The organism is Actinoplanes aureus (assembly GCF_015704865.1).
GTDB lineage: Bacteria > Actinomycetota > Actinomycetes > Mycobacteriales > Micromonosporaceae > Actinoplanes > Actinoplanes aureus.
In genome coordinates this window covers 453219-508319 of record NZ_JADQTO010000001.1, presented here as the reverse complement: position 1 = coordinate 508319, position 55101 = coordinate 453219, and the positions used below count along the sequence as shown (strand labels likewise).

The window sequence follows — 55101 nt, the reverse complement described above, 5'->3', positions numbered from 1 at the left end:
AAGCGGCGGATCTCGCCGAGCGAACCCTTCTCCATCAGCTTGCGGACGGTCAGGAAGTCGGAGTCCCAGCGCCGGTTCTGGTAGACGGTCAGCGGCACGCCCGCCGCCTCCGCCTCGGTGACCAGCTGGCGGGCGGTGCCGGCGTCCAGCGCGAACGGCTTGTCGACGACCACGGCCAGCCCGGCGGCGAGGGCCTCCCGGGCCAGGGCGGCGTGGGTGGCGGCCGGCGTCGAGATCGCTACGGCCTGCACGCCGTCGGCGGCCAGGGCGGCGATCGAGTCGTACGCCTCGACGCCCGGCAACTGCGCGGCGACCTGTGCCCGGCGCTCCGCCGAGGTGGTGACCACGCCGACGAACTCCACGTTCTCCGCCGACGCGATCAGAGGCGCGTGGAAGACCCGCCCTCCGGTGCCGTAGCCGACCAGCCCGAACTTCACCCGCTCGATCATGCCCGGCAGTTTTTCACATCCATTGCCGTCCTGTTGCATTCGATCTTTCCCGTAACTTGTGACGCACGCCCCACTACCGTAAGTGACGAGGCTGCCGTGTGCGTATTCCGCACACCGTGGTACCGATCAAGCGAAACGGCAGGTACCGCGCCTGTCAGATGGATGACGAGGACAGGCGATCGGTGCCGCCGGGATGAACAATCGCCTGATGGAACCCGCGCAGAAGGAACGGACCCCGTTTGCCGACATCGACGGTCTCACGGCGCAGATGTCCGAGATAGTGCTGGACGCGCTGACCGAAATGGGTCGTCACTCGGAAATCCGGCGCGTTCGCCGGGTCGCCTTCGACAAGCTGCGCCCGGCCGCCGGCCAGTGCCTGCTGGACGCGGGTTCCGGAGCCGGCGACGTGGCCCGCCTCCTCGCCACCGAGATCGGCCCGCGCGGCGAGGTGATCGCCCTGGACCACTCGGCCTCGGTCACGGCGGCCGCGGTCCGGCGGCACGACGGCAGCAACGTGCGGTACGTGACCGGCGACATCTGCCGGATGGACCTGCCGGGCGACTGCGTTGACGGGGTCTGGTGCGAGCGGGTCCTCCAGCATGTCGACGACGCGGACCGGGCGATCGCCGAGCTGATCCGGGTGACCCGCCCGGGCGGCCGGATCTGCCTGGTGGACACCGACTGGGCCTCGCTCGCCTTCGACGGGATGCCGGCCGGCCTGGGCGAGGTGGTGATGGCGCACGCGCGCGGCCATCTCACCCCGCGCCGGTTCGACATGGGACGGACGCTGCGCCGGCGCCTGGTCGCGGCCGGCCTGTCCGGGGTGTCGGCGACCCCGGTGACCTGCTTCTTCGCCGACCCCGAGTCGGCCGCGGTGGTGCTGCCGATGGTCAACCCGCGGGTGCCGGAGGAGACCTGGGGGACCCCGCCCGGCGTCCGCGACGAGTGGCTGGCCTGCGTCGAGGCGGCCGGCGCGAGCGGGACCTTCCTGGCCGTGCTCACCATCTGGGTGGTGGCGGGCACGGTCACTACTGGCTGACCGGCACCATCCGGTGGAGCAGACGGTCCAGCGGCATGCTGGCGAAGCTGATCCGTACGTCGCTGGAGGCGTACGGCAGCCAGAACCGTCCCTCGTGCACGAGACCGCCACAGGAGTAGAGCACGTTCGGCACGTACCCTTCGCGCTCGATCTCGTCCGGGTCGATCAGGCCCTGCGGCAGGTCGGCGATCACCCGCTCCGGGTTGTTCAGGTCGAGCAGCATGGCGCCGATGGCGTACCGGCGCATCGGGCCGACGCCGTGGGTCAGCACCAGCCAGCCGGCCTCGGTCTCGATCGGTGAGCCGCAGTTGCCCACCTGGATCAGGTCCCAGCCGCGGTGTGGCACCAGCAGCGGGCCGGCCGGTTGCCAGCGGTGCTTCTCGTCGCGTACGGCCAGGCCCAGGGTTTCGCCGTCGGAGCGGCAGAGCGCCATCTTGCGGCCGTTGATGTAACGCGGGAACAGCGCCATGCCCTTGTTCCGGGCGGCCGGGCCGTGCAGCGCGGTCACCTCGAAGTGCCGCAGGTCCCGGGTGTAGACCACCCGCCCGGAGATGTTGAATCCGTCGTAGGCGGTGTATGTCGCCTGATACGCGGGCCGCCCGTCCGGGTCCACCACGTGCACGAATCGGGCGTCCTCCATGCCCCGGCTCTCACTCGGCGTGGCCGGCCAGAGCACCCGCTGGTGCAGCGGCATGGTGGCCGGGAAGGTCACCGCGTAGTCGTCGCCGACGATCCTCCGGATGAGTTCCAGGGTCATCGGGGTGGTCGGCCGGGCCAGGATCTCCGCCGGGAGGTGGCTCAGGACGTCCTCGAACACCTGGTCGTCGTAGCGGGGTGGTAGGGCGCCGAGGACGTACGCCGACGCCTCGTTGTCGATGTCCTCGTCCGCGAGTGCCGCGAAGAGCTGGTGTTTCATGTGCTTGGCGCCGACCCGCTGACCGATCGTGAGCGGCCCGTCCCGGTCCTCGAGACGGATCGCCGCGCCCGGGCCGAGCACCACGCTGCAGAAGCCGATCGAAGAGATGTGCCCTTCGCCGATCTGCCGCAGGCTGAGCGCGGCCCGCATCTCGCCCGGCGCGAGGTCGCTCTGATCGGGGTGCGGCACGATCGACGGGTTGCACAGCGCCGCGGCCTCGACCGAGAACTCGTGGCTGAAGTACGCGCCGATCAGGGTACGGGCGGCGGGCGACAGGTCGATCTCGGCCGGGACCCGGTGCTGCACCACGCCGTAGTGGTGCTGGAACACCGAGAGGATGTCGTGGTGCCGCCCGGCGAAGCGGTTCAGGACGTCGTCAAGCAGCGAGGCGATGTCCGTCTCGTCGAGCTGGAGGACCCGCTCGATCAGGCACGACGCCCGGTTGTGGGTGATGTGCGCGTCCTCCCCCGGGACGAACAGCTTGATCACCACGCGGCGGCCGTCGGGCGCCATGGTGATGTTGTGACGGGTGATGTCGTGCGTATTTACGGTTGCGGTCACGCTAGGCCGCCTGACGGTCGGGTCGCGCTCCGTTTCGCCAGCGTGCGGGCATGCTGCAGCGTCGAGACAAGCGCGAGGGTGGATTCGGCTCCTTGGTTCAGATTAGGACCATCAACCGTCAATCCGTCATAACAACCGCAAGTCTCGCTGTCGTACATCACCGATCCGGTGTCGTTGTCGCCGAAGAACCACCCGATCGCCTGGCGAAGCGGTGCGTCCCAGCGCTCGTCCCCGGTGACCGCGGCCGCCGTCGCGCAGGCGTCCGCGGTGGCCGCCGCCTCGATCGGCTGCTGGTCGAAGCGGTGCCGGTCCACCCCGCGCCGCCAGCCGCCGACCGGGACCGTGGAGAGATGGCCGTGGTGGTCCTGCATGTCGCAGAGCCAGGAGAGCATCCGCAGCCCGTCGGCGAGCAGCGCTTCGTCACCGAGGAGGTCCCCGGCGACGATGACCACCTCGGCGAGCGCCGGGTTCGCGTACGTCAGCTCCGGCTCCGGCCAGACCCAGTCCGGATCCGAACCCGGCAGCCCGATCACCGTGGCCGCGTCGCCGAGCAGTTGCGCGGCCTCCCGGTCGTGCGGATCGGCGCGCAGCACCTCGGCCGCGCCCAGCCCGGCGAAGGCCATCGCCCGCGGCCACGGCGACCGGCAGCGTACGCCCTGCCGGAAGGCGTTCATCGCCTCCCGGCGGATCCAGCCGTTGCCGCCGCGCGCGGCGGCGGTGCCGAGTCCCCAGATCGCCCGGCCCCACCAGTCGCACAGGGCCGGTTCGTCGAGCCAGCGCCGGTCGAAGCTCATCCGGTTGTGGAAGGCCCCGCCGGCCGCCTGCGCGTGCGTCAGGAAGGCCAGGTAGCGCTCGGCGTGCCGGGTCAGTTCGGGGTCCGGCCGGGGTTCCCGGCAGGCGATCAGCAGTCCCCGGGAGACGTCGTCCACGCAGTAGCCGTGCTCACGCCGGACGATCGCGTTGCGCGCGTGTTCGAGCAGGCCGGTGTCGTCGGAGAGCCGGAACACGTGGTCCCAGCGCGGTTCCGGCACATCGTTGAGCCGGACGGGCGGCGGAAGCAGCCGCAACGACAGGCTCATGCCGGAACGGTGGCCGCTGCGAGCGGCCGGCGGTCCCCGACGAGCCGGGAGGCGAGGGCCTGATAGCGCGCGGCCACCGCCGGCCAGCGCAGGGTGGGTCCGCCGGCCAGGCCGGTGAGCCGGCCGGGCAGGCCCGGCTCGGCGAGCACCCGCCGGATGGCCATGGCCATCCCGTCCGGATCCTGATGGGGTACGAGCAGACCCGGTCCGTCCGCCAGCAGTTCGACCGCGTGCGGGAACTCGGTGGCCACCACCGGCACCCCGGCCGCCACCGCCTCGATCAGCACCCCCGAGGTGACCTGCTCGGTCGAGTCGTAGGGCAGCACGACGGCGTCGGCCGAGCGGATCAGCCGGGACAGGTCGGCCGGCTCCAGGTAGACGTCGGACCAGTGCACACGGTCCTGCACGCCGAGTTCCGCGGCGAGCGCCTTCAGCGATTCGCGGTATCCGTCGCCCTGTTGTTCCAGCACCTTGGGATGGGTTCGCCCGGCGACGGTGTAGACCGGCAGGGGTTCGACGTCGTCGAGGCGGGCGAGCGCCCGGATCGCCCACTCGATGCCCTTGCCCGGGCCGAGCAGGCCCCAGGTGAGCAGGTGCGGCCGGTCGTGATCCTCCCGGGGTACGCCGTTGTGGCTGCCCGCCCCGTGCGGGATGACCGTGATCTTGCGAGGGTCCACCTCGTAGTGGGTGGTGAGTCGCTGACGGGCGGTGTCGGTCATGGTGACCACGGCGTCGGCGGTGGCGCCGATCTGCTCGAGGACGGACCGTTGCAGCGGGTCCGGGTGGGTGAGGACGGTGTGCAGGACGACGATCGCCGGTATCCGCAGGGACCGCAGCACCGGCAGGATCTCGGTTCCGGCGTCACCGGGGTAGATGCCGTACTCGTGTTGCACGACCGCCACGTCGAAGCGGTTGAGCGCGGTGGTGGCGGCCACCCAGCCGCCGGGACGATCGGTGTGCCAGGTGTGCACGACCCGCGGCGCGGCCCGGTCGAGCGCGATCCCACCGTTGATGTCGTCGCTGGCGAGCAGCCGCACCACACCGGAACCGCCGGTTCCCTCATTCAGGTGGGTCGCGAGTGCCGCATTGAATGTCGCCAAACCGCATTGTGTGGGGGGATAGGTGCTCAAAAACCCGTACGTCGCGGGCATGACAAGCCTTTCTCCTCGGCCGGCTGCCTCCCCGCAGCACGGACTCAGCGCGCGCGGGCAAACTGCGCAGGACCGCGCGAGAACGGCGCAAAGGCGGCCCAGGAATTAGGCCGGTTTAACGCGCAATTCACATTGCGACGTTAACAACATCCAGCTATTCAGCTGATGATTTTTCGGTAAATCGTCAGGTACTCCTCAACCATCCGGTCAGCCGAGAAGCGTTCCCGGGCGCGCGCCGAGCAGGCGGCCCGATCGATCTCCGCGAGCCGCCCCACCACCTGCACCGCCTCGTCGATCGTGTCGACCAGCCGCCCGGTCACCCCCTCGTCCACCACCTCCGGCATCGACCCCTTCCGGAACGCGACAACCGGCGTCCCGCACGCCATCGACTCGACCACGGAGAGCCCGAACGGCTCGGCGAACCGGATCGGATGCAGCAGTGCCGCACCGGAGCCGAGAATCGTTCCCCGCTCGTCCGGTCCGACCGAGCCCAGATAGACCACACGCTCCCCGTCGATCATGGGTTCCACGCGTTCGGAGAAGTAATCGCGGTCCTGCACGATTCCGCACATGATCAGCCGGCGCCCGGCCCGGCGGGCGATCTCGATGGCGATATCGGTGCCCTTGTCCGGGTGGATCCGGCCGAACAGGATCAGGTCGTCGCCGCCGTTCGGATGGAACGGCAGCCCGGACAGATCGACACCGTGGTGCACGGTGGCGAGGTATTCCAGGTCGGGCGAGCGGTCGCTGTCGGAGATGGAGACGAAGTGCGATCGGGCCCGGCGGTACGCGGGCAGGATGTTGCTTCCGGAGAAGCCGTGCACCGTGGTCACCATCGGCGCCCGGCAATGCGCCGAGAAGGCCAGCGGCAGCCAGTCCAGATGGTTGTGGATCAGGTCGAAGTCACCGGACCGTTGGAGCGCGTGGCTGACATGGAGCGCCTCCCAGACCCGGCCGTCGATCTGGTCGTTCTCCTCGTACCCGGTGGGCACGACGCCGTCGAGGGTGGCCTTGGTGACCGAGTCCAGCGTGGCGAAGAGCGTGACGTCGACGCCGCGGGCGCTCAGTCCCTCGGCGAGCAGACCGGTGATCAGTTCCCAGGGGCCGTAATGCACCGGTGGCGTACGCCAGGCGATCGGCCCCAAGAGTCCAATCTTCATGACAAATCAGATTTATAGGTCATAAGCACGTGGTCAGTATGCCCGGCCGATACCGGCTGGGTTTCCGTGTTAGAGAAGAGCCATGACGGATTCGTGGTGGAAGAAGGCGGTCGTCTACCAGATCTACCCGCGGAGCTTCGCGGACTCCGACGGCGACGGCATGGGCGACCTGCGCGGCATCATCGACCACCTCGACCACCTGGCCGAGCTCGGCGTGGACGTGCTCTGGCTCTCCCCGATCTATCCGTCGCCGCAGGACGACAACGGGTACGACATCAGTGACTACCAGGACATCGAGCCGCTCTTCGGGACCCTGGAGACCTTCGACGAGCTGCTCACCGGTGCGCACGCCCGCGGCATGAAGCTGATCATGGACCTGGTCGTGAACCACAGCTCGGACGAGCACCAGTGGTTCCTGGACAGCCGCTCGTCCAAGGACCACCCGAAACGGGACTGGTACTGGTGGCGCCCGGCCCGCGACGGGATGGAGCCCGGTACGCCCGGCGCCGAGCCGACCAACTGGGGCTCGGTCTTCGGCGGGCCGGCCTGGGAGTACGACGACAAGACCGGCGAGTACTACCTGCACCTGTTCTCGCGGAAGCAGCCCGATCTCAACTGGGAGAACCCGGAGGTCCGGCAGGCGATCTACGCCATGATGCGCTGGTGGCTGGACCGGGGCGTGGACGGCTTCCGGATGGACGTGATCAACATGATCTCCAAGGACGTGAGCCTGCCGGACGGCCGGCTGTCCACCGGTGCCGCGTACGCGGACGGCTCGGCCAGCTTCGTCGGTGGCCCCCGCCTGCACGAGTTCCTCCAGGAGATGCATCGGGAGGTCTTCAGGGGCCGGGACGAGCTGCTGACCGTCGGCGAGATGCCCGGCGTCACCGTGGACGAGGCCCGGCTGCACACCGATCCGGACCGCGGCGAGGTGGACATGGTCTTCCAGTTCGACCACGTCTGGGTGGACCGCGGCCCTGACCCGTGGCTGCTCCAGCCGCTCCAGCTCACCCAGCTCAAGGCGATCCTCGGCCGCTGGCAGGCCGGGCTGGCCGACCTGGGCTGGAACAGTCTCTACTGGAACAACCACGACCAGCCGCGGGTCGTCTCCCGGTACGGCGACGACGGCCCGGAGCACCGGGTCACCTCGGCCAAGATGCTCGGCACCGTGCTCCACCTGCACCGCGGCACGCCCTACGTGTACCAGGGCGAGGAACTCGGCATGACGAACTATCCGTTCGGCGGGATCGAGGACTTCCGCGACATCGAGGCGCTCGGCCAGTACCGGCAGGCGCTCGACCTGGAGGGGCGGACCCCGGAGGAGGTGCTGACCGTCCTGCGGGCCCGGGGCCGGGACAACGCGCGTACCCCGATGCAGTGGGACGACTCGCCCAACGCCGGCTTCAGCACCGGAACGCCGTGGCTGCCGGCCAACCCGAACTATCCGGAGATCAACGCCGCCGCACAGCGCGCCGATCCCGACTCGGTCTTCCACTACTACCGCAGGCTGATCGAGCTGCGGCACACCGAGCCGGCGGTGGCGGAAGGCGACTTCACCATGCTGCTCCCGCACGACGAGCGCCTGTACGCCTTCACCCGCCGGCTCGGCGGCACCGAGCTCCTGGTGATCGGCAACTTCTCCGGCGACGCCGTGCGGGCCGAGGTCCCCGAGATGGAGAACGCCGAGCTCATCCTGAACAACCTGGCCGAAGCCCCGGTCGACCGCACCCTCGCTCCATGGCAAGCGGTCGTCTACAAACGAACGGTCTAGGTCTGCCGGCGATTCGTGCGGGTGATCCGGGGGTATTCGGCCCGCATGACCAGTCATGCGATGCGTCCGGGCCGTTCCGTCTCGCCGTGGCTGGCGCTGGCCGGGTTCGGGGCCGCGGTGGCGCTGGCCGCGCTGATCGGCGTCCTCGGCGTGACCGGTACGGCGTCGGAGTACCAGAGCCTGGACCGCCCGGATTGGGCGCCGCCGTCTTCGGTGTTCGGCCCCGTGTGGACCGTGCTGTACGTCATGATCGCAGTGAGCGGCTGGCTGGTCTGGCGGCGTACGGGCTGGTCGTCCGCCCTGAACTGGTACGCCGTGCAGCTCGTGCTGAACGCGGCCTGGACCCCGATCTTCTTCGGGGCCGGTCAGTACGGTCTGGCACTGCTGGACATCGTGGTGCTCTGGGTGCTGATCGGGGTGACGGTGTGGCGGTTCCGGCCGATCTCGCCGCTCGCGGCGGGGCTGCTGCTGCCGTACTGGGCGTGGGTCACCTTCGCCACCGCGCTGAACACGGCGATCTGGGTGGCGAACTAAAAATCGGAGCTTTTTTCGCGAAATGCCCCACGTGTCACATCTGACCCAGGCAAGGTGGCACAAGGTCGCCGGTACATCCTGAATTGACCCCTTTGTCGGCGGCCGGGGGAGCTCACCATGCGCCGAAACCGGCTCGTCGTACGTCTCGTCCTCGCCGCTGCCGTCCTGGCCGGCTCGCAAAGCCTGCTCACGGTTCCCTCGCGAAGCCTGCCCCGTTCGCAGGCCGCGGAACCGCTGGTGCAGACGTTCCGATTCGATCAGGCGGCCGCCACCCGGGACGCACGGCTGATCTCAGCCCGCTCGGCCGCCCTCCGCACGGCGGAACTGCCGAGCCGCCGGACCGCGCCGTTCAGCCTGCTCGGGGTGAGCTGGAGTGACCCGCGAGCGGTGGCCGCCGGGGCGATCGAGGTGCGCACCCGGTCGATCGGCACCGGCCGGTGGACCTCCTGGCAGCTGCTGGAGACCGACAACCCGGACGCCTCGGGCGGGTCCGGCGGGCCGGCCGTTCGTGGCGCCAGTGATCCGCTCTGGGTGGGGCCGTCGGACGGCGTACAGGCCCGGATGGTGGCGACCGACGGTGGTCCGGTGCCGGACGGACTGCGCGTGGACCTGATCAACCCGGAGGCCTCCTCGACGGCCACTCCGCGGCTCGACCTCGTCGCGGCCCGTACCGGCGGGAAGCGGGCGCCCGGCCTTCCGGCGCGGCCGGTGCCGAAGATGGTCAGCCGGGCCGGCTGGGGCGCCAACGAGATGCTGGTCAAGGAGACACCGTCGTACACCGGGCCGATCCAGGTGGTGTTCGTGCATCACACGGCGACCGGCAACGGGTACAGCTGCGGGCAGTCGGCGAGCATCGTCCGGGGCATCGAGGCGTACCAGGTGAAGAGCAAGGGCTGGAACGACATCGGCTACAACTTCCTGGTCGACAAGTGCGGCAGGATCTTCGAGGGCCGCCGGGGTGGCGTGCACCGGTCCGTGCTGGGTGCGCACACGCTCGGCTTCAACGACAACTCCAGCGCGATCGCGGTGATCGGCAACTTCGGCGGCATCGGGATCCCGGCGGCGGCCCGCGCCTCGGTGGCCCAGCTCGCCGCCTACAAGCTGGGTGCCTGGGGGAGTCCGCCGGCCGGCCGGGTGCGGCTGACCTCCGGCGGCAGCGACCGGTACCCGGCCGGGAAGCCGGCCGTGCTGAACCGGATCTCCGGGCACCGGGACACCGGCCGCACCGAGTGCCCGGGCAACTCCCTCTACGCCCAGCTCCCGGCGATCCGGACGATCGCGGGCGGGGCGCCGGCCGGGCTCCGCTATCAATCGCTCGGCGGAGCGACCGCGTACGCCGGCCGGTACTACAGCCGGGGACTTCTCCAACCGCTCTGGAACCTCAGCACGCCGACCCGGATGCTGGATCGCTTCGAGGTGTGGCTCGACGGCCGGCTCCTGGCCGGGGCGCCGGCCTGGCACCGGCGCTCCCGGGTACGCCTCACCCCGGGCGCGCACACGGTCGCGGTCAAGGCGGTGCATCTGTCCGGGCGTACCTCGGTGACGAGTGAGCGGATCATCGCGGACCCGGTGCCGCCCTCCCTGGCGGCCCCGCAGGTGTCGCTGCGCGTCGGGACGCTGAGCAACACGGTGCCGGTCCGGCTCGGCTGGACGACCACCGACGCCGGCGGCGTGCGCTCGGTACGCGTCACCGGCACCACCCGGACGGTGCTCGGCGGGACCGCGCGGGCCCTGGACGGGTCGGCCCGGCTCGGCGAGGCGGGTGCGTGGACGGTCACGGCGGCCGACCGGGCGGGGAACGTGCGGAGCGCCTCGGTCACGCGTACCCCGATGATGTTGCCGGAGGCCGGGGCGCGGCGGACCGGAACCTGGCGCACCCTGCGCGACCCCGGCTTCCTGGGCAGTGAGGCTCTTACCGCGTCGGCCGGGCGCGCGTCACTCAGCTGGACCTTCACCGGCCGATCGGCGGCTCTGGTGGTGGGCCGCACGGCCACCTCCGGCCGGGTCCGGATCTTCCTGGACGGGCGCGATCAGGGCGTGGTGGACCTGCGGTCGGCGACCGCGACATACCGGCAGGCGGTCTGGACCCGGATGTGGCGCGACAGCGGCCGGCACACCGTGCGGGTCCAGGTGGAAGGCACCGCCGGCCGGCCCTCGGTCATGCTCGACGGTCTGGCGTACCTGCGCTGACCACAGTGTTCGTCGCGGTCTCCTGCTGCGGGACGGGTGTGGCCGCGACGGCCTCCGAGCCGGCGGACAGTGCGATGGCCGCGGCCATCACGCCGGCGGCGAGCAGCGGGGCCGGGCCGTTCCCGGTGAGGTGGCGATACAGGCGCATGCCCGGCGGATCGTCCGGTCCCGCCGGGCACTGAGCCCGTGATCCACTCTGCAACCGGGCGCTCACCCGATGGTTACCACCACCTTGCCGCGGCCGTGGCGCGACTCGACGGTGGCATGCGCCTCGGCGATCGACTCGAAAGCGAAAGCGCGGACCGGCATCACCACCTTTCCCCGCTCGGCCAGCGCCACCACCTCGGCGAGCCGCTGCGGCGACCGGCCGGCACGCACCACCAGCGCACCCGCGTCGGCGGCCGCCTTGTCGTCCACGATGGTGCCGACCCGGTCCGGTGCGACACCCAGGGCCACCGACTGGGCGATCGCCTCGCCGCCCGCGGCGTCGAGCGCGACAGTGGGTGCCAGGCCGGTGGCGCGGACTGCGTTGATCAGCCCGTCCCCGTACGCGACCGGCACGGCACCCAGCTGCCGCAGGTAGTCGTGGTTGCCCGGACTCGCGGTGCCGATCACGGTGGCGCCGGCCAGCCGGGCCAGCTGGATCGCGATCGTCCCCACGCTGCCGGCGCCCGCGTGCACCAGCAGCACGTCACCAGCGGTGACCTTCAGCTCCAGCAAGGCGCCGCTCGCCGTCTGCGACGCGGCGACCAGGGCGGCGGCGGTCGTGAAGTCCAGGCCGGCGGGCTTGGCCACCACGTTCTCGGCAGGGACGGTCAGCAGCTCGGACGCGCCGTTGAGCATGGTGGACCCGAGCACCGGCGTGCCCACCGCGGGTCCGTCGACGCCGGGGCCCAGACGCTCGATCACGCCGGCGTACTCCTGGCCGATCTGCTGCGGGAAGGTGGCCCGCACCCACGGCATTCCGCCGGTGCGCACGGCCACGTCGAACGGCTGGACACCGGCGGCGCGTACCCGGACCAGCACCTCCCCGGGTCCGGGCTCGGGATCGGGTAGTTCGGCGAGGCGCAGGACATCGGGCGGACCGTACCGGTCGAACACGGCAGCTCTCATGACCCTGATGCTGCAAGCTGAACCTGACTTGAGGTCAAGCGTGTTGCACTCGGACTGCACGCGGACCCTCGCAACCTGAACGCATGACAGCTGAAGCTCTTGCCGAACGCCTGCTCGGCGCCCTCACCGGCGCCGTCGAACTCTGCACCGTCGAACTCGGCCGCCAGCTCGGCCTCTACGCCGCCGTCCGGGACGGCGCACGCGACCCGGCCGAGCTGGCCAAGGCCGCCGGCATCGATGAAAGGTACGCCCGGGAATGGCTGGAACAGCAGGCCGCGGCCGGGTTCCTGACCGGTTCCTTCGAACTCGCCCCTGGCGCTGAGGAAGTGCTGCTCGACGAGGGTGGGCCGGCGTACGCGGGCGCGGCCGGCGAGTTCGCCCTCGGTGTCGCGTTGCTGACCCCGCGGGTGATCGAGGCGTTCCGTACCGGTGCCGGGGTGCCCTACTCCGAGTACGGCCACGTGCGCCACGGGATCGCCGGGTTCAACCGGCCGATGTTCGACCACTCGCTCACGACCGAGTGGCTGCCCGCCGTACCCGAGATCGAGCAGCGGCTCCGTGCCACGCCGGGTGCCCGGATCCTCGACCTGGGCTGCGGGATGGGGTACTCGTCGGTGGCGCTGGCGCTCGCGTACCCGTCGGTCACCGTGCGCGGCGTCGACCTGGACGAGCACTCGGTCGCCGAGGCGCGGCGGATCGCGGCCGAGGCCGGCGTGGCCGACCGGGTCAGCTTCACCACCGGCGACGCGGCGGAGGCCGGCGGCGATTACGACCTGATCACCATCTTCGAGGCACTGCACGACATGGGCGACCCGGTCGGGGTGCTGCGCAACGCCCGGGCCCTGCTCAACCCCGGCGGCAGCGTCTTCATCGCCGACGAGCGGGTGTCCGACGAGTTCACCGCGCCGGCCGGGGAGATCGAGCGACTCCAGTACGCGTTCAGCGTCCTGCACTGCCTGCCCGCGACCCGCGCCGAGAACCCGGTCGTGGCGAACGGGACGATCCTGCGCGCGCCGACGCTGCTCGGCTGGGCTCGCGACGCCGGATACTCGCGGCCCGAGGTTCTCGACGTGCCGAACGACTTCTGGCGGTTCTACCGGCTGCGGTGAAACGGATCTCCTGAGTCGGAGATCTGTCGATACGTCGTTTGGGCTTGCGCTGCCCCTGGGGCGAGGTCATAACGTCGGGGCGTGCTGGTCCGGGTACTGGGACCCTTCGAGGTGGAGGGCGACGACGGGCCGGTCGCCCTGGCCGGCGCGTCCCAACGTGCGGTCCTGGCGCTGCTCGCCCTCCGGGCGGGCCGCCCGGTCGGGGTGTCCGAGCTGATCGACGCACTCTGGCCGGAGGATCCACCGCCGTCGGCGCGCAACAGCCTGCAATCCCATGTGGCCCGGTTGCGCGCCCGGCTCGGCGTGCCCGGATTGATCAGCCTCGAGCCCGCTGGGTACCGGTTGAATCTGTCCCGTTCCGCAGTGGACGCTCTGCACTTCGAGGACCTGGTGCGCGACCGGGCGGCCCATGCGGCCGCCCTCTGGCGGGGGCCGCCGCTGCCCGAGTTCCCGGGCGAGCCGTTCCGCAGTACGGCGGTTCGTCTGGTCACCCTGCACCGGACGGCGTTGCTGCACTTCGCCGGCACACTGCCGCCCGCCGGGGCCGCCGCTGAGTTGCACGCGGTCTTCGACGCCGACCCCTGCTGGGAGGAGGGCGCGATCGCCCTGGCCGGCGCCCTCGCCGCGGCCGGCTCCCGGGGTGACGCCCTGGAGGTGCTGCGCCGCCACGCCGACGCGGTGGTCGACCGGCTCGGCCTCGACCCCTCCGAGCAGATCCGGCAGGCACAGCTCGCTCTGCTGCGCGGCACTCCAGCTTCGGCTTCCTCGGCCGGCACCGGCTCAGCGGGCGCGGCGGTGGCCGGCCCGGGTGACCACCGGATCGGCCCGGAGCCGGCCGGGCGGCCGGGAGTGGGCTCCCAGGTCGCCGCGGGCAGCCCGGGTACTTCTTCGCAGCTCGTACCATCGCTGATTCGGCCGGAAGATGAGCCTGGCGCGGGCGTTCCGCTGCGGTTCTCGTCGTTTCTCGGCCGGGAGGGTGAGCAGCGTGCGCTGGCCACGCTGCTCGCGGAACCGGGGCTGGTGAGCGTGGTTGGGCCGGGCGGGGTGGGTAAGACCCGGCTGGTGGCCGAGACCGTGCGGGCCGTGCGGGTGGCCTGGGTGGATGCCGCCGATGTGCGGGAGTCGGATTTCCTGGCCGCGGTGGCGGTCGGCGTGGGTGCCCGGGTGGCGCCGCACGAGCTGCCGGTGGCGGCGATCGCCGCGGCCGCCGAGCGATATCCGGTCGTGGTGCTGGACAACTGTGAGCACGTGCTGAGCGCGGCGGCCGAGCTGGCGGAGGCGTTGCGGGGCGTGCGGCTCGTGGTGACCAGCCAGGAAAGTCTTCGGGTGGACGGGGAGCGGGTGCTGCGGCTCGGGCCGCTGGCGCCGGAGGCGGGGCGGCGGCTGTTCTGTGAGCGGGCCCGGGTGCCGGCCTCGCCGGTGGTCGCGGAGATCGTGGAGCGGCTCGATCTGCTGCCGCTCGCCATCGAGCTCGCCGCTACCCAGGCGGCGGCGCTCGGGGTGAGCGAGTTGCATGCCCGGCTCGACGACCGGCTGGACCTGCTGAGCCGGGGGCGGCGCGGAGGCGATCCCCGGCACCGGACGCTTCGCGCCGTGGTGGAGTGGTCGTTCGGGCTGCTGGACCCGGCGTCGGCGCAGCTGTTGCGGCGGCTGGCGGTGTTCGCCGGCGGGTTCTCGGTGGCGGCCGCGGAGCAGGTGGCGGCTGATGGGCAACTGCCGCGTGCGCGGGTGGCGGCGCTGCTGGCGGGCTTGGTGGACCGGTCGCTGGTGGCCCGGCACGGGCCGGGCCGGTTCCGGTTGCTGGAGACCGTGCGGGCCTACGCCAGCGAGCAGGCGGGCGGGGTTGATGCTTCTGGGCGCGCTGATGCTTCTGGGCGCGCTGATGCGGTGGCGCGGGCGGGCGGCGCCGGCCCGGCTGCCTTCCAACGAGCCGGGCGGGCCGATGCGGCGCGGGCGGGCGCCGAACAGGCCGGGGCCGGTTCCGGTGTTACCAAGGGCCGTGGTCGGCATGCGGCGCGCGGGACCGTCTTCGGTGGACCAGGGCTGGCGCCTGCCGGGCCGGCGGACTCGCGCGGAGGCGGGCTTGCCGACGGCCGGCATGCCAGCGTGCGGGCCGCTGAGGACCGGCAGGCCACCGAGGCACGGCATGCGGCGGCCATGGCCGCCGCCGCCGAAGAACTCGACGCGCGCATGCGCGGGCCCGAGCAGGCCGCGGCGGTACGCGAGATCGACGCCCTCCTGCCCGACCTCCGCCTGGCGTACGCGCGGGGTTCGGCGGAGATCCGGGTGCGGCTCGCCGCGGCGATGTACCGGTACGGCTACCGCTGCCAGCAGTATGAGGTGCTCGCCTGGGGCCGCGCCGCCGTCGACGGTCCGGCCCATCCGGATGCGCTCGCCGCCGCGGCCACGCACGCGTGGGGGCGCGGCGATCTGGACGAGGCGCGGAAACTCGCGGGCAGCGCCGAGCCGCCCGGTGCCCCGGCCCACGAGGTGCTCGGGGACGTCGCGCTTGTCGCCTGCGACGCCGAGGCGGCGATCGAGCACTACCGGGCCATGGACGGCGATCCGGTCGCGCGGGTTTCCGGGCTGGTCGGCGAGGCGCTGGTGCGTGCCTGGTCGGGGCAGGTGGACGAGGCGGTCGAGCTGGCCGGCGAGGCGATGGACCTGGCCGACGCCATTGGGAATCCAAGCGCCCGGGCCGAGGCTCGGTACGGGCTGGGTGAGGCGCTCGGCGACACCGACCCGCAGCGGGCGCTGGCCCTGCTCGACGAGGCGGCGGCGCTTGCCGGATCGGTCGACGACCGGCTCTTCCAGGCCGCGTCGGGGACCGCGGCGGTGGCCGTACGCAGCCGGCACGGCGATCCGGCTCCGGCATTGGCGGCCTTCCGCGAGGTTCTGCGCCTGTGGCGGCGGGCCGGCAACGACACGTTGCACGCGGCGGCCCTGCGCAATCTGGTGGTGCTGCTGGTGCGGGTCGGTGCCGACGAGACCGCGATGCTGATCGACGCGGCTCTGCCTCCGGCCCAGGTTTATCCGGCCGAGGCCGCCCGGCTGGATCGGGCTCGGGCGGCGGCCGGTGAGCGGCTCGGCGCGGAGCGGGTGGCCGTGTTGCGCCGCCGCGGCGCCCTGCTCCCGGCGGCGCAGGTGGCGGACGAGGCGGCGCTGGCCATCGATGAGGCACTCGCGCGGGGGCGTGGTTGACAGGTGCCCGGGTGCGGGCTCGATACGGTGAACGGGTGTCTCAGATCCCGTGGTGGGGACTGCCCCTCGTGGCCGTCGTGTTCGCGCTGGCCGGGGCCTTGGTGGCGTTGCTCGTCACCGCCCGTAACGACAATCTGCTGAAGCGGCAGCGCCGCACCCGGCAGTGGTACGAGGAACGCAAGACCGCCTACGTGCAGCTGCTCACCGCGTTCGAGCGGGCCACCCACCGGCTGCGCGCGGCGTACGAGGCCGGCGACAAACCGCCGAGCGCGTTGTCCTACCTCGACCAGATCGGCCCGGCCCTGATGCCGGTCCGGCTGCTCGCCTCCGGCCCGGTACGCAGTGCCGCGCTGGCCGTGCACCTCCAGTTGGAGCGGCTGCACAGCGAGATGAATCCGTCCGGGGTGGTCGGTGTCCAGCCGCAGATCCACTTCCGGGAGTTGATCGCCCAGGTTCCGCTGGTGATGCAGCAGTTCGAAGCGGCGATCCGGGAGGAGCTGGGGATCCGGGACGTACCGCCGGAGCCGGCCCGCGCGCTGAACGGGGTGGTACGTGGCCTGCTCCGCCGCCCGGTGACGATCAGCGGAACGGATCCCGAGCGCGGCTGACGCTCAGCGGGCCAGCGTCAGCACGACCGTGAAGAGGGCGAGCACGAGCGCGGCGGCGAGGAACGCCCACAGCAGGTGACGGTTGTCCTCCTCGGCGGGCGGATCAGCCGGGAGGTCCGCCGTGACGGCGGCCAGATCGCCGTGCGTTCGGCAGGCCAGCACCCGGTCGACGCGTTCGGCGTACTCGTCCAAGGTGAGTCGACCGGTGGCCGCGTGCTGTTCAAGCATTGCGACGACACGGTACCGTTCTGCGTCGGAGGCCCTGAGCGTTGGGTCAGTCACGGCGACAGGGTAGCCCTCCACCGACTTTTCCCCCACCACCTCGGGAGTCATGATGGCGAACCCCACCGGGAGCAGCCTCCTCGTGATCGAGCGGTTACTCCGCGATCGCGACGGGATCTGGCGGCAGATAATCGAAGAGCGTGACCTGAAGCAGCTGACCGTTCAGATGCTGACCAGCTCGGCACTGAGCCTCGCGCTCTACGGTGCGGTCCTCGGCGCGTCGAACGGCCCGCTCCAGGCGGTCTCGTCGTTCGTCAAGCTGCCGCTGCTGTTCCTCGCCACGCTCGCCATCTGTCTGCCGACGCTCTATCTGTTCAATCTGGTCTTCGGTGCGAAGCTGTCGGTTCTCCAGGCACTCACGCTGATCATGGTGACCATCACCGTGACCGCGGTGCTCACCCTGGCGTTCGCCCCGATCAGCCTGTTCTTCCTGATCACGGCGCAGAGCTATCCGTTCTTCAAGCTGCTCAACGTCGCGATCCTGGTGCTCACCGCGCTGGTCGGCCTGCGCTTCCTCACCGCCGGGATGACCGCACTCAACGACCACCAGCTGAAGGTCGCCTCGAGGCCGCCGGCGCTGCCCCCGGCGGTCGAGCTGCCGGCCGACAAGCCGGCCGCGGCGAAGGAGAACGGCGCCGTCCTGACCGCGCCCGCCCCGGTCAAGCGGCTCTCCGACATCGGTGGCCGCCCGGGCGAGCTGCCGCCCGGCGAGCGTCCGGCCAGCATGACGCTGCTCTACATCTGGATCCTGCTGTTCGGTTTCGTCGGCACCCAGCTCGCCTGGACGCTGCGGCCGTTCTTCGGCAGCCCGGACAAGCCGTTCCAGCTCTTCCGCAGCATCGGCGGCACGTTCTACGCCGACATCCTGCAGACCATCGGGCGCCTGATCGGCGGCTGAGGTCTTACTGCAAACGGTTGCATCCGGCAGGATCGAAGGGTGACCGATCAACGTTCGCCCCTCGATCCTGTCTCCGCCGCCATCGTCGACAGCGGCCTCGTCGCCATCCTCCGAGCACCGACCTCCGACGGCTTCGCCGCGGTGGCCGACGTCCTGGTCGCCGCCGGCATCACCGCCCTGGAGGTCACCCTGACCTCGCAGGGCGCCATCGAGGCGATCGCCGGCCTACGCCGCCAGCTGCCGGACTCCGTGGTGATCGGGGCCGGCACCATTCTGACCTCCGACGACGCCAAGGCCGCCGTCGACGCGGGCGCCGCCTTCCTGGTGTCGCCGGTCGGCGGCACCTACGGCGAGCTCGGAGTGCCGCACTACCCCGGCGCGTTCACGCCCAGCGAGGTCTACGCCGCGCACGCGGCCGGCGCGCCGCTGGTCAAGCTCTTCCCGGCCGGCGGCCTCGGCCCCGGCTACCTGAAGGACCTGGCCGGGCCGCTGCCCCAGGTGCGGATCCTGCCGACCGGTGGGATCGGCCTCGACGACATTTCGAAGTGGATCGCCGCTGGTGCGGTAGGGGTCGGCCTCGGCAGCCCGCTGATCGGCGACGCCGCCACCGGCGGCAGTCTCACCGCCCTCGCCACCCGGGCCCGGCACGCCGCGGACGCGGTCGCTTTCGCACGCTCATGAGTGGGCCAGGGATCCTCACGCTCGGCGAGGCGATGGGCATCTTCGTCGCCGACGGCATCGGCACGCTGGAGAGCGCGCGCGGATTCACGCTCGGTGTCGCCGGGGCGGAGAGCAACGTCGCGGTCGGTGTGGCGCGCCTCGGCGGCGCCGCCACCTGGCTGGGCCGGATCGGCCCGGATGCGATGGGCGCGCTCATCGCTTCCCGGTTGCGCTCCTTCGGGGTACGCACGATCGCGATCCCCGACGACGCGTTCACCGGACTGATGATCCGGTTCCAGCGGTCCGGCCAGTTCATCCACGCCGACTACCACCGCTCGGGCAGCGCCGGGTCCCGCCTCACCGTGGCCGACGTCCCGGTCGCCGAGATCGAGGCGGCCGGGATCGTGCACGTCACCGGCATCACCACCGCGCTGAGCGACACCGCCCGGGCCGCCGTCTTCCACGCGGTGGAGACGGCCCGCTCGGCCGGGGTGCCGGTCTCGGTCGACGTCAACTACCGCAGCAAGCTCTGGTCCCGGTTCGACGCCGCCCCGGTGCTGCGTGACCTGGTGAGCCGCGCCGACGTGGTCTTCGCCGGCCCGGACGAGGCGGCCATCTTCGTGGACTCCCCGGACCCGGTGGAGGGCCTGGCGAAACTCGGTCCGTCCGAGGTGGTGGTCAAGGACGGAGCACGGGGATGCGTGGCCCTGATCGACGGGGTCCGGCACGAGGTGCCCGCACTCCCGGTGACGGCGGTCGACCCGGTCGGCGCCGGTGACGCCTTCGTGGCCGGATACCTGGCCGACCGGCAGACCGGGGCCGCTGCCCTGGAACGGTTGCGGACGGCGATCGCGGCCGGCGCGTTCGCGGTGACCGTGCCCGGGGACTGCGAGGGCCTGCCCACCCGCGCGGATCTGGCGGCGCTCTCGGGGGGCGACATCAACCGTTAGTTTGGCTCCGCGGAGGGCCGGGTACGGATTGGACAACGGCAGATTCATCGATTTGAGGAGGCCGTGATGCAACCTACGCCGTTCACCCCGTGGTCCTGGCGTGACCCCTCCAGCCTGGCCGGCACCTACGACCCGGCTGCCGCGGACAGCGTCGAAGAAGGCGGGCGGACCGGCGTGGACCTGGTCGGTTACAAGGTCGAGGCGACCGATGGTCATATCGGCTCGATCGACCAGGCCAGCTACGACGTCGGTAGCGCGTTCCTGGTAGTCGACACCGGACCGTGGATCTTCGGACGGAAGGTTCTCCTGCCGGCCGGCACGGTGCAGACCGTCGACCACACGGAGCGAAAGGTCTACGTGGACCGTACGAAGGAGCAGATCAAGAGCTCTCCGGAGTACGACAAGGAGACCTTCGAGACGCCGGAGTACCGGGAGAAGGTCGGGGACTACTACACCGGTAGTTACCGCGACTACCCGCACTGATCCCCCCAGACCGCCGCCCCGCCCGTAACCCCCACGGGCGGGGCGGCGTACGTCCGCGCCATGCAGACCTCGACTCAGAAGGGGTCTCGCAGGTCGAGGTAGTCGGCGAGCCGGGCCGAGCCGGTCAGCATGGCCCGGCCGCGGGCTGTGAGCCGCTCCTGCCAGCCGGCCAGCGAACCGGCGAGGGGTTCCGGGCCGCCGGCGTCGCGTACCTGGTGTAGCACTGCGGCGATGTGGTCGAGCCGGTAGCCGCCGCGCCGCAGCAGGTGTGCGAGTTCGGCGTCGCGGACGTCGTCGGGGGAGTAGACCCGGTGGTGGAAGCGGTCCCGCCGCGGTACCAGGATCCCGGCCCGTTCCCATTTGCGCAGCGTCGCGGGGGTGACGGCGAGCCGGTGCGCGACGGCGCCGACCGGGAGCGGCCGGTCGCCGGGCTCGGACGGCGAGGCAGCGGCCAGCACGGTGGCGGCCGACGCGACGGTTGCCAGGGTCTCCCGGTCCCGCTGTAGTTGGACGTGCGCGGCATCGATCGCGGCGTAGGCGGACTCCGGGTCGTCCCGGTCCACCGCCCGCATCACGACGCCGGCCGTGCGGTACCCGTACCCCCGGACCAGCGCGAGATAGGCGCCCAGCGCGCCCACATGCAGGTCGGTGTAGACCCGGTAGCCGCTCGCGGTGCGCCGCGCGGCCGGGATCACGCCGTCCCGCTCGTAGTTGCGGATCGCCTGGACGGAGAGGCCGTGCAACCGGGCCAGATCCACCGGCCGATGCACTCCGTTTTGAGACTTCAGACGGCCCTCCCGAGGCAGAGTGCTGGCGGACTCTCAACAGCAAGTTCAACGATACGGTGAAAGTCATGGCTTTCGAATCCGAGCTTCGTTCGCTCCTCGAGTCGCGGGCGCCGCAACTGTTGGGCCTGGGCGAGCCCACGCATCTCGAGCCCGCGTTCCCGCGCCTGCGCAACGAGATCCTCCGAGTCCTCGTCGAGCACGGCTTCCGGTCGATCGTGTTGGAGTCGGACCGGATGGCCGCCTTCGCTGTGGACGACTACGTGCGCGGCCGGTCCGATTCCGTCGACCTGACGGCCGGCCTCAGCCACGGCCTCGGATACCTGTCCGGCAACCGGGAACTGGTCGGCTGGCTGCGGGCCCACAACGAGAAGGTGCCGCCGGCCGAGCAGGTCTCCTTCCACGGCTTCGACGCGCCGCTGGAGATGATGTCGGCGGCGAGCCCGGGACGGTATCTGCGGCAACTGCGCGACTATCTGGGCGTACCGGCATCGGACCTGGATCGGCTGATCGGCGACGAGGGTCGCTGGAGCGACCCGGCGGCGCAGATGGACGCGACGCGATCGATCGGCCGGTCGCCCGAGGCTGCCGCGCTGCGGGTCCGGACCGACGATCTTCTGACCCAGCTGTACGCGGACGCGCCACGCCTCATCGAGTCGACGTCGCTCCCGGCCTGGCAGCGAGCGCGGGCCGCCGGCACGGCCGCCCTCGGCCTGCTCCGCTACCACGCGGTGGCGGCCGACCCGGCGTCACCGGCCGAGCGGACGTCCCGGATGCTCGGCGTGCGGGACGCGCTGATGGCCCGGAACCTGCTCGACATCCGCGAGCTGGAGCACGACCGCGGACCGACCCTGGTCTTCGCGCACAACCGGCACCTGCAACGCCATCCGAGCCGGTGGGAACTGGCCGGGATGGACCTGGAGTGGTTCAGCGCGGGGGCGACGGTGTCGGCTCTGCTCGGCGCGGCGTACGTGTTCGTCGCCGGAAGTCTGGGAGCGAGCCCGTCGCTCGGGCTGGAGCCGCCCGCGCCGGAGACGTTCGAGGGTTCTCTCGGCGAGGGGACCGGCTGGTTTCCGCCGGGGCAGCTGCGCGGCGAGCCCCGGGTGACGGCCGAGCAGCGGTACTTCCCACTGGACACCGGGACGGTCGAGGGGTGCGAGGCCGTTCTGCACGTCGGCTCCGGCGACGATCCGGCGGCGGAGACCGCGGCGCGGATCATGGAGTTGCCCGGAGTCGCCCAGCACCGGATCGAGCCGGACTCCGGGATGCCCGAGTACGTCTGGGGCGACCGGTTCTTCTTCGCCGGAGCGGACCGGAACCGCCCGTTCGCCACGATCGTCGGGCACGACATCCCGGACTTCGACACCCGGTCCCGGCTGGACCGCCCGGGTGCGTACCGGCTCAACATCGAACTCGGGCGGTCCGAGTTCAAGGCGCTGTTCGGTTACGGTCCCGAGGAGTTCAGCGCGCACCGCGACGAGATCGACTTCACCGAGGCGGACCGGTTGATCCCGCACCCCGCGTACGCGGTGCAGGGCTGGGGAAGCGTCGTCAACCCCGGCCCGGCGACGGCCGCCGAGGTGGAGCGCCTTCTCGAGTACGCCCGCTCCCGCTCGGCCGCCCGCCTACGCCGGCAGGCGTGACCGGATCGTTCCGGGCCGGGTCGTGATGGTGCCTTATCCCGGCCCGGCCGGCGGCGTTGAATCGAAGCATGACCAACGCACTCGTCGTGATCGACGTCCAGGAATCCTTCCGCGCCCGGCCGCTCTGGGCGACCGTCAACAACCCGGACGTGGTGAAGAACGTGGGGCTGCTGGTGGAGGCCGCGCGGGCCGCCGGTGACACGGTGATCTGGGTGGTGCACTCGGAGCCCGGCACCGGGGGTGTCTTCGACCCGGAGAGCGGCTTCGTGCGCGTGGTGGACGAGCTGACGCCGGCGCCCGGTGAGCCGGTGCTGGTGAAGACCGTGCACAACGCGTTCACCACCACCGACCTGCAGCATCGGCTCACCGTCGCCGGGGTCCGGGCGGTGACCGTCTGCGGCCTGCGCACCGAGCAGTGCGTGGAGACCACCGCCCGGGTCGCGTCCGATCTGGGTTATCAGGTCACGTACGTCACCGACGCCACCGCGACCTTCCCGATCCCGCACCGGGACGCCCCGGCCGAGCAGACCGTCGAGGAGTTGCTGGCCGACTCGCGTACGCTCTCCGCCGAGGACGTGGTGGCCCGGACCGAGTACGCGCTGGCCGGCCGGTTCGCCACGATCCGTACCGTGGCGGAGCTCGTCGGGGGGTGACCGGATCGTGCGCCAGGTGGTCTTCGTGCTGACTCCGCAGGTGCACCTGCTCGACCTGGCCGGACCGGCGCAGGTGTTCTCCACCGCGCCGGACTACCGGCTCGGCTACGTGGCCGAGACGCCATCGGTGCCGACCTGGCAGGGCATCGCGGTGCAGGCCGACCTCGAGTGGCCCCGGCTGACCGCCGACGACCTCGTGCTGGTGCCGGGCTGGCGGGACGGCTACGGCTTCTTCACCGCCGAGACGCTGGACCGGATCGCCGCGCACCACGCGGCCGGTGGCACGGTGGCCAGCGTCTGCGCGGGCACCGACGCGCTGGGCCGGGCCGGCCTGCTGGACGGCCGGCGGTGCACCACCCACCACGATCTTCAGGACCGGCTGGCGCGGCGGTATCCGGCGGCCACCGTGGTCCGGGACGTGCTCTACGTCTCCGACGACCGGGTGGTCACCTCCGCGGGCATCGCCAGCGGCATCGACCTGGCGCTGCATCTGGTGGCGCTCCGGCACGGGCCGGCCGTGGCCGCCCGGGTCGCTCGCGAGATGGTGGTCTACGCCCGGCGCAACGGTGATGAGCGGCAGCACAGCGCGATGCTGCGGCATCGGGCGCATCTCAGCGACGTGGTGCACCGGGTGCAGGACCGGATCGACGCCGCCTTCGCCGAGCCGTTGCTCCTCGCCGAGCTGGCCGCCGCGGCCGGGGTGAGCGAACGGACCCTGACCCGCCTCTTCACCGTCGCGACCGGGCGGACTCCGCTGCGCTACCAGCAGCTCCTGCGGGTGGAACGGGCGGAATACCTGATCGGGCACGGTTCCACGGTGGAGGCGGCGGCCCGGGCGGTGGGCTTCGGAGACGCCCGGATGCTTCGCCGGCTGCGCGCCCGTACCGTCTCCGCATGATCTTGCGCGGGGTGCTCTTCGACCTGGACGGCACGCTCGGCGACCACGACGGCTCGGTCTCCGCGGCCCTGCGGACCTGGCTGCCGTCACTCGGGGTGGCCTACTCCCCGGAGACGCACGCGCTCTGGGACGAGATCGCCGAGCGGCATCTGGCCGCCTGGCGGCGGCGGGAGATCGACTTCCGCGAGCAGCGCCGCCGCCGGCTCCGCGATTTCCTGCCGATCGTCGGGATTTCGTACGCCGAAACCGAGCTCGATCTTGTTTTCGACGGTTTTCTACGCGCTTATCAATCGGCGTACCGGGCGTACGACGACGCTTTCGACGCGCTCGCCGCGGTGTCCGCGGCCGGACTGGCGGTCGCCGTTCTCACCAATGGCTCTTCGGAGCAGCAGCGGGCGAAACTCGCCGCAATGGGAATGGCCGGGATCGGTCTGGTCTACACACCCGAGGAGTTAGGTGTGGCCAAACCGAACCCGGCCTCTTTCCGGCAGGCCTGCGCCCGCTGGGGGATAGCACCAGGGGAAGTGCTCAGCGTCGGCGACAGGCACGAGTTCGACGTACTGGCGGCGCGGACCGCCGGGTTGCGAGCGGTGCACCTGGACCGGCAGGGGAGCGGCCCGTACGACGAACCACATCGGATCAGGTCCCTGCGGGACCTCGCCGGCTACTTGTAGGTGAGATTGGCGCTGGTGTACTTGCAGTAGGTGCCGTCCGCCCCGCTGCCGGTCTTCGTCGGCTCCGCGCCGGTCTTGTTGCCGGTGAACCGGTCGCAGATCGAGATCTTCTTCTTGCTGTCGCCGACGATGGTGATGCCGGAGAGGGTGGCGGTGTCGCCGTAGTTGGTGTTGATCCCGACCAGGCTCTTGCCCGGTGCGGTGACGGTCACGTTCTTCACCACGACCGCGCGCTTGTACTGCGTCTTGCAGTTGCCGCAGGACCGGTACAGCTTGCCGAAGTCACTGACCTGGAAACCGCTGATCGTCACGGTGCCGCCGCCGTTGTGCTGGAACACCTTGTCGTCGGCCGACTTGGCGCCGCCGCCGGTCACCGCGTACCTGGCGCTGGAGCCGCCCTTGAAGGTGGCCGCGTCCTCGCCGACGTTCTCCCACCACACGTTGGAGATCGTGCAGCTGCCGAGGCAGTGGACACCGTCGGCGGCCGGAGAGCCGATGATCACGTTCTTCAGGGTGGCGCCGTCGGCCAGCACGAAGAGCGGGTCCTGGCCCTCGTCCTGCGACTCGCTGCCCAGCGCGCCGCTGCCCTGATACCGCTTCAGGCCGCCGTCCAGGGTGCCGGACACCGGCTTGCTGGCGGTGAGTTTCACCGTGCCGGTGGCCGACGGGAAGGACGCCGCCGAGGCGCCCTGGGTGTGGACCACCGCGCCGATTCCGAGGCCGAGTGCGGCGATCGCGACCACACCGGCTTGCCACCGCTTGCGAATATTCTTGAACACCGGCCGATTTTGAGCCGCGGGAATGGCCGGTGTCAACTTTGGAAATCAATTAATAAAGTGCCCGATAATGGTGCGAGAATGAGGCTGTCGATACCAATAGTGTGCGGCGACGGCAGAAAGGTTGCTCGTAATTTTCTGCGACCGTGAGGTCACCGAGTGTCGATGTCGTGGTCGTCGGCGACGTCGCCGACCGGGACCGTCCGCACGTCGTGCGAGCGGAGGTAGTCGCGGGCCCCGCGATCCCCGGTCGCGGTCCGGGCCACCCCGGCCCAGTGGTCGCGGCCGAGCAGCACCGGGTGACCACGCCGGTCGCCGTATCCGCCCATCACCAGCGCGTCCGGTGCGGAATGCGCGATCACCCGGCGGACCGCCTCCGGGGTCACGCCGGGCATGTCGACGAGCAGCACCACGGCCGCGGCCGCCGGGGTTGCGGTCAGTGCGGCGAGACCGGTCTTCAGCGACGAGGCCATCCCGGTCGCCCAGTCCGGGTTGATCACCGTCTCCGGCAGGCCGGGCGCGGCCTTGATCACCTCGTCGGCGGCCGCGCCGAGGACCACGACGATCCGTTCGCAGCCGGCCGCGCGCAGGGTGCCGGCGGCGTGCTCCACGAGCAGCCGGTCGCCGTGCCGGACCAGGGCTTTCGGCATCCCGTACCGGCGGCCCGCGCCGGCCGCCAGCACGATCCCGGCCGTCGTCAACGGGGTAGCAGGCCGCGGACGGCGGCCAGCGGGAGGGCGGTCCGTGGGTGGTAGGCGACCCGCCACAGGCCGCCGTGTGCCGCGGCGATCGCCTCGTCCTCCCAGGCGGCCGGCCGAGCCGGGCGGGGCTTGCGGATCTGGTGCACCATCAGCGCGGCCATCAGCTTGCTCGCCGTCGCGGGCTCGAAGATCTCGACGCCGAAGAGATGCGCGCCGGCGTACGCGGCGGCGAGCAACCGGTTGCTGATCACCGAACGGGTACGGGTCGGCGGAGCGACCGCGAAGCTGACCACGCCGTCGCGACGGCCGAGGGTGGCGCGCCAGCGGTGGATGCGTTTGGCGAGCGCGTAGTTCGGACCCTGCTGCGGTACCAGGCTGTCGTTGATGCCGGGGGCCACGTCACACGGGTAGTTGGGCCGCAGCAGCCGGCCACCGGAGACTGCGCCGGTCACGCTCGCCAGCCGGGAACGGTCCCGGTAACGGGCCCGGCCCTGCGTGACGGCGCCGGCCGGGACCGCGTACACGTCGGTGGGTGTGGCGAGCACGGCGAGCGCGGTGTCCGGACGTTGCTGCCGCAGATGTACGCCGAGCGCGTCCACCGCCGCCGCCAGCCGGGGATACGCCGCCCCGGGCGCGTACCCGTAGTTGCCGAGGATCAGCCGGCCGTCGAACCCGAGCAGCCACTGCGCCACCGCACCGAGATCGCTGAGCAGGTCGGCCCCGGGTGTCCCGCTGCCCTTGACCGGAGCGACCAGCCGCCCTGCGCTACTCGACGCCGCGATGCTGATCCGCTGCCACAGATCGTCGCGGGGCAGGTCGACGGCGAGCACCGTGCCGCCCCAGCCGAGGACCGACGCGACCGGCCCCATCTCCGCCCCGGCACCGAGCGCCACCAGATACTGGTCGCTCAGGTCCAGCCAGTCCGGGGAGGCGGCGACCTCACGTACCGCCTCGGCGCACGACTCCTCGACGACGCCGGCCCCGACCCAGGTGTCCAGTTGCCGGTTCAGCCGGTCGCCGCGCAGCTGCTCCCCGCGGTACGGCAGGACCAGCTCGCGCTCCGGCTCCGCGGAACCGGTCACCTCGACCGTCTCCAGCGGCTGCTCGGGGACCGCCAGCAGAGCCTGCGCCAGCGTGAACTCACCGTCGTCGCGCCGGTACCGCATCCGGGCGTGCACCGAGTCCAGGCCGGCCTCGGCGATCTCGTATCCGGCGGCACCGTCGTCGGCGAGTCCCGCCTCCACGAGGGCCAGGAAGTGGCGCAGGTAGCCGCGCCGCCAGTCCGGTTCGTGCTCCGCGGCCGCGGCGGCGGCCGGATCGATGTGGCGCAGGGCGTCGGCGACGACGGTACGACCGAACGCGCTGCTGCTGCGCCGTCCGTTGTCGTCCGCGGGGAAATCGGTCAGGCCGGGGGTGTGATGCACCGCGTCAGTATCACCCTCTCCTACCTGGGTAGGAGAGGGACTCCGACGACTGGCCGACAGTGCGGCCCGCGGTCGGTCGATCCGGGCCCCGCGGGGCGAGACGCTGCGTGCATGACCACCATCGATTCGTACACCGCGGGGCACCTGCCCGCCCTGCGCGGTCCGGTCCGCTGGAACCGCCCGCTGCTCTGGCTCACCGCGGCGTGCGTGGTGCTGGCCGTCGTCTCCGCCGCCGGGATCTTCGTCGACGACCGGGTCCTCACCGGCGTGCCGATCTGGCTGAAGCCCTTCAAGTTCGCCGTCTCGTTCGCCGTCTACGCCTGGACGCTCGCCTGGATGCTGGCGGTCCTGCCGCGCCGCAGCCGCCCGGCCGAGTGGGCCGGCGTGACGATCGTCGGCGTGACCGTCCTCGAACTGGCCATCATCGTGCTCCAGGTGGCCCGCGGCACCACCAGCCACTACAACGTGGCCACGCCGTTCGACGCGGTGCTCTGGTCGGCCATGGGCACCTCGATCATGGTGCTGTTCTTCGCCCAGGTGGTGATCGGCATCAGCGTGCTGCGCCAGCGGATCCCGGACCGGGTGGCCGCCTACGCGATCCGGCTCGGGCTGGGGATCTCGTTGCTCGGCATGGGTCTGGCGTTCCTGATGACCTCGCAGGAGACGGCCGGTGGAGCGATCGGGGCGCACTCGGTCGGCGTACCGGACGGTGGGCCGGGAATGCCGCTCACCGGGTGGAGCACCACCGGCGGTGACCTGCGGATCAGCCACTTCGTCGGGTTGCACGCGCTGCAGGCGCTGCCGCTGCTGGCGTACGCGCTGGGCCGGTGGACCGGCTGGACCGAGCGGGTGCGTGGCCGGCTGGTGCTGATCGCCGGGAGCGCGTACACCGTACTGGTGCTGCTCTTGACCTGGCAGGCGCTGCGGGCGCAACCGTTGCTGCGACCGGACGTACTCACCCTGGCCGCGTTCGCCGCCCTGGCGGCGGTGACCGTGGCGTCGGCCGCGGCCGTAATCCGGAAGGCGACATGACCGAGATCCTGTTCAACCTGACGTTTCTGCTGGCCGCCCCGTTCTGGGCGCTGATAATCCTGCTGCCGGGATGGTCGTGGACCACCCGCGTCGTGTCGAGTCCGCTGATCGTGCTGCCGATCGTGGTGATCTACGCGTTGCTGGTGATCCCGGCCTTCGGCGAGGTGTTCCCGGCGGTGGTCAACCCGACCCTCGGCGGGATCCGGGAGCTGCTCGGTACGGCGGACGGCGCGGCCGCCGGGTGGGCCCACATGATCGCCTTCGACCTGTTCGTGGGCCGGTGGTCCTACCTGGACAGCCGGGAGCGGGGCGTGCCGGCTCTGCTGATGGCGCCGATCCTGCTGCTGACCATCCTGCTCGGGCCGCTCGGCCTCGCCGCCTACCTGGCGGTGCGTCCCCGGTGGCCGCAGCGCCTAGGCTGATCGACATGAGCTGGGCGGGCCGCCTCTTCAACGTACGGGAGACGTTCCCGCGCATGCTGCTGCTCGATCTCAGCGGCCTCGCCTACCTGCTCGTCACCTGCCAGACCGAGAACCCGCCGACCGGCCCGCAGTGGGTGCTCGCGGTCCTCGCCTTCGCCGCCGGGCTGCTGCTGAACCGGTGGCGGGTGTGGAGCCTGGTAGCACAGACCGCTCTCTTCGCGGTGGCCCTGGCCATCCTGGCCGACACGACGATCAACAAGGTCGGCACCGCGTGGGCGCTGGGCGAGCTGGCCTTCTGGGCGCCGCGGTACGCCTACGTGTGGGCCGGCACCGCCCTGGTGGCCGTGGTCTACCTGGCGCTGGAGGTGCCGGCGTCCCCCGACGGGCTGTTCGAGGAGATCGTCGGGCTGGCCACCGGTCTCGGCCTGCCGGTGCTGCTCGGTACGGTCGGGCGCACCACCCGGGAGCTCGGCGTGCAGGCCGCCCGCCGGGCCGAGGAGGAGCAGCGGCGCCGCGAGTCCGAGCACCGGGCGGCCCGGGCCGACGAGCGCAGCGCGATCGCCCGGGAGCTGCACGACGTGGTCGCCCACCACGTCGCCTCGATGGTTCTGCGGATCGGCGTGGCCCGGCATGTGCTGCCCGGCCTCGACCCCAAGGTGGCCGAGGTCTTCGACGACGTCCACCGGACCGGCACCGCGGCCCTCGGGGATCTGCGGCGGCTGGTCGCCGTTCTGCGCGACCACGACGGCGTACGCGGCGACGCCTCCCTCACCGCCATCGACCCGTCCGCGCTGCCCGCCGCCCTGGACGGTGCCGTGGAGACGGCCCGCCGGGCCGGCGTGATCGTGGAGGCCGAGATCGACCCCGAGGTCGGCGGCCTGGACGCGGTACGCGGGCTCGCCGTTCTCCGCCTGACTCAGGAGGCACTGACAAACGTGGCGAAACACGCGGGTGCGTCGGCCAAGGCCCGGCTACGGGTGACCGTCGACGGTTCCGACGTCGGGTGGGAGGTCGTCGACGACGGCGGGCTCGCCGTCGCCGGACCACCGGAGGTGCCGCCCGGCGGCGGGCACGGGCTGACCGGCATGCGGGAACGCGTGGAGGTGCTCGGCGGGGTGCTCACCGCCGGACCGGCCGGCACGGGCTGGCGGGTCGGCACGATGCTGCCGGGGGAGTCCGCGTGATCCGGGTCCTGCTCGTCGACGACCAGCAACTGATCCGGGCCGGCCTGCGGATGCTCTGCGACGCCGAACCCGGCATGGAGGTGGTCGGCGAGGCCGGCGACGGCCGTGCCGCGGTCGAGCTGGCCACCCGGCTGGCACCCGACGTGATCGTGATGGATCTGCGCATGCCGGGCGTCGACGGGATCACCGCGACCAGCCGGATCATCGCCGCCCGCCCGGCCGCCCGGGTGCTGGTGCTGACCACGTTCGGCGACGACGACCATCTCTACCCGGCGCTCCAGGCGGGTGCCTGCGGTTTCCTGCTCAAGGACGCGCCACCGGCCGAGTTGCTGAACGGGATCCGGCTGGCCGCGTCCGGGGAGAGCCCGTTCAGCCAGGACGTGCTGCGCCGGCTGGTGCGGCGCGCGGTGGACGCGCGGCCGGAGGCGCCCCGCCGGCTGGAGAATCTGACGGTACGCGAACAGGAGGTCCTCGACCTGGTCGGCGAGGGCCTGAGCAACACCGAGATCGCCGAGCGCATGCACATCGGGGTGACCACGGTGAAGACCCACATCACCGCGCTGATGACCAAGACCGGCAGCCCCAACCGGGTACGCCTGGCGCTGCTCGCCCACCGCGCCTGAGGGTCCCCACCGGCGGAGGGTTCGGTGGTTCCGCCGGTGGGGAGCGGTCAGGCTAACCCGGTGCCGGCACTTCCCGGCGTACATCCCTCAACCTGGGACGTGGCCGACCGATCACGCCGGACATGCGTCTTGCTTCTTTGCTCACCGCGACGGTGGTCGCCTCTACCGCTCTGGTGGCGCCCGCGGTTGCCGCTCCGCCCGCTCCCACCGGGCGGTACATCGTGACGCTGAAGCATCGGGCGGCCGGCCTCTCGGCCCGCGACCTCGGCATCGGGCGGGTGCTGCGCACCTTCAGCCGGTTTCCCGGCTTCGCCGCGGAGATGACCGCCGCGCAGGCTCAGCGGCTCGCCGCCGACCCGGCGGTGCGCACGGTGGAGCAGGACCGGGTGGTACGCCTGAGCGCCACGCAGAAGAAGCCGACCTGGGGACTGGACCGGCTGGACCAGCGGGGCCGGACGCTGTCGAAGTCCTACCTGCCGTCCGCTGACGGGGACAACGTGCACGCGTACGTGATCGACACCGGGATCCGGACCACTCACCAGCAGTTCGGCGGCCGGGCGTCGTACGGCTACGACTTCGTCGGCAACGACCGGAAGGCCGACGACTGCAACGGGCACGGCACGCACGTGGCCGGGACGATCGGCGGCAGCTCGTACGGCGTCGCGAAGAAGGCGAAGCTGGTATCCGTTCGGGTGCTGGACTGCCGGGGCGAGGGCACCCTCTCCGACGTGATCGACGGCGTGGACTGGGTCACCACGCACGCGGTCCACCCGGCCGTCGCGAACCTGAGCCTGGGCGGTGAATTCAGCCCGGCGCTGGACTGGGCGGTGCGTGACGCGATCGACTCGGGCGTCACCTTCGTGGTGGCCGCAGGCAACGAGAACATGCCCGCTGTGCTGGGCAGCCCGGCGGGGGTCACCGAGGCGATCACCGTGGCGGCGACGGACAGCAAGGACCGGCGCGCCTCGTTCTCCAACTACGGCAGCGCGGTCGACATCTTCGCGCCGGGCGTGAACATCGTCTCCGCCGTGGCCGGCAGCAACAGTGCTCGGGGCACGTACAGCGGCACGTCGATGGCGGCGCCGCACGTGGCCGGCGCCGCGGCACTGCTGCTCGACGCCGCGCCCGGGCTCACCCCGGCCCAGGTACGCGCCAAGCTCGTCGGCTACGCCACCAAGGGCAAGGTCACCCGCCGCGCCGGCTCGCCGGACCGGCTGCTCTACGTCCCGCCGCCGCCGAAGGCTCCGGCGATCACGACCGTCGAGGCGGCCACGGCCAGCGTGTTCCGTTCGTACCAGTTCACCTTCGGCCGGACCCCCGGCAACCGGGGGACCTGGCAGATCGTCGGCGGCAGCCTGCCGCCCGGCCTGAGTCTCGCCTCCAGCGGACTCCTGCGCGGTACGCCGACGCGGCCGGGAACCTACTCGGTGGCCGTCCGGTTCACCGACTACGTGCCCCGCTCGGTCACCCGCACGGTGGTGATCCCGGTGGGGGTGACCGCGCCGGTGATCGCCACGGAGACGCTGCCGGACCTGTCCGCGGGTACGGCGTACGAGGCCCGGCTGGCCGTGACCGACCCGCGCAGGGGCACCTGGTCGGTGGCCGCGGGTGAACTGCCGCCCGGCCTGACGCTGTCCGCGTCCGGGCTGATCAGCGGGGTGACCACGGCCGGGGCGGGTGCCGCGTACACCGTCACGGTGCGGTTCACCGACGAGTGGCGCCGCACCGTCGAGCGCACCTACCACCTCTCGATCGGCTGAGTCACCAGTCCAGGGCCGCCGCGTACTTCTGCGCGATCGCGTCCGACTCGCCCAGGTCCGCCTCGAGCACCGGCAGCCCGGGGCGGACCGCGATCGCGCCCAGCTCCACGAGCAGTTGCCGGAGCAGGGCTTCGGCGGCGGCCGCCTGCGGCGCCACACCGGCCGTGACGACGGGAACCGCGAGCTTGCCGGCCAGCGCCTTGGCCGGCAGCTGGTCCAGCAGCACCTTCAGTACGCCGGTGTAGCTGCCCTTGTAGGTCGGTGTCGCGATGACCAGCAGGTGTGCCTCGGTGAGCGCGGCCACCGCTGCCCTGGTCGCCTCGTCGCCCGGGGTGAGCAGGCCCGCGCCCAGCGCGCCGACCTCGATCACCGTCGGCTCGGGCGAGCTGAGCTGTGCGGCGATGGCCTCGCCGACCGCGACGGCCAGCGCCGACGTCCGTGACCCGGCGCGCGGATTGCCGGACACCACCACGATTCCCGCCATGTCGTCCGCCTCCTCTCCCTGTTCCGGCCCGCCTTCTGGGGCCTGGTGTCTTCCTTCGGCCCGCTTCTGGGCCGTTACTTCTGTCTTTCGCCGCTCAGGCGGCCCGGCGCAGGTTCGTGTAGGTGCCGTCGTGGTAGACCAGCGGCGTCGCCGCCCGGTCGTCGTGGACCGTGCCGGTGACCGGGGAGGCCAGCACGATGGTGTGGTCGCCGGCCTCGACCCGGCGGACCACCCGGCAGACCAGCCGGGCCAGCACGCCGCCCAGTAGCGGCACCCCGCCCGGGCCCTGCTCCCAGTCGCCGTGCGCGGCGAAGCGATCGATGCCGCGGGTCGAGAAGGTCCGCGCCACGTGCTCCTGCTCCTCGGTGAGCACGTGCACGGCGACGACGTCGGTGGCGGAGACGGCAGGCCACGCGGACGCGGTGTGTGCCAGGCAGAACGACACCAGGGGCGGGTCGAGGGAGACCGAGGTGAACGACGTCGCGGTGAATCCGGCCGGCGTCTCGCCCGGCGCGGTGATGACCACCACCGCCGCGGCGTGCCGGCGCAGCAGGTTCCGGAAGAGGTCGGCGTCCACGAGCGATCTCGGGTATTGGGAGTCCTGCGGCATGGTTCGCATGCCTTCACCGTCCTTGCAGGTAGACGTCGCAGTCAACGCGTTCCCATATCCTAGTAATCCGATGGGGAATTACCACTGCGGTGGTTATGACGCCCGCCACTGCAACTAGTTCACCTATCTAACAGATGGGAAATGTATCCTTGCGGTGCGTCTGCCGCAATCGGTGGCGCAGACCGTCGAAGGAGAAGCCATGACCGCTCTCGCTGTCGCGCACCCGCACGCCACGTACCCCCGCCCCGCCCGGTTGCGGCCCGTGCCCGACCCGCCCCCGCCGGAAGCGCGCGAAGACGAGGCGCCGGTCACCGTCACGATCAGCATCGCGGGTGGTGCCGGCGGCCGGGAGCGGGTCCTCGCCGCGCTGCGCGAGCTCGTCGACGCGGCCGGGCCGGCCGCCGCCGTCGAGCTGGAGGGGATCACTGAGCCGTTCGCCGGTGGGATCCGGCTGGACCCTCGTGCGCGTACGGCGTTCCACGGTGGGCGGCTTCTCGAGCTCAGCCGCCTCGAGTACGACCTGCTGCTCTTCCTGGCCCGTCACCCGCGGCAGGTGTTCAGCCGGGCCCAGTTGCTCACCCACGTCTGGGGGCACCGGCACACCACCAACCGGACCGTCGACGTGCACGTCAGCCGGTTGCGTACCAAGTTGGACGATCCGGAGTTGATCACCACGGTGTACGGCCTGGGCTACCGTCTCGCGGACGACGCCCCGATCGTCGTCGTCGACAAGTAGGGGGAACGATCCCGGTGTCCGGCTGTCTCGTGCCGGCCGGCGGCTGACCGGCCGCCGGCCGGCTTCGTTCTTATCTATTCATCCCGAAAGGGTAATAAGCCCGTAGTATGGCGATCCCCTCCGTGCAGCTCAGCGGCTTGTTGATCGCTGTCTGAAGATCGTTACGGGTCCTTGTCAGTTCATTGATCAATTTAAATACTCGGAGCACGGGTGCGCCGGATCGGCGCGCCACGCCACCCGTCCCCCTGGGAGGAACCGTGCTCAACCCGAAGCTTCGCCGACCGATCGTCGGCCTGGCGGTCGGCGTTCTTGTCGGCAGCGGACTCGCCGCCACACCCGCCGCGGCAGCCCCGGCCGCAGACTCGTCCAGCGCCTCGACCCTGGCCACATCCCTCGACACCCGTCTCGGCGCCCGTGACGCCGGGTCCTATCTGGACGCGAACGGCAAGGTCGTGGTCAACGTGACCGACGCGGCCACCGCGGCCGAGGTCAAGGCCTCCGGCGCCACCGCGCGCTTCGTGTCCCGCAGCGGCGCCGTCCTGGCCGCCGCCGACGACAGCCTCAAGGCCAACCTGAAGACCGTCGGTACCGCCTTCGCCGTCGACCCGGTCAGCAACCAGGTCGTGGTGAGCGTCGACGAGTCGGTCACCGGCGCCAAGCTCGCCAAGGTCAAGGCGATCGTCGCCAAGCTCGGTGACGCGGCCCGGATCGAGACCGTCTCCGGCACGTTCAGCACCACCATCTCCGGCGGCGACGCGATCTACTCCGGCAGCGGGCGCTGCTCTCTCGGCTTCAACGTGCGTAGCGGCAGCACCTACTACTTCCTGACCGCCGGCCACTGCACGCGCGGCACGTCGAGCTGGAACAACGGCTCGCAGACCCTCGGTACGACGGCCGGCAGCAGCTTCCCCGGCAACGACTACGGCATCGTCCGCTACACCAACACCACGATCACCAAGACCGGTGGCGTCGGCACCTCGATCGACATCACCGGGGCGGCCACCCCGTCGGTCGGCACCACCGTCTACCGCCGCGGCTCCACCACGGGCACCCGCTCCGGCCGGGTCACCGCGCTGAACGCCACGGTCAACTACGCCCAGGGTTCGGTGTCCGGCCTGATCCGGACCACCGTCTGCGCCCAGCCGGGTGACAGCGGCGGCCCGCTCTACGGTGGCAGCACCGCGTACGGCCTCACCTCGGGCGGCAGCGGCAACTGCTCCACCGGCGGAACCACCTTCTTCCAGCCGGTCACCGAGGCCCTGAGCGCCTACGGAGTGTCCGTCTACTGAGTTTGATGGCTTCGCCTTCGGCTCGCTGGCATCGCGCCCTTTGACGCCGGTGGCGAGGGCACCGAAATCCACTACGGCTTCGCCTGGTGGATTTCGGACCCTCGCCACCGGCGGGCGCGATGCGTGGTGGTTGCGGTTACTTCAGCATCGCCCGCCGCACCGGCCGGGCGGGCGGGGCGGCGGGGTGATGTGTGGGTGTTTCACAATCGACGAATGACCTCTGTCGATAGCGACCGCAAGGTGCACCGCGGTCAGCGATCACCCGGCTGTCCCGTACGTGTCGACGCCGACGGGGTGTGGCACATCCAGGACTACGCGACCGCGCGCCAGTTCCTGCGGCACACCGACACGCGGCAGGCCGGCCTCGGCATCGAGAACGCGATGCGTCTCGAGGGCCGGATGCGCCTGCCGGTGCTCTACCGGGACGGGCCGGAGCACCGCGAGCACCGGCGCCAGACCGCCCGCTACTTCACGCCGAAGCGGGTCGAGGCGGCGTACCGGGATCTCATGCACCGTCTCGCCGAGCAGCAGTGCGAGGTCCTGCGGCGGCGCGGCGCCGCCGATCTCTCGACGCTCTCCTTCCATCTCGCGGTGGCGGTCGCCGCCGAAGTGGTCGGGCTGACCGAGGGCCGCGGCGACATGGCGAAGCGGCTGGACCGCTTCTTCCGCGTCCCGGACCCCGACGCGCGCGGCCTGACGGCCGCCCGGCAGCAGACGTTCAACAACTTCACGCTGCTCTCGTTCTTCTGGCGCGACGTCCGCCCGGCGATCGCCGCACGCCGCCGCAACCGCCGGGACGACCTCATCTCGCACCTGCTGGACGAGGGCTGCACCCGACCCGAGATCCTCGGCGAGTGCGTCACGTTCGCTGCCGCCGGCATGGTCACCACCCGCGAGTTCATCACCGTCGCGGCCTGGCATCTGCTCACCGACGAGTCACTGCGGGAGCGCTACACGACCGGCGACGACGGCGAGCGGACCGCCATCCTGCACGAGATCCTCCGGCTGGAGCCGGTCGTCGCCGATCTGATGCGCTGGACCACGGCCGACGTCGCGCTCGGCGACGTCACCATCCCGTCCGGCGCCCGGGTCGACGTGGGCGTGGCCGCCACCAACCTGGACGTGGCGGCGGTCGGTGCGGAGCCGGGCGCGGTCTGCCCCGGCCGCCCGCTGGCCGACGGGGTCGCCGACGCGGGACTGTCCTTCGGGGACGGCGCACACCGCTGCCCGGGGGCGTACATCGCCATTCAGGAGACCGACATCTTCCTGAGCAGGCTGTTCGCCATGCCGAACCTGCGACTGATCCAGGAGCCCACCGTGACCATCCGGCCGGACATCGCCTCCTACGAGCTGAAAGGCATCGTCCTCGCCGTCTGACCCCGGTCACTCGTTGACGCGCTCCTCGCCGCGGCGGCGGAGCATCTTGAGGCCGGGCAGGCCGGCGATCGCGAGGTGCAGGTCCTCGGTCACCTCGAGCAGCTTGTGCAGGTCCGGTCCGACCCGGTCGAGCTTGCTCAGCAGCGGCATCACGTCGTTGACCAGGTGATCACGCAGGGCCGGCAGCTGGTCGACCATCCGGATGGCGGCGGTGACCTCGTCCGGAGTCAGCTCGGAGACGAACTGGGCGGCGAGCGGGGCGGCGTTGCGCAGTGTCGGCGCGTATCCGTTGAGCAGTTCATCCACCTGGGCGGCGGTGGCGTCGGCCCGCCCGACCACCGCGTCGGCCCGGTCGGCGACCGCCGAGGCGGACGCGACGATCTCGCGCGCCGAGCCGGCGATGGCATCGACCTCCCTGATCGCCCCGGACGCGACCGAGGTGAGGGCCGCGACCTCGGTGACCGCACCGGACGCGGCCGCAGTGATCCCGGCGACCTCGTCGATCGCTTGCGAGGCGGCGGCGGTGATGGCCGAGACGTCGGTGATGGCGCTGGTGGCCGCGGTGGCGATGGTGCTCACCTCGGAAACGGCCGCGGCGGCGTCGCCCACGATCACGCCGGCCGCCTCGGTGGTGACCGAGGCACGCCGGACCAGGTCACCGGCCGAGGCCGAGATCGAACTCGCCTCCTCGACGGTGATCGCGGCCGCGGTGGCGATGGCGCGCGCCTCGGCGACGGTGGTCTCGGCCGCGGTCGCCACCGCGGAGACCCGGGTGATCAGATCCTCGGCCTGCGCGACGGCCAGGTTGACGCGGTTCATCAGCAGCTCGGCCTGTCCGATCAGGCCCACCGCGCGTATCGGCACGGTCGCTGCCGCGGCCGCCGTCTCGATCACCTGACCGGCCACGGTTCGGGTGAGGTCCAGCGCCGCCGTGGGTACGGCCAGCGCGACACGGGACAGTTGGACGGCTCGCGACACGAGGAATGCCATACCCCCATGATGCGCCGGATCCGCACCCCGGGCCTCGGTGACGGAGCGTGTCGGGACCACAGCCGAGGGTCGAAAGTCTGGAATACACAGCATTCCGGGCGGCATCAACGGCCACGAACACGGCACTATGCATGGGTGCGACGTACCCGGAACCTGATTCTGACGATTGCCGCCGTGGGCATCCTGGGGGGTGCGGTCCTCGTGGCCAAGGGGATGACCGAGGAGGAAACCGGCGGTGGCAAGGTCCCCGTGTCCGGCGCCGCGCAGGCCTCACCGAAGGCCTCGCCCTCGCCGACCGGGCCCAGCCCGGAGGAGCTGGCGGCCCAGGAGCGCGCCCGGCGGGCGAAAGCACTCGACGCGGCCCTGAAGAAGTACGCGGCGGACAAGCCGGAGTTCTCGGTCGCGGTCCTGGACCGCAAGACCGGTGAGACGTACGCGTACCGCGGCGACGAGCGTTACGAGACGGCGAGCGTGGTGAAGGTGCAGGTCCTCGCCTGCCTGTTGCTCACCGCTCAGGACGACGACCGCAAGCTCACCGCGGGTGAGAAGGCGCTCGCCGACAAGATGATCCGGTACAGCGACAACGCCTCCACCACGTCGCTGTTCGGCCAGCTCGGCCGGGCCGGCGGGATCAGCGCCTGCAACAAGCGGCTCGGCCTGACCCAGACCAAGGTGAGCGGTTCCTGGGGCCTGACCCGGACCACGGTGAAGGACCAGGTGAAGCTCCTCGGCGAGCTGGTCGACGAGAAGAGCGAGCTGAGCGAGGCCTCCCGGGCGTACGCGAAGAAGCTGATGGGCACGGTCGCCCAGGATCAGGACTGGGGTGTGCCGGCGGCGGCGCGGACCGGCGAGGGCACCACCGTGAAGAACGGCTGGCTGGCACGCTCCACCGAGAACAACCTCTGGATCATCAACACCGTCGGGCGGATCACCGGCGACGACACCGACGTCTCGATCGCGGTGCTCTCGCACGCCAACCAGACCATGCCCGCCGGCATCTCCATGGTGGAGCGGGTCGCCAAGCTCACCCGGACGCACCTGAAGTACTAGGAGTGGTACCCGCCCTGGTCCGGCGCTTCTGGAACCAGGTCAGCGTCTGGTTGACGATCAGGATCACGATCACCGCGGCCACCACGCCCTGCCACGGCTCCGGGAAGATCGAGCCGCCGGCCAGGCCGATCGTGGCGTACACGCCGGACCAGAGGGCGCAGGCCGGCAGGTTGGCGACCACGAAGGTGCGCCAGGAGATGCCCACGAAGGCGGCCGCCAGCAGCACCGGCACCCGGCCGCCCGGAATCAGCCGGGACACCAGCAGCACCGGGACCTGCTTCTGTTTGAGCCGGTCCTTCACCCCGGTGAGGTGTTCGTCGTCGCGCAGCCAGCGCAGCCGCCGGGCCAGCTGTTCGCCGCCGAACCGGCACATCGCGTACATCACCAGGTCGCCGGCGTACGCCCCGGCGGCACCCGCCGCGACCACGAGCCCGATGGTGAGCGGATGCTCGTGGAAGGCGAGCGCGGCCGCCCCACTGACCGCCGCACCGGTCGGCACCACCGGCACGATCGCACCGAACGCTACGACCAGGAGCAGCCAGCCCAGAGCGGCCAGTTCCTCGATCACGCCGCCGGCTCCACGGTGAGGGTCTCCCCGTGTGTCAGCACCCGGACCCGGGTGTCCGGGGAGGTCCGTGCCGCGTGCTCGGCGAACCGGGCTCCCGGCTCATCGAACATGTGCCGGCGGACGCGTCCGAAACCGATCGGCCAGAGCGTGCCGTAGTGGACCGGCACCGACCAGGAGGCCTTCACCCGGCGCAGCGCCTCCGCGCCGTCGGCCGCGTCCAGGTGGCCGTGCGAGCCGAGCGTCGGGCCCCAGCCGCCGACCGGGATGAGCGCCAGGTCCAGCGGCCCGAAGTCGTGCATCTCGTCGAAGAGGCCGGTGTCGCCGGCGAACCAGGTACGGGCGGCGCCCTCCACCATGAAGCCGACGGCGACCGCCCGCTCCCGCGACCACGGGCCCCGGCCGCCGTCGTGGCGGGCGGGGACGGCGCGTACGCGTACCCCGGAAATGGTCGTGTCGTCGCCCGGCGCGAGCTCCACGCAGCGCTCGGCCACCTCGGGGCCCAGGGCCTTGGCGACGAAAGCGGCGGCACCGCGCGGGACCACCAGCAGAGGCCGGCCCGGCACGGCCTTGAGCGACGCGACGTGGAAATGGTCGGCGTGCAGGTGCGAGAGCAGGACCGCGTCCGGCGGCCCGGCCAGCCGGGGGGTGGGTCCGGCCATCCGGCGCAGGTGCGCGAGACGATCGGTGAGCACCGGGTCGGTGAGCAGCGTCACGCCGGAGTCCTCGAGCCACACCGTGCTGTGGCCCCACCAGGTGACCGATGTCGTGCTCACTACGCCACCGTACTCACCCGGCGCAGCGCGCGGCCGCACAGCCGCGCGTACAGGTGCTGGAAGAGCACCGCGACCGGCCCGCCGAGCCGCATCAGCGTCCCGGCCGGCCGGCTGAACGCGGTGACCGTGAACCACACCTGGTCCCGGTCGTCGCGTTCCACGACGAACGCCTCCTCGCCGGTGGCCGGGTGACCGGTGCGGGTGCCGTACCCGAATCCGATCCGGTCGGTCTCCTCGACCACCCAGACCACCTGGCAGGGCGCGTCGAGCGGCCCGAGCCGGACGGTGAGGCGCACGCCGGGCTCCGCCCGCGCGGCGTCGGTGCGGATCCGCGCGCCGGTCGCACGATGCATGCCGAAGGTGAGGATCGCCGCGCCGGCGCGGCGCAGGACCGCCTCGCCCGCGCCGATCCGGGTCCGGTAGCGAAGGTGGCGGTAGCCGGCCGGGAGCTGCCGGGTCCGGGTCGATCCCACTTCGGGGTACGTCAGTTCGGTCACCTGAGCAGTGTGCGGGATTCCCGGGTCGCCCGTCGGGACCGCCTCCGGCAGACTGATCCCGTGACAGGACCTCGCTCCGCCGTCGTGGTGAACCCCGCCAAGGTGCCCGATCTCGATCACCTGCGCGAGATCGTCGGCGAGGGTCTCGCCAAGGCGGGCTGGCCGGAGCCGAAGTGGTACCGGACCACCCCGGAGGACCCCGGCCGCGGCCAGGCCAGGCAGGCGATCAGCGACGGCGCCGAGCTGGTCTTCGCCTGCGGCGGCGACGGCACGGTGACCTCGGTGGTGACCGCGCTGGCCGGCACCGACGTGGCGCTGGCCGTGCTGCCGGCCGGCACCGGCAACCTGCTCGCCGCGAACCTGGGACTCGGCACCGACCCGGAGACCGGCCTCGAGGTGGCCCTGGAGGGCGGGCGGCGCCGGATCGACGTCGGTGTGATCGACGACCGGTGCTTCGTGGTGATGGCCGGGATGGGCTTCGACGCGCAGATGCTGGAGGACACCTCGGAGCGGGCGAAGAAGCACCTCGGCTGGCTGGCGTACGTGGGCGGCGGCGCGAAACACCTGCTGGACCGGCCGATGCGGGCCCGGATCCGGCTGGACGGCGGCCCGCCGATGCCCCGGCGGCCGAAAGCGGTCATCGTCGGCAACGTCGGCCGGCTACAGGGCGGTGTCCGGCTGCTCAGCAAGGCCGAGCCGGACGACGGCAAGCTGAACGTGGCGATCCTGAGCCCGGGCAACCTGGCGCACTGGGCGCAGCTGGCCTGGGCGGTGCTGCGCCGGCAGGACCGGGTGCCGCTGATGGAGACCTACACCGCATCTCGTGTAGAGATCTACAGCAACCGGGCACAATCGCGGCAACTTGACGGGGACCTGATCGCACCGGGGAAAGCCATGAAGATCCACGTACGGCCGCGGGCGCTGTTGCTCTGTGTGCCGCAGCCCGACTCCGACCCCGACCTGGCGTACGACGCCAGGAAGGTCGCGGAACGCGCGGAGAAGAATTTTGAGTAGCACCGAGCCGGTCCCCGAGACGGTGATGATGGCGGGGGACACCCTCTCGGCGGACGACGCCTTCCTGGCGTTGCGGCACTACGGCCGCTGGCCGCTGCTCCACGACGCCTTCGTCCGGTTCCGGTACGGCGACGGCTTCAGCCACGCCCGCGCCTTCGCCCTGCAGCTCTGCCTGGCGATCGTGCCGTTCCTGATCGCGCTCTCCGGACTCGCCACCGATCTCGGCGCCGAGTCCGGCGGTCAGATCGTCGCGGACACGGTCATCGCGCTCACGCCGGGTGACAGCGAGACGCTGGTCCGGGAGCTGCTGGTGGACGACGACCGTACCGAGGAGGCGGGCGAGCTGGCCCTGACCCTCGGGATGATCACCGGCCTGGTGGCGCTCACCACCGCGATGGCGCAGATCGAGCGCGGCGCCAACCGGATCTACGGCGTGGAACGGGACCGGCCGGCCCTGCAGAAGTACCTGCGGGCCGCCACGCTCGCGCTGGTCGCCGGCCTGCCCGCGCTCTTCGGGTTCCTGTTATTGGTGGCCGGCCGGGCCGCCGGGAACTCGGCGGAACGGCAGTGGAACCTGTCACACGGCGTACGGGTGGCCTGGGACCTGGTCCGCTGGCCGCTCAGCCTGCTGCTCATCGTCTTCGCAGTGGGCCTGTTGTTCCGGCACTCGGTACGCCGCAAGCAGCCGGCCCTGTCCTGGCTGCTGTTCGGCGCGGTGATGTCGACCGTGCTGTGGTGGCTGGCCAGCCTGCTACTCGCCGGATACGTCCGGTTCAGCGACAGCTTCGGTGCCACCTACGGCCCGCTCACCGCGATCATGGCGTTGCTGGTCTGGGCGAACCTCACCGGCATCGCGCTGTTCCTGGGGCTGGCCTTCGCCGCCCAGCTGGAGGCACGCCGGGTGGGCGCGCGTCCGGCCAAGGACGACCACTGGGAACCCGCTCCGGAGATCCCGGCTCAGCGCGAGCCCGGTGTACCGGCCGAGCCGTCCGGGTAAGAACGGCGCACCCCCCGACACCTTGGGAGTGCACCGTGACCGATGACAACCGCGTGGTGGAACGCACCGGCTGGGCGCCGGTGCGGCACTTCGCCGAACGCAGCGTGCTCGGCCTGGCCGTGGTCACCGCCTTCGGCCTGGCCTTCGGCGTGCTGCTGCTGCTGGTCCGATTCCACTGGTCCCCGCTGCAGAGCCTGGACCGCAGCGTGGCGGACGACCTGAACCGCTGGGCGTCCGGCTCGGACACCGTGGTCGCGGTGTTGCAGCAGATCGCCTCGGCCGGCGGGCGCGGCTTCATGATCCCGCTGGTCGCACTGCTCGCCGCGCTGCTGCTGATCCGTGGCCGGCCGCGGCCGGCGATCTACCTGGTGGTCACCGGGCTCGGTGCGGCGGTGCTGGACCCGTCGCTGAAGGCCCTGATCGGCCGGCTTCGCCCGGTGGTCGAGGTGCCGGTGGCCACGGCGCCGGGCAACAGCTTCCCGAGCGGGCACGCGCTCGGTTCGATGGTGGTCTACGGGATGATCGTGCTGGTCTTCCTGCCGGCGGTCCGGCGCCGGTGGCGGCCCTGGTTCATCGGCGCGGCCTCTGTGGTGGTCGCGGCCATCGGGTTCACCCGGATCGCCCTGGGCGTGCACTTCGTCTCCGACGTGCTCGGCGGGTGGCTGCTCGGGCTGGCCTGGATCAGCGTCACGGCGTACGCGTTCCGGATCTGGCGCCGCGAGGCGGGCCATGCCACCCCGCCGCTCACCGACGGCCTGGAGCCGGAGTCCGGCCCGGATCTGCGGCTCGCGCCCGCCGAGGGCCCGGTGCTGCCGCATCCGTGGGCCAAGGGCGCGGAGATCCTGGTCGGCTGGGTCTTCGTGTTCGGCCTGCTCTACCTCGTCGGGTACACGGTCACCCGCTGGACGCCGGGCTTCGACACCGCGTTCCCGGCCTGGCTGCAGAGCTTCCGCACCCCTGAGCTCGACCGGTTGAGCTGGTGGTGGAGCAAGTTCGGCGACACGCACGCCATCCTCATCGTCTCGCTGATCTTCTGCCCGCTGGCGCTGGCCCTGTGGCGGCAGTGGCGGCCGGTGCTGTTCCTGGTGCTCACCATGGTCGGCGAGCTGACCCTGTTCCTCTGCGCCGCGGCCGCGGTGGACCGCCCGCGCCCGCCGATCGAGCAGCTGGACGGCCAGATGCCGACCTCGTCGTTCCCGTCCGGCCACATCGCCGCGACGATGTGCCTCTGGGCCGCCATCGCGATCATCGTGATGGCCCGGTTCCGGCAGCCGTGGCGCTGGATCTTCCCCGCCCTCGCGGTGCTCATGCCGGTCGGCGTGGCGCTCTCCCGGATGTACCGCGGCATGCACCACCCGACCGACTTTCTCGGCGCCGCCCTGCTCACCGCCGCCTGGATCACCGTGCTCTGGTTCACCGTCCGGCCGAACGCGCATGCCGAGACCGCCGAGGAGGCCGCGGAGGAGGCCGCCCAGGTCACCCACCGGCGGCTGGAGGCGATCGGGTGACGCTGCGGTTGATGACCTGGAACATCCGCACCGGCGGCGGCGATCGCCTACCGGCGATCATCGAGGTGGTCCAGGCCGAGCGTCCGGACATCCTGGCACTTCAAGAGCTGCGCGACTTTCATCGGTACGGCCGGATGCACGATTTCGCCACGGCGGTCGGGATGACCCCGCACCTGGCCCGGTCGGTCCTCGGCCAGCCGGTCGCGGTGCTGGTCCGGCCGCCGCTGCGGATCCTGCGGCGGTCCAGCGTCACGTGGCGGCTGCACCACGCGGCGGCGATCGTGGAGGTGGCGACCGAGGCCGGCCCGCTGCGGGTGGTGAGCACCCACCTGAACCCGTTCTGGCCGTACCTGCGGATGCGCGAGGCCCGCTGGCTCGCCGCCCGTTACGCCGGCGACCGCGTGCTGATCGCCGGGGACATGAACGGCCTCGATCCGCACGGTGACCACACCGAGGCGCTGGCCGCCCTGCCCTCGATGTACCGGCGCCGGCACCTCACCCCGGACGGCACGCCCGACACCGGCGCGATCGCGGCCTTCGAGGCCGCCGGGCTGGTCGACCTCTGGCCGGCCGCCGGTGCCGGACCGGGGGAGACCGTTCCCACCACCGGCCTGCGCGGCAAGGAGTTCGGATCCACCCGCCTCGACTACCTGTTCGCCGGGCCGGCGGTGGCCGCCCACGCCCGTGCGATGTGGGTGATCCGCGGTGGCGCCACCGAGCACGCGTCCGACCACTACCCGGTCACCGCCGACTTCGAGTTGAGCTAGATCGGATACTCACCGGATGACTATCGAGTTCCCGTCGCCGACCGACCCCGCCGCCGACCGTGCCGAGGTCTTCGTCCGGTACCTGGACTACTTCCGGGAGAGCCTGCTGGCGAAGGTGTCCGCACTGCCCGAGGCCGAGTTGCGGTCCAGCCGGCTCGCCTCCGGCTGGACCCCGCTGGAGCTCGTCAAGCATCTGCGCTGGGTGGAGCTGCGCTGGATCGAGTGGGGCTTCCAGGGCCGGCCGGTCGGCGATCCCTGGGGCGACCGGCGCGACGACCGCTGGCACGTCGCGGACTCGGAGACCGTGGACGAGCTGGCCGCCGCGTTGCGGGCCCAGGGCGTACACACCGCCGCCGTGATCACCGGCACCGACCTGGCGGCGATCGGGCAGCCGGGACCGCGCTGGGACGGCGCACCTCCGCCGCCGCTCGAGCGGATCTGCTTCCACCTGGTCCAGGAGTACGCCCGGCACCTCGGGCACCTGGACATCGTGGCCGAGCTGGCGGGCGGTCCGGTCGGCGAGTGAGGCGGCCGGCCCGCTACAGGGCGAGGTCGGCGATCACCCGGTCGCGGCCGTCGCGCTTGGCGGCGTACAGGTTGCAGTCCGCCTGGGCGAGCAGCGCGGAGAACGAACCGTGCCCGTCCGGCGTGGTGGCGGTGACCCCGATGCTGGTGGTCACCGGGAGCGTGCCGGTGATCGGCTGCCAGGCGTGCGCGCGCAGCCGCAGCCGGAGCCGTTCGCAGCGCAGAGCCGCCTCCCGGGCATCAAGTCCGGGGAAGATCAGCAGGAACTCCTCGCCGCCCATCCGGGCCGCGACGGCCGAGCCGCCCGCCGTCTCCTCCATCAGCAGTTCGGCGACCTGCTGGAGCACGGTGTCGCCGGTGGCGTGCGAGAGCGTGTCGTTGACCCGCTTGAAGTGGTCCAGGTCGATCAGGGCGACCGCCAGCGGGCGGCAGCTGCGCGCCGCCTCCTGCAACAGGTCCGGCACCCGCTCGTTGATGTAGCGGCGGTTGTAGAGGCCGGTCAGCGCGTCCCGGTGGGCCATCTCCCGGAAGTGCTCGCTGGCTCGGCGTGCCTCGTTCGCCTCGAAGACGGCCTGCAACGCCCGGGCCCGGGCGTCGCGCTGCGCCGAGTGCTGGGCGGTCGCGGCGGCGTAGAAGGCGCGATGCTCCTCGTACGCCTCGGCGAAGCGGCCGGTCGCCGCGTACAGGGCGGCTTGTTCCTGACGCAGCCGGGCACCGATCGAGGCCAGTTCCCGGTCCGCGCACACCCTCCGGTTCGTGTCCAGAGCGGCCTGGGCGTCGTCGTACCGGCCGTCCAGACGGCGAGCCAGGGCCAGCGTGAGCAGGCACTCCGCGACCGCGTCACCCTCGTTGGCGGCGACCCGGTCGTCCAGGACGGGTGCGAGCAGGACCTCGACAGCCGCATACCGGCCGCTCATCATCTCCACCCGGGCCATGGTGTCGAGCTGGTTGGCGCCGACCTGGACGCCGGAGAGCGCGTGTACCTCGCGCATCTGCTCGACGAGGTGCCGGGCCTTCGGCTCGTCGTCCTGCTCGAACGCGCTGTACGCCATGTTGTTGAGCGCGAGCAGCATCGTCTCGTGGTCTCCGGAGGTCGCGGCCAGGGCCAGAGCCTCCCGGGCACGCTGCTCGCCGTCCGCCGGCGAGCCGACCTCGTCCAGGGCCACCGAGAGCGACAGCAGATGTCGGGCCCGGGTGACCGGCGGCACGTCGTCCGGAAGCCCGGAGACACCCTGCACCGCGTGGGTCAGGGCGTCGGAGAAGTCGCCCACCGCCCGGTAGAAGATGGAGAGCTCACGGTGCACACGGGCGAGCAGGTAGTCGGCGTGGTGCTCCTCCGCCCACGCCCGGACCTGGTGCGCGATCTGCCCGGCCTCGCCGGTGCGCCCCTCGCGGAGCAGCACGCCGGCCAGCAGCAGCACGGCCCGCTGTTCCAGCTCCTCCGCGCCGAGCTCACCGGCCCGGCGCTTGAGCTCCGCGGCCGGCGCCCGCACGGTGCGGAAATGCGACATGGGACGACCCTCGAGCTCCGCCACCGCGGCTTCGAGGGCCGCCAGCTCGGAATGAAGCGTCGGGATGCGGCTCGCCGTATCGGTCGTCACACTGTCCCTGCTTCCTGTGGTCTCCGTGACGATTCACGGTGCCATCAACCGGGTCGCAACTCGGGTAGCGGACGGTTGCGAGAAGGTTGCTTCGGGTCAGCGACGGGTGCAGACCGGGGCGGAGGCGGCGTCCCCCACGGCGATCGTGAAGCAGTAGTTCAGCTCCCCGTTGAGGCTGTAGACGACGAACTCGGACGCGCCGGCGGGCAGCTCCTGGAATTTGCGGAGTTCCGTCCCGGCCTGGCCGCCGGAGACGTGCACCGGCCCGTCGGCGTTGCTCGGGTACGTCCACTGCAACGTCACGCTGTCCCCGCCGTCCCGGATCCGTACGTTCTGCGGTGCGCCGGGATCACCGGTGGCGGTGAGCGGCGCGGCGGACTGCACCGGTGGCACGACCGAGGGCGGGGTCTGCGCGCGGGGCGTGGCGCCGTCCGCGTCCGGCAGGGTCAGGATCACCACGGCGGCGGCCGCGGCCACCCCACCGGCGAGCACGGCGGCGAGAAGCAGCGGATGCGTCCCGCGAGCCTTCTCCGTCCGGTCGCTGAGCACCGGCAGCCGCGAGTTCGGCGGCTCGGTCAGCGTGCTGGGCCGGGCCGACCCGACCGGTACGGCCCGGCCGTCCTCGCCGTAGTCGGGGGCCCGGTTGCCGGGCAGCGGGGGAGGAGTGTCCGCCCGGGCGTGCCGGCCGGTCAGGTCGCCGGGCAGCCGGTGCACGTCACTGAGGTAGAGCGGCTGTTGATAGACGCTGCCGTTCGGATCGGTGGGCCGGTTGTCCGGCGGCGGCATCTCCAGCTCCCGCAAGCCGGCTGGAGCCGGGTAGACGGTGCCGCTGGGATCGGTGGACCGCTCGTCCGGCGGAGCCTGCCCGGATGCCTCCGCCGGAAACGGTGGCCGGCGGATCGGTCCGGGGTCCGGCACGGTGGGGCGGCGCGGGAAGGGCCGGAACGGTATGTCGCCGCTCTGCTCCATCCGGCCGCAGGTGTGCCGGCCGGACGGTTTGGCGGCGGCCAGCGCGGTGGCCTGCCGGGTCAGCGGGTGCTCGGCGGGCAGGTAGCGGGTGCTCAGCTCCTGAGCCAGCGCCAGGTGCTCGCGGGACTCCTGGTCGCGGCCGCAGTCGCGCTCCATCGCGCCGAGCCGGGCCAGCATCTTGACGCCGGCGGGGGCGGCGTCGCCGTACACATCGCGGTGATGCCGCCAGGCGCGCGACAGCCGGGCCCGGGCGGTGCCGCAGTGGCCGGCGGCGTGCTCGGCGACGGCCAGGTCGGCCTCGGCGGCGAGCACCCGGGGCGCGTCCGGACCGTCCACCCGGGCGAGTTCGCCGACCAGGTCGTGATAGACGAGGGCGGCCCGGCCGTGCTGGCCGATCCGCTGCAGGACGGCGGCGTGGGTAGCCGCTGCGGCGATGGTGCGCTCGTCGCGGGCGCCGTGCAGGCGCTCCTCGGCGGCGTGCGCGAACGCGGCCCAGAGCCGGGCCGACTGCGGATCGCCGAGTGCGATGAGGATCCGGGCGTGCAGGGCGGCGGCAACCGCCAGATCCGCGGTGGCGCGGCGGGGATCGGCGTCCGCGTTCCGCAGGACGTCGTCCAGAACGGCTCGGGCGCCCACGAGATCACCGGCCGACGTCAACGTCTGCGCCTGCGCGGTCAGTTCAGCGAGCGGTGGGGGCATGTACCTCATAGTGCTCGGTTGAATACCGTAGGTACAAGTTTCGGGCGACGAAGTGGACACGGTACAAACTTCCTATGTCCCCGATCGGCACGGTCAAACGCGAACTGCTCATCCGGCACCTCCAGGCCTGGGCGCCCGGAGCGCTGCACCGCGCCCGGCGGGTGATCTATGTGCACGGCTACGCGGACGCCGACGGCGGCGCCGCGGCCGAGGCGGCGGTGCGGGTCCTCGCCGATCTGCCGGACCTGGCCCGCGGCCGGGAACTGTCCATGGTGGCGGTCGGTGACGACGTTGCCGGGGTGACCGCGGTGCTCACCGCGGCTCAGCAGGACGCCGGAGCCGCGGCGGGGCTGGCCGTGCTGCCGGTCGGGGGCGGGACGGACGAGCGGCTTCCGGTGGCGCTCAAGGCGGCGGGTGCGTCACGCGTACCGATGCTGGGTTTTCTGGACGCGTCGGCCGCGAGTGAACCGCCCAGGCCGGCCACGATCGCGGCGATGGCCGCGGGCAAGCCCGCGGAGGTCCTGCTGGTGCTGCCGCCCGCCACGTCGCTGGATCCCTATCGGGGCACGGGCTTTCCCCTGCTCACCGCGGCCGAGCTGGCCACCGGGCCGGAGCCCGGCGAGGTGGTGGCTTTCGCCACCACCTCCGCGAAGAGCCTGGAGAGCTTCAAAGAGGCACTCTGGGCGGTCGACGAGTTCGCCGGGGTACGCCTGCGCGACCCCGCCGACCCGGAACGCCACCTGATCGACATCTCGCTTCAGCCGCACCCCGGTCCGCTGCGCCGCGAACTGCTGGCGCATCTGGCCGCGGTGGGTACCGCGACGGTGACCGAGTTGCGAACGTTCACGCTGACCGAGACCGTCTATCGGGCGGCGGACGCCAACCGGGTGTTGCACGCAATGATCGATGCCGGAGCCGTCACCCGGCGGCCGGAGCACGGCCGCCTGGGTGGTGACGTTCTCATCGGACCGGCTTAGCGGCTACCGGACTTGTCCTGCTTCCACGACACCGGGCCGGGCAGGTCGTAGCGGTGCGCGCGGGTCTTGGAGTTCCACGACCACCGGCCGATCTTGAAGGTCCAGGACGAGTAGCCGTTCTCGGTGAAGTTCAGGATCAGGGGGCCGAACTTCTTGCGGCTGCGGAACACGAGTCCCATCGGAGCGTCTCCTATCTGTTTTGCAGATGGGCGCACGGTTCCCGATAGTCCCGATTGACAAACGTCAGCGTGGCTGCCAGGCGTCCGGGCGGGTGGTCAGCTTGCGCACGTGCGCCGGCATCCGCCCGCTGATCAGCTCGGCGAGGCTCACCTCGTCGACCACCTCGCGAACCGCCGCGCGCACCGCCACCCAGAGGTTCGGCAGGTTCTCGGCGGCGCCCGCGTACTGCGTCTCCTCCGGACGGAGCCCCCGCACCCCGGCCAGCGGACCGTCCACCGCCCGCAGGATCTGACCGATCGTCACGTCCCGCGGTGGGTGGGACAGCGTGTAACCGCCCTCGGCACCACGCTGCGCACGCACTACGCCGGCGCGCCGCAGGTCGGCGAGCACCGCCTCGAGGAACTTGCGGGGCATTTCCTGGTCCTGGGCAATGGCTTGGGCGGACATCAGTGCGGGGTAGGCCTGCGCCAAACTGAGGGCGGCCCGGACCGCGTAGTCGCCACGCGCGGAGATCTGCACCTGACTATCATGCCTCGGCGCCGCATCCCGGGATGCACATACCCCACGGTTTTGTGGGAATTACCGTCAGTCGACGGGCGGTCGCTGTCCGGGTATCCCACTCGGACGGTCGGTGGTGAAGCGGGCGCGGAACTGCCCGGGGCTCAGTCCGGTCTCCCGGTGGAAGAAGCGCCCGAAGTTCGTCGGCTCGCCGAAACCCAGGCTGCGCCCCACTTCGGCCACCGACAGCGGGGTGGCCGCGAGCAGCCGCCGGGCCTGCAACGCCACCCGGTCGTCCACCACCTGCTTGGCGGTGCGGCCGGTGAGGGCCAGGCTGGCCCGGGTCAGCGTACGGACGGAGCAGCTCAGTTCGGCGGCGTAGTCCTCGACCCGGCGGGTGTGCGGATAGCCCTCCTCCAGGCGGCGGCGGAACCGTTCGAACGTACGGCTCTCGACGTGCCCGGCCGCCGCCGGTCCCGGATCGAGCAGACTGAGGCGCAGCAGCAGGGCGGCCAGCTCGTGGCGGAGCAGGGCCGCGGCGGCCGCACCCGGTACGCCCTCGGTGTCCCGGGCCAGCCGCTCGAAGGCGGCCCGGAAGGCGTCCGGGTCCGGCAGGGTCAGCGGTTCCCGGGCTGGGCCGTCCGGATCGTCGGGCGTGAGGCCGGGGAGTTCGTCGGGGGCGAAGAGACCGGACCGGAAGATGATGGTCACGGCCGGACCGGGCTCGTCCTTCTCGTCCCGCGCGTCTCCCGGGACCTCGCCGTCCGGGTCCGGCCCGGTCTGCTCGGCTCGGCCACGCGCCGCCGCCGGCTTCTCGAATCGGACCGCCTGCCCTGGTCGCAACCAGAGCAGTGTCCCCGGCTCGCAGGTGTGCTGGGTGAAGTCGATCTCGGCGATCAGCCGCCCGGTGACCGTGAGCACGAGTGCGTGACACCCGAGGAGGTCGGTGGCGGCGCCTGCGGCCACCGGCAGAGGGCAGCTTCCGATACCGGCCCACTCCGGCGGAAGACGGGCGGCCATCGGGTCGGTGACATGAATGAGTGCTGGCATCGGCGCACACAGTAACCGTCGATGACCGTCAACGCGACCACTAGCGCACTTGCTGAACCTTTTGTCCGTTTTCCGGCTCGGTATTCGCTATATGTTCGATTCCGATTTCTTTTCGGAGATCACTTCCTTTTCCGGATAAAGGGCGACCCGCGTGGACCGGCAGTGTCCGCGCGGGTCGCCCTTAAACCGTTGTTGCTATCGCCCGGCCAGCAGGCGGTTGACCGCCGCGTCCACGTCGAGATGATCCGACTCCCGGCCACGCGGCACCACCACATAGGTGCGCCGCAGGAACCGGACCAGGACGCTGCGCGGTACCTCGAACAGCGCGTTGCCGTCGGGCGACGACAGTGCCAGGGCGACGAAATCGCCCCGCGGCGTGGCCCACGGCCACACCCGGACGTCGCCGATCCCGGCCGGCTCATCGAGCCCGGTCACGAGCAGTTCCCGCGCAAAGGACCAGCTCACGGCTTCCCCACCGGCTGATTCTGCGTGGAACAACACGTGGACCGCATATGGGTCGGCTGGGTCGTAGCGCAGGCTGGCGCGTACCGGCAGTGCCGTCGCGTCAGGCGCTACGAGCCGCAGCGAGGTTTCGACCTCGACGGTCGTTGGACGAATGGTACTCATGGACGAACTCCCCCCGGCACCGCTGCGAGGCTGGTGAACCCCGCGTTTCCCATACTCAGGTGATCCCTGTCGTTACGCTCCGCCATACGCTGATCTCACCCAGTAGTGGGAAGACGGTTCCGAAAACGCCTCCGCGCAGGACGTAAAGCGATATCTTGTCCTGTTCTGCCCAGGTACTCGGTTCCGCCCGGCGTCGGGTGGTCCAGCAGTTGACTTACTCCGGTAACGTCCATTCCTCCCGGGCGGTGACGGGGCTCCGGGACACTGGGGGATGAAATGGGTGTAAAACCGGATGACGGGGTAACGAACGTGCGTGTGCTCGACCGTATCCGGTCCAACTCGACCGGACGCCTCGCTCTGAAGATCACGGTCGGCGTGGTCGGCGCGCTGGTGGTGGCGATCGGCATCGTCCTGATCCCGTTCCCCGGCCCCGGCTGGGCGATCGTGATCCTCGGTCTGGCCATCCTGGCGATCGAGTTCGTGTGGGCGAAGAACCTGCTGGAGTTCACCAAACGCCACGTGCAGAGCTGGACACACTGGGTCGGCCGGCAGAGCCTCCCGATCCGCGCCGTGATCGGCGTGGTGGGCATGCTGTTCATCAGTGCCGTGGTCTGGACCGCGGTCTACCTCAGCATGGACATCAACCTGGTGACCTGGACGCTGGACTTCGTGCGGGGCTGGTGACCCCTGGTTCGCGGACCGGTCGCGGCGTCCGGTAGAGTCTGGATCCGTTGAGGGCGATTAGCTCAGCGGGAGAGCGCTCCGTTCACACCGGAGAGGTCACTGGTTCGATCCCAGTATCGCCCACGAGTACGTTGAGCTGCGAAAAGGCCTGCCGCGATGATCCACTGCGGTGGGCCTTTTGTCATGGTTCTGGGAGCAGGCCGGGTGACCACTCCATCGGCTACCGGCAAAGCCAGACGCCTTCTCCTTGGTGGCGAATGGTGTAGTCGTTCGGGCGCCGGACGCAAACGGTGTCCCCGCGTACCCGGATGTAGTCGCCCGCTTCCAACGTCAAAGCCCTGAGAAGCTCTACCGCCCAGTCGCCGGCTTCCATCATTTCATCAAGGCCGCGCGGATGGGGACCGGACTCGGTGACGCCGTGGAGGCGGGCGCCATCCTGGCCGAAACAGGCGAGATCGGGCCCCGGCTGGTGGGATTCGCCGCGGTTGACGACTGGCGCCTGGCGGCGTTCGAGGGTGAGGCGCTGACGTGGTGGAGCGCCGCCGACGTAGCGGGGCTGCTCGCGGTCATCTGGTTCGGGTCGCTCCAGACGTTGCCGCGGGCGGGCATGATCCCGAGAAGCTGCTGCGGGGTTCCCCCTGGTGTGAGGCGCCGGCCGAACACGTGAACGTCGTGCTCGCCGGCTTGACGGGGCGGGTGTGGCGAGAAGGACTGTGCAACGAGAACAGCTCCCTGGTTGACCTTCGCCAGGTTGCCGCATCCTCATGCGCGACAGCGGCCCACTCACCGACGGACACGCGCGGGCGGCCAACCGGCCTGAGCGCCGTTTAACGGTCGTTTCAGGTTCGCTCGGTAGGAAGTGGGCGTCGCCGGGCGATGCGGGTCCCGGCCTCGCCGGCATGGCCGGACGCGCCGCGCTCTACGGCGGCACGGTCTGCACCGGCCCCCCGCCGGACGGCGACTGGAGCGTCCATTTGATCCTGAAAGGCAGCCATCCATGATCTCTGTCTTCGTGGTGGACGCCCAGCCGCTGCAGCGCTTCGGGTTTCGCATGCTGCTGGAGAGCACCCCCGACACCGAGATCGTCGGCGAGGCCGAGAACGGCGCCGAGGCCGTTCGGCGGATCACCGAGCTGCGTCCCGACGTGGTGCTGATGGACATCCGCATGCCGGGCGTCGACGGGATCGAGGCCACCCGGCGCATCGTCGCAGCCGGCGGGCGTTCGCGGATCCTGGTGCTGACGACGTTCGACGTGGAACGGTACGCATTCGCCGCGCTGCGGGCCGGGGCGAGCGGTTTCTTGCTCAAGGACATCCGCCCGGAGGAGTTGCTCGCCGGCATCCGGGCCGTCGCCGCCGGGGACGCGGTGATCGCGCCGGCGCTGACTCGGCGGCTGCTCGACGCGTTCGCCGACCGGCTCGACGATGACCTTTGCGGGCCCGCGCGGGAGGACCCCCGGCTGAACTGCCTGACCGGCCGTGAGCGCGAGGTCCTCGTCGCCATCGGCCATGGCCTCACCAACGGCGAGATCGCGCAACAGCTCACGCTGTCGGAGTCGACGGTGAAGACCCACGTCGGGCGGGTCCTCGCCAAGATCGGCGCACGGGACCGGATCCAGGCCGTCATCCTCGCCTACGACCTGAGACTCATCCGGCCGGTTTAGCACTTCATCTCGCGCGTCCGTCGAGGGCGCGACCGTAGTTCCCAGCCGCTCCGGGCCGATCCGCTGCCGGGTCCGCCCGAACGGCACGTCACCGTGTGAGCTCAAAGCTGTTTGTCGGCTCGTTGACCTCGGTGAGCTCACACACGTTCGACGCCTCCTCAGGACTTGCGGAGGGAGACTGTCATGATGCCCGTACACATCTCGTCGCTGGTGCCGTCACCCCACACCACGTAGCGGGG

At 71.5% G+C, this 55101-nt stretch carries 58 protein-coding genes and 1 tRNA gene (2 of these 59 running past the window's edge); 34 read left to right on the top strand and 25 right to left on the bottom strand.

The window, feature by feature from the left end; genetic code table 11:
• On the bottom strand, positions 1-449 hold the 5' portion of the coding sequence (locus I4J89_RS02295) for a Gfo/Idh/MocA family protein (RefSeq protein ID WP_196412091.1). The gene continues 571 nt to the left of window position 1, outside the view; only the first 449 of its 1020 coding nucleotides appear in the window; its start codon is at positions 447-449; its stop codon lies off the left edge, out of view.
• Between the two features lie 208 nt (positions 450-657).
• Here I4J89_RS02295 and I4J89_RS02290 point away from each other — a divergent pair, with 208 nt between their 5' ends.
• A complete protein-coding gene (locus tag I4J89_RS02290; RefSeq protein WP_196412090.1) occupies positions 658-1488 on the top strand; it encodes a methyltransferase domain-containing protein in 831 nt (276 codons plus the stop codon).
• Here the strand turns inward: I4J89_RS02290 and I4J89_RS02285 are convergent.
• The 4 genes from I4J89_RS02285 to I4J89_RS02270 all read right to left on the bottom strand — a co-directional run bounded on the left by I4J89_RS02285 (position 1478) and on the right by I4J89_RS02270 (position 6355).
• Positions 1478-2965 carry a glycoside hydrolase family 130 protein gene (locus I4J89_RS02285; protein ID WP_196412089.1) on the bottom strand — a complete coding sequence of 496 codons (1488 nt, stop codon included), beginning with the start codon at positions 2963-2965 and terminating at the stop codon, positions 1478-1480. The genes I4J89_RS02290 and I4J89_RS02285 overlap by 11 nt on opposite strands.
• Positions 2962-4044, bottom strand: coding sequence for a glycosyltransferase (locus tag I4J89_RS02280; protein WP_196412088.1), 1083 nt, complete (start codon positions 4042-4044; stop codon positions 2962-2964). The genes I4J89_RS02285 and I4J89_RS02280 overlap by 4 nt, the downstream gene beginning before the upstream one ends.
• A complete protein-coding gene (locus tag I4J89_RS02275) occupies positions 4041-5195 on the bottom strand; it encodes a glycosyltransferase (RefSeq protein ID WP_196412087.1) in 1155 nt (384 codons plus the stop codon). The genes I4J89_RS02280 and I4J89_RS02275 overlap by 4 nt, the downstream gene beginning before the upstream one ends.
• A gap of 158 nt (positions 5196-5353) precedes the next feature.
• Positions 5354-6355: a glycosyltransferase family 4 protein gene (locus tag I4J89_RS02270; RefSeq protein ID WP_196412086.1), complete on the bottom strand. Its 1002-nt coding sequence runs from the start codon at positions 6353-6355 to the stop codon at positions 5354-5356.
• Between the two features lie 82 nt (positions 6356-6437).
• Here I4J89_RS02270 and I4J89_RS02265 point away from each other — a divergent pair, with 82 nt between their 5' ends.
• The 3 genes from I4J89_RS02265 (at position 6438) to I4J89_RS02255 (ending at position 10850) form a co-directional block, all read left to right on the top strand.
• Positions 6438-8126: an alpha-glucosidase gene (locus I4J89_RS02265; protein ID WP_196412085.1), complete on the top strand. Its 1689-nt coding sequence runs from the start codon at positions 6438-6440 to the stop codon at positions 8124-8126.
• A 45-nt stretch (positions 8127-8171) separates the two neighbouring features.
• The gene (locus tag I4J89_RS02260; RefSeq protein WP_196412084.1) at positions 8172-8660 is read left to right on the top strand and encodes a TspO/MBR family protein; all 489 of its coding nucleotides are present in this window, start codon (positions 8172-8174) and stop codon (positions 8658-8660) included.
• Between the two features lie 117 nt (positions 8661-8777).
• The gene (locus I4J89_RS02255) at positions 8778-10850 is read left to right on the top strand and encodes a peptidoglycan recognition protein family protein (RefSeq protein WP_196412083.1); all 2073 of its coding nucleotides are present in this window, start codon (positions 8778-8780) and stop codon (positions 10848-10850) included.
• On the opposite strand, the gene I4J89_RS02250 is transcribed toward I4J89_RS02255, so the two are convergent.
• Positions 10819-10998, bottom strand: coding sequence for a hypothetical protein (locus tag I4J89_RS02250; protein ID WP_196412082.1), 180 nt, complete (start codon positions 10996-10998; stop codon positions 10819-10821). The genes I4J89_RS02255 and I4J89_RS02250 overlap by 32 nt on opposite strands.
• A gap of 62 nt (positions 10999-11060) precedes the next feature.
• On the bottom strand, positions 11061-11963 hold the full coding sequence (locus I4J89_RS02245) for an NADP-dependent oxidoreductase (protein WP_196412081.1): 903 nt from the start codon (positions 11961-11963) through the stop codon (positions 11061-11063).
• Between the two features lie 83 nt (positions 11964-12046).
• Between I4J89_RS02245 and I4J89_RS02240 the strand changes: the two genes are divergently transcribed.
• The 3 genes from I4J89_RS02240 to I4J89_RS02230 all read left to right on the top strand — a co-directional run bounded on the left by I4J89_RS02240 (position 12047) and on the right by I4J89_RS02230 (position 16881).
• Positions 12047-13072, top strand: a complete 1026-nt coding sequence (locus tag I4J89_RS02240) for a class I SAM-dependent methyltransferase (RefSeq protein ID WP_196412080.1) — start codon at positions 12047-12049, stop codon at positions 13070-13072.
• Between the two features lie 81 nt (positions 13073-13153).
• Positions 13154-16273, top strand: a complete 3120-nt coding sequence (locus tag I4J89_RS02235) for an AfsR/SARP family transcriptional regulator (RefSeq protein WP_196412079.1) — start codon at positions 13154-13156, stop codon at positions 16271-16273.
• Positions 16274-16308: 35 nt separating this feature from the next.
• Positions 16309-16881 carry a hypothetical protein gene (locus I4J89_RS02230; RefSeq protein WP_196412078.1) on the top strand — a complete coding sequence of 191 codons (573 nt, stop codon included), beginning with the start codon at positions 16309-16311 and terminating at the stop codon, positions 16879-16881.
• A gap of 3 nt (positions 16882-16884) precedes the next feature.
• On the opposite strand, the gene I4J89_RS02225 is transcribed toward I4J89_RS02230, so the two are convergent.
• Positions 16885-17214 carry a DUF1707 SHOCT-like domain-containing protein gene (locus I4J89_RS02225; protein ID WP_196412077.1) on the bottom strand — a complete coding sequence of 110 codons (330 nt, stop codon included), beginning with the start codon at positions 17212-17214 and terminating at the stop codon, positions 16885-16887.
• Between the two features lie 31 nt (positions 17215-17245).
• Between I4J89_RS02225 and I4J89_RS02220 the strand changes: the two genes are divergently transcribed.
• The 4 genes from I4J89_RS02220 to I4J89_RS02205 all read left to right on the top strand — a co-directional run bounded on the left by I4J89_RS02220 (position 17246) and on the right by I4J89_RS02205 (position 20154).
• On the top strand, positions 17246-18061 hold the full coding sequence (locus I4J89_RS02220) for a hypothetical protein (RefSeq protein WP_309238154.1): 816 nt from the start codon (positions 17246-17248) through the stop codon (positions 18059-18061).
• 39 nt (positions 18062-18100) lie between these two features.
• Positions 18101-18742 carry a bifunctional 4-hydroxy-2-oxoglutarate aldolase/2-dehydro-3-deoxy-phosphogluconate aldolase gene (locus I4J89_RS02215; RefSeq protein WP_196412075.1) on the top strand — a complete coding sequence of 214 codons (642 nt, stop codon included), beginning with the start codon at positions 18101-18103 and terminating at the stop codon, positions 18740-18742.
• Positions 18739-19671 carry a sugar kinase gene (locus tag I4J89_RS02210; protein WP_196412074.1) on the top strand — a complete coding sequence of 311 codons (933 nt, stop codon included), beginning with the start codon at positions 18739-18741 and terminating at the stop codon, positions 19669-19671. Before I4J89_RS02215 ends, I4J89_RS02210 begins: the two co-directional genes overlap by 4 nt.
• A 66-nt stretch (positions 19672-19737) precedes the next feature.
• Complete coding sequence (locus tag I4J89_RS02205) at positions 19738-20154, top strand: PRC-barrel domain-containing protein (RefSeq protein WP_196412073.1); 417 nt, start codon at positions 19738-19740, stop codon at positions 20152-20154.
• Positions 20155-20228: 74 nt separating this feature from the next.
• On the opposite strand, the gene I4J89_RS02200 is transcribed toward I4J89_RS02205, so the two are convergent.
• The gene (locus I4J89_RS02200) at positions 20229-20924 is read right to left on the bottom strand and encodes a TioE family transcriptional regulator (RefSeq protein WP_196412072.1); all 696 of its coding nucleotides are present in this window, start codon (positions 20922-20924) and stop codon (positions 20229-20231) included.
• An 83-nt stretch (positions 20925-21007) separates the two neighbouring features.
• On the opposite strand from I4J89_RS02200, the gene I4J89_RS02195 reads away from it, so the two are divergent.
• The 4 genes from I4J89_RS02195 (at position 21008) to I4J89_RS02180 (ending at position 24807) form a co-directional block, all read left to right on the top strand.
• Entirely contained in the window at positions 21008-22582 is a 1575-nt protein-coding gene (locus I4J89_RS02195) for a DUF6194 family protein (RefSeq protein ID WP_196412071.1), read from the top strand.
• 68 nt (positions 22583-22650) lie between these two features.
• Positions 22651-23235 (top strand): cysteine hydrolase family protein, encoded by a 585-nt coding sequence (locus I4J89_RS02190; protein WP_196412070.1) that lies wholly within the window; start codon positions 22651-22653, stop codon positions 23233-23235.
• 7 nt (positions 23236-23242) lie between these two features.
• Complete coding sequence (locus I4J89_RS02185; RefSeq protein ID WP_196412069.1) at positions 23243-24133, top strand: GlxA family transcriptional regulator; 891 nt, start codon at positions 23243-23245, stop codon at positions 24131-24133.
• Positions 24130-24807, top strand: a complete 678-nt coding sequence (locus tag I4J89_RS02180) for an HAD family hydrolase (RefSeq protein WP_196412068.1) — start codon at positions 24130-24132, stop codon at positions 24805-24807. Before I4J89_RS02185 ends, I4J89_RS02180 begins: the two co-directional genes overlap by 4 nt.
• Here I4J89_RS02180 and I4J89_RS02175 read toward each other — a convergent pair.
• The 3 genes from I4J89_RS02175 to I4J89_RS02165 form a co-directional block, all read right to left on the bottom strand.
• Positions 24798-25586, bottom strand: a complete 789-nt coding sequence (locus tag I4J89_RS02175; RefSeq protein WP_309238153.1) for a pectate lyase — start codon at positions 25584-25586, stop codon at positions 24798-24800. The genes I4J89_RS02180 and I4J89_RS02175 overlap by 10 nt on opposite strands.
• A gap of 149 nt (positions 25587-25735) precedes the next feature.
• Complete coding sequence (locus tag I4J89_RS02170) at positions 25736-26284, bottom strand: nucleotidyltransferase family protein (RefSeq protein WP_196412067.1); 549 nt, start codon at positions 26282-26284, stop codon at positions 25736-25738.
• On the bottom strand, positions 26281-27708 hold the full coding sequence (locus I4J89_RS02165; protein WP_309238152.1) for a hypothetical protein: 1428 nt from the start codon (positions 27706-27708) through the stop codon (positions 26281-26283). The genes I4J89_RS02170 and I4J89_RS02165 overlap by 4 nt, the downstream gene beginning before the upstream one ends.
• Positions 27709-27819: 111 nt before the next feature.
• Here I4J89_RS02165 and I4J89_RS02160 point away from each other — a divergent pair, with 111 nt between their 5' ends.
• From I4J89_RS02160 to I4J89_RS02140, 5 genes are all read left to right on the top strand, one after another.
• Positions 27820-28740, top strand: coding sequence for a hypothetical protein (locus tag I4J89_RS02160; protein ID WP_196412066.1), 921 nt, complete (start codon positions 27820-27822; stop codon positions 28738-28740).
• Positions 28737-29162 (top strand): ABA4-like family protein, encoded by a 426-nt coding sequence (locus I4J89_RS02155; RefSeq protein WP_196412065.1) that lies wholly within the window; start codon positions 28737-28739, stop codon positions 29160-29162. The genes I4J89_RS02160 and I4J89_RS02155 overlap by 4 nt, the downstream gene beginning before the upstream one ends.
• Before the next feature lie 5 nt (positions 29163-29167).
• Positions 29168-30346 (top strand): sensor histidine kinase, encoded by a 1179-nt coding sequence (locus I4J89_RS02150; RefSeq protein ID WP_196412064.1) that lies wholly within the window; start codon positions 29168-29170, stop codon positions 30344-30346.
• Positions 30343-30969 carry a response regulator transcription factor gene (locus I4J89_RS02145; protein ID WP_196412063.1) on the top strand — a complete coding sequence of 209 codons (627 nt, stop codon included), beginning with the start codon at positions 30343-30345 and terminating at the stop codon, positions 30967-30969. The genes I4J89_RS02150 and I4J89_RS02145 overlap by 4 nt, the downstream gene beginning before the upstream one ends.
• 122 nt (positions 30970-31091) lie before the next feature.
• Complete coding sequence (locus I4J89_RS02140) at positions 31092-32729, top strand: S8 family peptidase (RefSeq protein ID WP_196412062.1); 1638 nt, start codon at positions 31092-31094, stop codon at positions 32727-32729.
• A gap of 1 nt (position 32730) precedes the next feature.
• Here the strand turns inward: I4J89_RS02140 and I4J89_RS02135 are convergent, their stop codons facing one another.
• Together I4J89_RS02135 and I4J89_RS02130 are read right to left on the bottom strand one after the other, a co-directional pair.
• Positions 32731-33213, bottom strand: coding sequence for an NADPH-dependent FMN reductase (locus tag I4J89_RS02135; RefSeq protein WP_196412061.1), 483 nt, complete (start codon positions 33211-33213; stop codon positions 32731-32733).
• 94 nt (positions 33214-33307) lie between these two features.
• Positions 33308-33832 carry a flavin reductase family protein gene (locus tag I4J89_RS02130; RefSeq protein WP_230858174.1) on the bottom strand — a complete coding sequence of 175 codons (525 nt, stop codon included), beginning with the start codon at positions 33830-33832 and terminating at the stop codon, positions 33308-33310.
• Between the two features lie 190 nt (positions 33833-34022).
• On the opposite strand from I4J89_RS02130, the gene I4J89_RS02125 reads away from it, so the two are divergent.
• From I4J89_RS02125 to I4J89_RS02115, 3 genes are all read left to right on the top strand, one after another.
• Entirely contained in the window at positions 34023-34559 is a 537-nt protein-coding gene (locus tag I4J89_RS02125; protein WP_196412060.1) for a winged helix-turn-helix domain-containing protein, read from the top strand.
• 257 nt (positions 34560-34816) lie between these two features.
• Complete coding sequence (locus I4J89_RS02120) at positions 34817-35848, top strand: S1 family peptidase (RefSeq protein WP_196412059.1); 1032 nt, start codon at positions 34817-34819, stop codon at positions 35846-35848.
• Between the two features lie 213 nt (positions 35849-36061).
• Positions 36062-37225 (top strand): cytochrome P450, encoded by a 1164-nt coding sequence (locus I4J89_RS02115; RefSeq protein WP_196412058.1) that lies wholly within the window; start codon positions 36062-36064, stop codon positions 37223-37225.
• 6 nt (positions 37226-37231) lie between these two features.
• On the opposite strand, the gene I4J89_RS02110 is transcribed toward I4J89_RS02115, so the two are convergent.
• The gene (locus tag I4J89_RS02110) at positions 37232-38215 is read right to left on the bottom strand and encodes a hypothetical protein (RefSeq protein WP_196412057.1); all 984 of its coding nucleotides are present in this window, start codon (positions 38213-38215) and stop codon (positions 37232-37234) included.
• 174 nt (positions 38216-38389) lie between these two features.
• Between I4J89_RS02110 and I4J89_RS02105 the strand changes: the two genes are divergently transcribed.
• Positions 38390-39265, top strand: coding sequence for a serine hydrolase (locus tag I4J89_RS02105; protein WP_309238151.1), 876 nt, complete (start codon positions 38390-38392; stop codon positions 39263-39265).
• Here I4J89_RS02105 and I4J89_RS02100 read toward each other — a convergent pair.
• Genes I4J89_RS02100 through I4J89_RS02090 form a run of 3 tightly spaced genes read right to left on the bottom strand, consistent with a single transcriptional unit; the run spans position 39240 to position 41103 of the window.
• Positions 39240-39833 (bottom strand): DedA family protein, encoded by a 594-nt coding sequence (locus I4J89_RS02100; RefSeq protein ID WP_309238150.1) that lies wholly within the window; start codon positions 39831-39833, stop codon positions 39240-39242. The two genes, I4J89_RS02105 and I4J89_RS02100, sit on opposite strands and share 26 nt — an antisense overlap.
• On the bottom strand, positions 39830-40606 hold the full coding sequence (locus I4J89_RS02095) for an MBL fold metallo-hydrolase (RefSeq protein WP_196412056.1): 777 nt from the start codon (positions 40604-40606) through the stop codon (positions 39830-39832). The genes I4J89_RS02100 and I4J89_RS02095 overlap by 4 nt, the downstream gene beginning before the upstream one ends.
• The gene (locus I4J89_RS02090; RefSeq protein WP_196412055.1) at positions 40606-41103 is read right to left on the bottom strand and encodes a DUF1990 domain-containing protein; all 498 of its coding nucleotides are present in this window, start codon (positions 41101-41103) and stop codon (positions 40606-40608) included. The genes I4J89_RS02095 and I4J89_RS02090 overlap by 1 nt, the downstream gene beginning before the upstream one ends.
• Positions 41104-41163: 60 nt before the next feature.
• On the opposite strand from I4J89_RS02090, the gene I4J89_RS02085 reads away from it, so the two are divergent.
• From I4J89_RS02085 to I4J89_RS02065, 5 genes are read left to right on the top strand one after another with little or no spacing between them, the layout of a single operon-like run.
• A complete protein-coding gene (locus tag I4J89_RS02085) occupies positions 41164-42117 on the top strand; it encodes a diacylglycerol/lipid kinase family protein (RefSeq protein ID WP_196412054.1) in 954 nt (317 codons plus the stop codon).
• Positions 42110-43114, top strand: a complete 1005-nt coding sequence (locus I4J89_RS02080; RefSeq protein WP_196412053.1) for a YihY/virulence factor BrkB family protein — start codon at positions 42110-42112, stop codon at positions 43112-43114. The genes I4J89_RS02085 and I4J89_RS02080 overlap by 8 nt, the downstream gene beginning before the upstream one ends.
• Positions 43115-43149: 35 nt before the next feature.
• Entirely contained in the window at positions 43150-44622 is a 1473-nt protein-coding gene (locus I4J89_RS02075; protein ID WP_196412052.1) for a phosphatase PAP2 family protein, read from the top strand.
• 11 nt (positions 44623-44633) lie between these two features.
• Positions 44634-45389 carry an endonuclease/exonuclease/phosphatase family protein gene (locus I4J89_RS02070; protein ID WP_196412051.1) on the top strand — a complete coding sequence of 252 codons (756 nt, stop codon included), beginning with the start codon at positions 44634-44636 and terminating at the stop codon, positions 45387-45389.
• Positions 45390-45405: 16 nt separating this feature from the next.
• Positions 45406-45915, top strand: coding sequence for a mycothiol transferase (locus I4J89_RS02065; RefSeq protein ID WP_196412050.1), 510 nt, complete (start codon positions 45406-45408; stop codon positions 45913-45915).
• Positions 45916-45928: 13 nt separating this feature from the next.
• On the opposite strand, the gene I4J89_RS02060 is transcribed toward I4J89_RS02065, so the two are convergent.
• Positions 45929-47515 carry a GGDEF domain-containing protein gene (locus I4J89_RS02060; RefSeq protein ID WP_196412049.1) on the bottom strand — a complete coding sequence of 529 codons (1587 nt, stop codon included), beginning with the start codon at positions 47513-47515 and terminating at the stop codon, positions 45929-45931.
• A gap of 96 nt (positions 47516-47611) precedes the next feature.
• Positions 47612-49183 carry a fibronectin type III domain-containing protein gene (locus I4J89_RS02055; protein ID WP_230858173.1) on the bottom strand — a complete coding sequence of 524 codons (1572 nt, stop codon included), beginning with the start codon at positions 49181-49183 and terminating at the stop codon, positions 47612-47614.
• Between the two features lie 74 nt (positions 49184-49257).
• Here I4J89_RS02055 and I4J89_RS02050 point away from each other — a divergent pair, with 74 nt between their 5' ends.
• Entirely contained in the window at positions 49258-50160 is a 903-nt protein-coding gene (locus I4J89_RS02050; protein WP_196412047.1) for a hypothetical protein, read from the top strand.
• On the opposite strand, the gene I4J89_RS02045 is transcribed toward I4J89_RS02050, so the two are convergent.
• The 4 genes from I4J89_RS02045 to I4J89_RS02030 all read right to left on the bottom strand — a co-directional run bounded on the left by I4J89_RS02045 (position 50157) and on the right by I4J89_RS02030 (position 52515).
• Entirely contained in the window at positions 50157-50339 is a 183-nt protein-coding gene (locus I4J89_RS02045) for a DUF4236 domain-containing protein (RefSeq protein ID WP_196412046.1), read from the bottom strand. The genes I4J89_RS02050 and I4J89_RS02045 overlap by 4 nt on opposite strands.
• A 64-nt stretch (positions 50340-50403) precedes the next feature.
• Positions 50404-50859: an RrF2 family transcriptional regulator gene (locus I4J89_RS02040; RefSeq protein ID WP_196412045.1), complete on the bottom strand. Its 456-nt coding sequence runs from the start codon at positions 50857-50859 to the stop codon at positions 50404-50406.
• A gap of 66 nt (positions 50860-50925) precedes the next feature.
• The gene (locus I4J89_RS02035; protein WP_196412044.1) at positions 50926-51888 is read right to left on the bottom strand and encodes a helix-turn-helix transcriptional regulator; all 963 of its coding nucleotides are present in this window, start codon (positions 51886-51888) and stop codon (positions 50926-50928) included.
• Between the two features lie 195 nt (positions 51889-52083).
• Positions 52084-52515, bottom strand: a complete 432-nt coding sequence (locus I4J89_RS02030) for an SsgA family sporulation/cell division regulator (protein ID WP_014446635.1) — start codon at positions 52513-52515, stop codon at positions 52084-52086.
• Between the two features lie 309 nt (positions 52516-52824).
• Between I4J89_RS02030 and I4J89_RS02025 the strand changes: the two genes are divergently transcribed.
• From I4J89_RS02025 to I4J89_RS02010, 4 genes are all read left to right on the top strand, one after another.
• On the top strand, positions 52825-53199 hold the full coding sequence (locus I4J89_RS02025; RefSeq protein WP_309238149.1) for a TIGR02611 family protein: 375 nt from the start codon (positions 52825-52827) through the stop codon (positions 53197-53199).
• A gap of 51 nt (positions 53200-53250) precedes the next feature.
• Positions 53251-53322 (top strand) — tRNA-Val (locus I4J89_RS02020).
• Between the two features lie 271 nt (positions 53323-53593).
• On the top strand, positions 53594-53866 hold the full coding sequence (locus I4J89_RS02015; protein ID WP_196412042.1) for a hypothetical protein: 273 nt from the start codon (positions 53594-53596) through the stop codon (positions 53864-53866).
• Between the two features lie 330 nt (positions 53867-54196).
• Positions 54197-54862, top strand: a complete 666-nt coding sequence (locus tag I4J89_RS02010) for a response regulator (RefSeq protein ID WP_196412041.1) — start codon at positions 54197-54199, stop codon at positions 54860-54862.
• 158 nt (positions 54863-55020) lie between these two features.
• Here I4J89_RS02010 and I4J89_RS02005 read toward each other — a convergent pair whose 3' ends face one another.
• Positions 55021-55101, bottom strand: the end of a protein-coding gene (locus tag I4J89_RS02005; RefSeq protein ID WP_230858172.1) for a monooxygenase. Its footprint extends 1128 nt past the window's final position; 81 of the gene's 1209 nt are visible here — the last part of the coding sequence; its start codon lies off the right edge, out of view — the gene reads right to left on this strand; the stop codon is at positions 55021-55023.

What these genes read in the sequence shown, in the direction of transcription:
- I4J89_RS02290 (WP_196412090.1), top strand. Translation starts at nt 658, where the DNA reads ATGGAACCCGCGCAGAAGGAACGGACCCCGTTTGCCGACATCGACGGT.
- I4J89_RS02280 (WP_196412088.1), bottom strand. Translation starts at nt 4,044, where the DNA reads ATGAGCCTGTCGTTGCGGCTGCTTCCGCCGCCCGTCCGGCTCAACGAT.
- I4J89_RS02275 (WP_196412087.1), bottom strand. Translation starts at nt 5,195, where the DNA reads ATGCCCGCGACGTACGGGTTTTTGAGCACCTATCCCCCCACACAATGC.
- I4J89_RS02270 (WP_196412086.1), bottom strand. Translation starts at nt 6,355, where the DNA reads ATGAAGATTGGACTCTTGGGGCCGATCGCCTGGCGTACGCCACCGGTG.
- I4J89_RS02265 (WP_196412085.1), top strand. Translation starts at nt 6,438, where the DNA reads ATGACGGATTCGTGGTGGAAGAAGGCGGTCGTCTACCAGATCTACCCG.
- I4J89_RS02260 (WP_196412084.1), top strand. Translation starts at nt 8,172, where the DNA reads ATGACCAGTCATGCGATGCGTCCGGGCCGTTCCGTCTCGCCGTGGCTG.
- I4J89_RS02255 (WP_196412083.1), top strand. Translation starts at nt 8,778, where the DNA reads ATGCGCCGAAACCGGCTCGTCGTACGTCTCGTCCTCGCCGCTGCCGTC.
- I4J89_RS02250 (WP_196412082.1), bottom strand. Translation starts at nt 10,998, where the DNA reads ATGCGCCTGTATCGCCACCTCACCGGGAACGGCCCGGCCCCGCTGCTC.
- I4J89_RS02245 (WP_196412081.1), bottom strand. Translation starts at nt 11,963, where the DNA reads ATGAGAGCTGCCGTGTTCGACCGGTACGGTCCGCCCGATGTCCTGCGC.
- I4J89_RS02240 (WP_196412080.1), top strand. Translation starts at nt 12,047, where the DNA reads ATGACAGCTGAAGCTCTTGCCGAACGCCTGCTCGGCGCCCTCACCGGC.
- I4J89_RS02225 (WP_196412077.1), bottom strand. Translation starts at nt 17,214, where the DNA reads ATGACTCCCGAGGTGGTGGGGGAAAAGTCGGTGGAGGGCTACCCTGTC.
- I4J89_RS02210 (WP_196412074.1), top strand. Translation starts at nt 18,739, where the DNA reads ATGAGTGGGCCAGGGATCCTCACGCTCGGCGAGGCGATGGGCATCTTC.
- I4J89_RS02205 (WP_196412073.1), top strand. Translation starts at nt 19,738, where the DNA reads ATGCAACCTACGCCGTTCACCCCGTGGTCCTGGCGTGACCCCTCCAGC.
- I4J89_RS02195 (WP_196412071.1), top strand. Translation starts at nt 21,008, where the DNA reads ATGGCTTTCGAATCCGAGCTTCGTTCGCTCCTCGAGTCGCGGGCGCCG.
- I4J89_RS02190 (WP_196412070.1), top strand. Translation starts at nt 22,651, where the DNA reads ATGACCAACGCACTCGTCGTGATCGACGTCCAGGAATCCTTCCGCGCC.
- I4J89_RS02180 (WP_196412068.1), top strand. Translation starts at nt 24,130, where the DNA reads ATGATCTTGCGCGGGGTGCTCTTCGACCTGGACGGCACGCTCGGCGAC.
- I4J89_RS02160 (WP_196412066.1), top strand. Translation starts at nt 27,820, where the DNA reads ATGACCACCATCGATTCGTACACCGCGGGGCACCTGCCCGCCCTGCGC.
- I4J89_RS02155 (WP_196412065.1), top strand. Translation starts at nt 28,737, where the DNA reads ATGACCGAGATCCTGTTCAACCTGACGTTTCTGCTGGCCGCCCCGTTC.
- I4J89_RS02150 (WP_196412064.1), top strand. Translation starts at nt 29,168, where the DNA reads ATGAGCTGGGCGGGCCGCCTCTTCAACGTACGGGAGACGTTCCCGCGC.
- I4J89_RS02140 (WP_196412062.1), top strand. Translation starts at nt 31,092, where the DNA reads ATGCGTCTTGCTTCTTTGCTCACCGCGACGGTGGTCGCCTCTACCGCT.
- I4J89_RS02135 (WP_196412061.1), bottom strand. Translation starts at nt 33,213, where the DNA reads ATGGCGGGAATCGTGGTGGTGTCCGGCAATCCGCGCGCCGGGTCACGG.
- I4J89_RS02130 (WP_230858174.1), bottom strand. Translation starts at nt 33,832, where the DNA reads ATGCGAACCATGCCGCAGGACTCCCAATACCCGAGATCGCTCGTGGAC.
- I4J89_RS02125 (WP_196412060.1), top strand. Translation starts at nt 34,023, where the DNA reads ATGACCGCTCTCGCTGTCGCGCACCCGCACGCCACGTACCCCCGCCCC.
- I4J89_RS02115 (WP_196412058.1), top strand. Translation starts at nt 36,062, where the DNA reads ATGACCTCTGTCGATAGCGACCGCAAGGTGCACCGCGGTCAGCGATCA.
- I4J89_RS02110 (WP_196412057.1), bottom strand. Translation starts at nt 38,215, where the DNA reads ATGGCATTCCTCGTGTCGCGAGCCGTCCAACTGTCCCGTGTCGCGCTG.
- I4J89_RS02070 (WP_196412051.1), top strand. Translation starts at nt 44,634, where the DNA reads ATGACCTGGAACATCCGCACCGGCGGCGGCGATCGCCTACCGGCGATC.
- I4J89_RS02065 (WP_196412050.1), top strand. Translation starts at nt 45,406, where the DNA reads ATGACTATCGAGTTCCCGTCGCCGACCGACCCCGCCGCCGACCGTGCC.
- I4J89_RS02055 (WP_230858173.1), bottom strand. Translation starts at nt 49,183, where the DNA reads ATGCCCCCACCGCTCGCTGAACTGACCGCGCAGGCGCAGACGTTGACG.
- I4J89_RS02050 (WP_196412047.1), top strand. Translation starts at nt 49,258, where the DNA reads ATGTCCCCGATCGGCACGGTCAAACGCGAACTGCTCATCCGGCACCTC.
- I4J89_RS02045 (WP_196412046.1), bottom strand. Translation starts at nt 50,339, where the DNA reads ATGGGACTCGTGTTCCGCAGCCGCAAGAAGTTCGGCCCCCTGATCCTG.
- I4J89_RS02035 (WP_196412044.1), bottom strand. Translation starts at nt 51,888, where the DNA reads ATGCCAGCACTCATTCATGTCACCGACCCGATGGCCGCCCGTCTTCCG.
- I4J89_RS02030 (WP_014446635.1), bottom strand. Translation starts at nt 52,515, where the DNA reads ATGAGTACCATTCGTCCAACGACCGTCGAGGTCGAAACCTCGCTGCGG.
- I4J89_RS02015 (WP_196412042.1), top strand. Translation starts at nt 53,594, where the DNA reads ATGGGGACCGGACTCGGTGACGCCGTGGAGGCGGGCGCCATCCTGGCC.
- I4J89_RS02010 (WP_196412041.1), top strand. Translation starts at nt 54,197, where the DNA reads ATGATCTCTGTCTTCGTGGTGGACGCCCAGCCGCTGCAGCGCTTCGGG.